The organism is Rhodanobacter aciditrophus (assembly GCF_050026795.1).
In the GTDB taxonomy this organism is placed as follows: domain Bacteria; phylum Pseudomonadota; class Gammaproteobacteria; order Xanthomonadales; family Rhodanobacteraceae; genus Rhodanobacter_A.
In genome coordinates this window covers 796,709-853,432 of sequence record NZ_JALBWP010000010.1, presented here as the reverse complement: position 1 = coordinate 853,432, position 56,724 = coordinate 796,709, and the positions used below count along the sequence as shown (strand labels likewise).

Below are 56,724 nucleotides of genomic sequence, written 5' to 3'. Positions count from 1 at the left end.
TGCAAGACCGGCGCACTGATCCGCGCTTCGGTGCAGCTGGGTGCACTGGCCGCCGGCGCGGACGACACCACGCTGGCCGCACTGGACCGCTACGCCGCCGCCGTGGGCCTGGCCTTCCAGGTACGCGACGACATCCTCGACGTGGAAGGCGAATCCGCCGTGATCGGCAAGACCGCCGGCAAGGACGCGGCCGCCGACAAGCCCACCTTCCCCTCGATCCTCGGCCTCGACGCCTCGCGCGCGCGGTTGGCCGAGCTCACCGCGGCCGCGCTCGACGCCATCGCGCCCCTGGGGCCGCGTGGCGAACTGCTGGCCGAACTGGCCCGCTACGCCGCGCAGCGCCATCGCTAGACAAGAAAAAGCCCGCGATGCGGGCTTTTTCCTTCCGGCGGGACCCTGGCTCAGTTCACCAGCCGCAACGCGAACGGATAGCGGTAGCTGCCGTCCGAACTGACCTTGACCGCGGCGATGATGCAGAGGATCAGGTTCGCCAGCCACAGCAGCCAGGTCAGCAGCACGCCGATCACGATGATGGTGAGGATCCAGCAGATCACGTAGCCGATCAGCACGGTGATCTGGAAGTTCAGCGCCTCCTTGGCTTCCTTCACGAGGTAGGCCTTGTCGGCGCGGTCCTTGTGGATCAGCCACACGATCAGCGGCACGATCACGCTGAGGATGAAACCCGACAGGTGGGTGAGCATCGCCACGTTGCGGTCGTCGCTGCTGGCCTCGGTGCTGGCAGGCGGCGGTGGCGGCATCTGGTCCGACGGTGTACTCATGAGCAATCCTCCCCGGTGAGTGGACCGCGCGTCACGGGCGGCAGGCCCCGCGCGGACAGGTCAAACGCCATAGAGCCTGTTCAATGCCTCCACATGGCCCGCGTTGCGGAGACATTGAACACGCTCTTACAGCATGACGCAGGAATCACTCGCCCGCCACTGTCATCCGGTGCACCAGGATCGAGCCGCAGAGGATGTGCGAGCGCGGGTCGACATCCGCGCCGGCGGCGAGTATCCCGGCGTACATGTCGCGCAGGTTCGCGGCGATGGTGATTTCCTCGACCGGATGGACGATGGCGCCGTTCTCCACCCAGAAACCGGCCGCGCCGCGCGAGTAGTCGCCGGTGATGGTGTTCACGCCCTGTCCCATCACCTCGGTGACCAGCAGGCCGGTGCCCAGCCGGCGCAGCATGCCGGCGAAATCGCTGGCCTCGCCGTCGGCCGCACCGGGCTGCACGACCAGGTTGTGGATGCCGCCGGCGTTGCCGGTGGATTCGAGCCCCAGCTTGCGTGCGGAGTAGCTGCCCAGCACGTAGCGCGCCAGCACGCCGCCTTCCACCAGCGCGCTGTCGCGCGTGGCCACCCCCTCGGCGTCGAAATTGCCCGAGCCATGGCCGCGCCGGAGGTGCGGCCGCTCGTCGATGTGCAGCCACGCCGGCATGATCGCCTTGCCCGCATGGTCGAGCAGGAAACTGGCGCGGCGGTAAAGCGCGCCGCCGCTCACCGCGCCGACCAGGTGGCCGACCAGGCCCCGCGCGATTTCCGGCGCGAACAGCACCGGGCATTCGCGGGTGGACAGGCCACGCGCGTCCAGCCGCGACAGGGTGCGCTCGGCGGCCTTGTCGCCCAGCGCCTCGGCGCTCATGAAATCGTCCGCGCTGCGCACGCTGTCGTACCAGTAATCCCGCTGCATGCGCTCGCTCTCACCCGCGATCAGCGACAGCGACAGCGAATGACGGGTGCCGCGCTCGCGTCCGACGAAGCCGTGCGAGTTCGCGTACACCGACAGGCTCTCGCCCATCTGCACGCCGGCACCGTCCGAGTTGCTGATGCCCGCGTGCGCGCGGCCGGCCTCCTCGATGCGCCGGCCCAGCGCGATCGCCGCCGCGGTGTCGATGGCCCAGGGATGCCACAGGTCGAGGTCGGGGAAATCCGTCGCCATGCGCGCGGCGTCGGCCAGGCCGGCGGCGGGGTCTTCCTCGGTGAACCGGGCGATGGCGCAGGCCTGGTCCAACGTGGCCTGGATCGAGTCGGGGTTGAGGTCGGCGGTGCTGGCCGAACCCTTGCGCTGGCCGAAGTACACGGTGAGGCCGAAACCGCGGTCGCGGGTGTGCTCCACCGTTTCCACCTCGCCGAGCCGCACGTTCACGTTGAGGCCGGTGTCGATGCTGGCGGCCACCTCGGCGGCGCTGGCACCGGCCGCGCGGGCGCGGCGGATCACGTCCCCGGCCAGTTCGGCGAGGCGGTCCAGGTCCGCAGGGCTGCGGTCGGTGGCGGGGGCGATGTCGCTCACGGGAGATTCCAGGCAGGTCAACGGGCAGGATGCAAACGGGTAGAATGCACGATCCGCGCCGTGCCGTCTCCACATGGGGATGCCGCGGCCCCACCGCAACGCCCGCAGAGCGCAGCGCATGTCGGTCGTCCCCGGCCTCTACCGCCACTACAAGGGCCAGCGCTACCGCGTGCTGGGCACCGCCCGCCACAGCGAGACGGAAGAGCTGCTGGTGGTGTATCGCGCGCTGTACGGTGAACGCGGCCTGTGGGTGCGACCCGCGGCGATGTTTGCCGGGAGCGTGCTGGTGGACGGCCAGCCGCAACCGCGCTTCGCGCTGGAGCAGGCCGACACCGGATCCCAGGAAAGCCCGTGAACCGCAACTACACCGACGACCCCGAGCACGACTACGGCCCCACCCGCACCCAGCAGCGACGCGATGCGCTGGCGGTGTTGGAGCTGGCCGGCCAGCTGGTCGAACTGCCGCCGGCGAAGCTGGCGAAGCTGGCGCTGCCCGACGACGTGCGCGACGAGATCGCCAACGTGCGCCGGATCAGCTCGCACATCGCGCGCAAGCGCCAGCTCGCCTTCCTCGCCAAGCTGATGCGCCGCCACGACAGCACGGCGTTCGACGGGGTGCGCGCGGCACTGGGCGAGAACCGCGACCGCCAGCGCCAGGAAACCGCGGCGATGCACCGGCTGGAAGCGCTGCGCGAACGCCTGCTTGGCGAGGACGGCGACACCGCGGTGTCCGACTTGATCGCGCAACACCCAGGCGTGGACCGCCAGCACCTGCGCGCGCTGATCCGCCAGGCGCGCGTGGAGAAGGCCGCGCCGAACAAGCCGCCGCGCGCCTACCGCGAGCTGTTCCAGCTGCTCAAGTCGCTGCAGGACGACGAAGCGTAGGAAGCGCGATCCGTGCGCGAACCGCCTTCGGCGGCATCCGGTCAGGCGGGACCGCTCATGGGAGGCGCTCCTACGGACTGCCGATGGTGGCCGCGGACAGGTGCGGATAGCCGGTGAAGTCCAGTCGCGCCCGGCCGCCTTCCACGCGCAAACGCGCCGGCGCGCCGAACGGCAGGGTGAACTTGTCCGGCGCGTGGCCGAACGGCAGGCCTTCGAGCACCGGGATGCCGGCCACGCGACGAATCTGCGCAAAGCCTTCGGCCAGCCCGTAACCGTTGTCGTAGGCGCTGGGCCGGCAATCCGTGAAGCTGCCGAGGATCAGCGCGCGCTGGCGCCCGAGCACGCCGGACAGGCGCAGCTGGTACAGCAGGCGTTCGATGCGGAACGGTGGCTCGCCCACGTCCTCCACGAACAGGATGCCGCCGTCGATGCGCGGGAAATACGGCGTGCCGAGCAGGCTGCACAGCATCGCGAGGTTGCCGCCCCACAGCGGGCCTTCGAGGTCCAGCGTGCGGTCGCCGCTGCCGGTCCATTCGGCGCTGCCCTGCTCCGCGCGCACGGTGCGCCAGAAGTGCGGCAGCGTGAGCGCGCTCGGGGTATCCGCACCGAAGTCGGGACCCAGCATGGGACCGCCGAAGGTGACGAGGCCACTCTTCGCGTGGAGCGCCATCTGGATCGCGGTGAAGTCGCTGTGGCCCACCAGCACGGTATTCGTGCCGGCCAGCCGCTCGCGCAGCAGGTCGTAGTGCAGGTGCTCCAGCAATCGCGTGGCGCCGTAGCCGCCGCGGATTGCCAGCACGACATCGGGCAGCTCGTGCAGCGCGGCAAGCGCGTTGAGATCGGCCGCGCGTTCGGCGTCGCTGCCGGCGTAGCGCAGCTCGGTGCGCTCCAGCACGTCCAGGCCGTCCACCTCGCAGCCGGCTTCGCGCAGGCGCGTCACGCCGCGGCTCATCGCGGCGCGGTCGTGCGGGTAGCCGGAAGGGGCGATCAGGCGGACGCGGGTGGCAGGCATGGACGTGATCAGGCAGCTCGGACGCCCGGATTATGCGTGCCCGCGCTGCCGGCCGCATGGCCTGTCCATGGCGCTCGTCGGGCGATTCCCGCAGGGGCGCGCCCTGCGCGCGAATGCTCCCGCACGGAGGCACCGGCAGCGCATGCATGCGCGGGGAGCAACCTACACGTGCTCGACGACCTCGAGGCCGAAACCGGCGAGGCCCACCAGCTTGCGCGGCGTGCCCAGCACGCGCAGCTTGCGCACGCCGAGATCGGCCAGCATCTGGGCGCCGAGGCCGAGCTGGCGCCATTCCTGCTGCTGCGCGTCCTCCGGCGCCACCTGCAGCGGCTGGCGCTGCAGGCGCGCCAGCAGCACCTCGGGCGTGTCCTCGCCGGACAGCACCAGCAGCACGCCGCGGCCCTCGTCGGCGATGCGGCGCAACGCGCTGGTGACGGTGAGGCCGAGGTCGTCGCGCTTGAGGTGCAGCACGTCGGACAGGGTGTTGCGCACGTGCACGCGGCTGAGCACCGGCGCGCCGTCGTCCACCGTGCCGCGCACCAGGGCGAAGTGCAGGCCGCGGCGGATCGCGTCGCGCCAGGCCACCAGCCGGAACGGGCCGAACTCGGTCTCGACGTTCTCCTCGTGCACGCGCTGCACGGTCTTCTCGGTTTCCAGGCGGTAGCGGATCAGGTCGGCGATGCTGCCGATCTTCAGGCCGTGCTTCTGCGCGAACACTTCCAGCTCCGGGCGGCGCGCCATCGAGCCGTCCTCATGCAGGATCTCGATCAGCACCGCGGCCGGCTCCAGCCCGGCCAGCGCGGCCAGGTCGCAGCCTGCCTCGGTGTGGCCGGCACGGGTCAGCACGCCACCCGGCTGCGCGGTGAGCGGAAAGATGTGGCCGGGCTGCGAGAGATCCTGGGGCCTGGCGTCGCTCTTCACCGCCACCTGGATGGTGCGCGCGCGGTCGTGCGCGGAGATGCCGGTGGTGACGCCCTCCGCCGCCTCGATCGAGACGGTGAAGTTGGTGTGGTACGGCGAGGTGTTGTCGCTGACCATCGGCCTGAGGCCGAGCTGGCGCGTGCGCTGTTCGGTGAGCGTGAGGCACAGCAGGCCGCGCGCCTCGCGCACCATGAAGTTGACGTCTTCCGGCCGCACCATCTGCGCGGCCATCACGATGTCGCCCTCGTTCTCGCGGTCCTCGTCGTCGAGGATCACGACCATGCGGCCGGCGCGGATGTCGTCGAGGATTTCGGGGATGGTGTTGAAGCTCATGGCGGTATCCGTGGTGGTTTCCTTCTCCCGCCGGGAGAAGGTGCCCCGAAGGGGCGGATGAGGGTTCGGGCGGAGCGAAGCGTCGCGCTTTCGCCCGGACCCTCACCCCAACCCCTCTCCCGGCAGGAGAGGGTCTGCAAGATCAGGCGAAGCCGTGCTGCTTGAGGAAATCGACGTCGATGCCGGACGCCTGCCCGCCGCCGATCAGCCGCTCGACATAGCGCGCGATCACGTCGACCTCGATGTTCACCGCGTCGCCCGCGCGCTTCGCATGGAACGTCGTGTGTTCCACCGTGTGCGGAATCAGGTTCACGCCGAAGCGGTGGCCCGCCACCTCGTTGACGGTGAGGCTGGTGCCGTCGATGCAGACCGAGCCCTTGGCAGCGATGTAGTGCGCAACGCCTGCCGGCACCTCGAAGATCCAGCGCTGCGAGCGGGCATCCGGCGTCATCGAAACCACCTTGCCCAGGCCGTCGACGTGGCCGGACACCAGGTGTCCGCCCAGCCGGTCGGCCAGGCGCAGCGCCTTCTCCAGGTTCACCGGGTCACCCGGCCTGAGCTGGCCCAGCGTGGTGAGCGACAGCGTCTCGTTGGAAACGTCGGCGGCGAAGCCCTGCGTTTCCAGCGCCACCGCCGTCAGGCAGACGCCGGACACGGCGATCGAATCGCCCAGTTGCACGTCGGAAAGGTCGAGCCCGTCGGTGTCGACGTGCAGGCGGAGGTCGCCGCCGCGCGGCTCGAGCCGCCGGATGCGGCCCACGGACTGGATGATGCCGGTGAACATCAGCGCACCTCCCGGGCGAAGGCGGCCGTCGTGCTTGCGATGGATGGGATCATGAAACGTTCTCCGCGTGATGGCATGCGAGAACGCCCCAAGGCATGAGGCCGACGCGCGGCGACCCCGCCACGCATCGAGCCGTCTTCTTTCATCCGGACTGTGGGCCGCCCGGCGAACCGGAATGGCCTGACCGTCGGCTCCGGCATTCGACCGGATCTGCTGACCCTTCGCCATGCGGCGAAGGCGCTCGCGGGCTCGTGTCCTGCGGACACCTACCGCCGGTGGGGAATTCCGCCCCGCCCTGAAGACGTCGTTGGTTGTCTGCCGGAAACCGGCGGCGGAAGTCTACCACCAAGCCCGGGGAGCCCGTTCGGTGGCGCTCAGTCCCGCGCCAGCGCCTCGGCGAGATAGTCGATCAGCCGCCGCAACGCCGGCGTGCGATCCGCGCCGGGCAGCCACAGCAGGTGCACCGGGAAGGGCGGCAGTTGCCAGTCGGGGAACAGGTCGACCAGCTTCCCGGCGGCGACCAGGCCGTCGGCCATGTAGTCGCCCTGCAGGCCGACGCCCACGCCGGCCAGCACCGCGTCGCGGATCGCCTGCGCGTCGTTGCACACCAGCACCGGGTCGATGCGCACCGCGCGCCGCTGGCGCTGCCGGCTGAACGACCACAGCGTGCCGCGGCGATAGCCGCTGAACGTGATGCAGCGGTGCGCCTTGAGGTCGGCCGGATCGCGCAGCGGCGGCGCCGAGGCCAGGTAGTCGGGCGAGGCGCACGGGAACACGCGCATCGTGCCCGCCCTGCGCGCCACCAGCTGCACGTCGGCCAGCCGCCCCAGGCGCACGGCCAGGTCGACCTTGCCGGCCACCATGTCCACGTAGGCGTCGTCGTACGTCGCCTCGATGCGCACCCCGGGATGCTCGCGCATGAAGCCGGCCAGCAGCGGCGCGATGCGGTAGCGACCGAAACTGGCCGGCAGGTGCACGCACAGCCGGCCGGCCAGTTCGCCGTCCGAGGGGCGCAGGCCGGCGGCCAGCTCCGTCATCACCGACTCCATGCGCTGCCATTGCGCCAGCAACTGCTCGCCGCGCGCGGTGAGCGCCATGCGCCGCGTCGTGCGCAGGAACAGCCGTGCGCCCACGGCTTCCTCCAGCGTGGCGATGCGCCGGCTCAGTACCGACGCGGTGCAGCCGACCTCCAGCGCCGCGCGCGAGAAGTTGAGTCGCCGGGCGGCGGCCGCGAAGGCGCGCAGTTCGCGCAGGCGGGCGGGCGTGAGTTCGAAGGATTGATTCATGGGACGAACAAAAGATCGCCCATTTGTGCGTCTTATCGCAAGCCCCCGATGGCGCGACCATGCCCGCATCCCCACCACGGAGTCGCACCATGCGCGCCATCCAGCTTTCCGCCTTCGGCCTCGAGCACCTGCAGCAGGTCGACCTCCCCGCCCCGCGCCCCGGCCCGAACGAGGTGCTGGTGCGGATGGAGGCCGCCTCGCTCAACTTCCGCGACTCCATGTTGGTCGACGGACAGCTGTATCGCGGCGTGTCCCTGCCGATCGTGCCGGTGTCGGACGGCGCCGGCACGGTGGTGGAAGTCGGCGCGGCGGTGACCCGCTTCCGGCCCGGCGACCGCGTCACCACGTTCTACAAGTCGCGCTGGATCGCCGGCGCGATGCGCCCGGAATGGGAGGGCGCCGAGATCGGCGGCCCCGAACCCGGCGTGATGCGCGAACTGGCCTGTTTCGACCAGTACTCGCTGGCGCGCGCGCCGGGCCACCTGACCAGCCTGCAGGCCGCCACGCTGCCTATCGCCGCGCTCACCGCGTGGCAGGCGCTGGAGCTGGCCGGCGTCACCACCGGCCAGACCGTGCTGCTGCTCGGTACCGGCGGCGTTTCGCTGTTCGCGTTGCAGTTCGCCAAATTGCGCGGCGCACGGGCGATCGTGCTGTCGTCCAGCGACGACAAGCTGGAGCGCGCGAAGGCACTGGGTGCCGACACCGGCATCAACTACGCCCGCCACCCGCAGTGGGGCGCGCTGGTGCGCGAGGCAAACGGCGGCACGGGCGTGGACGCGGTGATCGAGACCGTCGGCGCGGCCACGCTGGGGCAATCGCTGGAGGCGGTCCGCATGCACGGCTTCATCGGCATACTCGGCTGGCTCGGCGGGATGGAGGCGACCCTGCCGCTGTCCACGGTGGTGCTCAAGCGCATCCGGATCCAGGGCATCTCGGTCGCCCCGCTGGAAGCGCACGAGCGGATGGTGGCGGCCATCGAGGCCACACGCATGGAGCCGGTGATCGACCGCGTCTACGGCTTCGGCCAGCTGCGCGAAGCCTTCGAGCATCTCGCCGCCGGCCGCCACTTCGGCAAGCTCGCCATCGACTTCAACGCCTGAGGACCGCACCATGGACTTTCCTCCTCTGCGCCATGCCGCGCACGCCCTGCTGTCCTTGCTGCTGCTCGCCTTCGCCACCCTCGCCCACGGCGCCGGCACGGCGCCCGACATCCGCCTGTACGTGCTCGACTGCGGCCACCTGCAATTCCGCGACCTGCGCATGTTCGACGACAGCGGCGCGCTGGACGGCAAGCCCGGCGGGATGTCGGCGCCATGCTTCTTGATCCGACACGGCCGGTCCACCCTGCTGTGGGATACCGGCCTGGGCGACGCCATCGCCGGCCACCCCGGCGGCGTCGACATGGCGCCCGGCATTCGCGCCACGGTGCGGGTGAAACTGGTCGACCAGCTGAAGGCGCTGGGCCTGCGCCCCGCGGACATCGACTTCGTGGCGTTCTCGCACTGGCACGAGGACCACACCGGCAACGCCAACCTGTTCGGCCAGTCCACCTGGATTCTGCAGCGCAAGGAGCTGGCGGCGGCCACCAGCCATGCGCCGCCCCCGTTCGAGCCGCTGGCGCCGGTCTCCGCCTGGCGCACTGCGCGCAAGCGCATCGTCGACGGCGACGCGGACGTGTTCGGCGACGGCACGGTACGCCTGCTGCTGATGCCCGGCCACACACCGGGCCACCAGGTGCTGGAAATCCGCCTGCCGCACGCCGGCGCCGTGCTGCTGAGCGGCGACCTCTACCATTTGCGCGAGAACCGCCTGCACCGGCGCGTGCCGCGGGTCAACACCGATCGCGTCGCTACGCTCGCCTCGATGGACCGGTTCGAAGCCATTGCCGCACGCGATCATGCCCGCGTGGTGATCCAGCACGATCCGCGCGACATCGCTACGCTGCCGCGCTTTCCGGATTACCTCCACTGAAACACGCCGCGCGCCGGGTCCGCGGCCTCAGGCGCGCGGGCACCTGTTTCCCGCGTTCACACCAGCCGCTGGCCGCCATCCACGTATAGCGTGGTGCCGCTGATACCGCGATTGGTCATGGCGACCTCTATCATCTGCGCAACATCTTCCACCGTGGCGATCCTTCGGGCGGGAATCTTCTCGCGCATGGCGGCAAACAGGCTTTCGCGCCGCTCGTCGCTCGCCACCCGTTTCCAGAACGGCGTATCGACCCAGCCCGGCGACACCGCGTTCACCCGTATCGGCGCCAGTTCCAGCGCCAGTCCGCGCACCATCGCGTTGATCGCGCCGTTGACCATGCCGGTGACGCTGCCGCCCGCGATCGGCCGTTCGGCGGCGATGCCGGAGACGATCGTGATGCTGCCCTCCGCCGGCATCTTCGCAGAGGCGGCTGCAGCCAGCAGGTACGGGCCGACCACCTTGGAGCGCAGCGCGCGCAGCACTTCGGATTCGTCGAGCTCACGGGAGGATTTGTAGACCAGGTCCGCCGCCGTGAATACCAGATGGTCGATGCGCTCGACGGCGGCAAGGATGTGCGCACGCCCCGCTTCGCTCGCCACGTCGGCAGGACACGCATGCACGCGCTCGTTCCCGATGCCCGCCGCGGCATCGCGCAGCCGCACCGGGTCGCGCGCCACCATCCACACGCTGGCGCCGCGTAGCCAGGAGCGGCGCGCAGCCGCCAGGCCCATGCCCGAACTTGCGCCGACGACGACTACGGTTTCGTGATGCATGGAAGCTTCCTTCTGCGCTCCGCCTTCAGGTCCTCGAGCAACGCGGCATGCCGCGCGATCTTCTTCCCGATCGTCACCAGCGCCTGCTGCCGCAAGGCGATCTGCTGCCTGAGTTCGGCTTGCCAGTCGCCGAAGAATGCGATCCGCGCCTCCAGCGACGCGTCGCCCCGTTCGACCATGGCCGCCAGCTGGCGAATGCGCCGGATCGACATGCCGGTGCCGCGCAACAGCTTCAATACTTCCAGCCACTGCAGGTCCTGTTCGCGGTAGATCCGCCGGCCGGCGCCGGACCGGCCGACACGCTTCATCAGGCCGACGCTTTCGTAGTAACGCAGCGCGTGGCTGCTGATGCCCGTGCGCCGGCAGGCCTCGGCCATCGAGATCGGTTTGTCCATGCCGGCGAGTCTAGGACTTCGAGCGCGCTCGAAGTCAAGGCCGGCACACGCGCAAAGGCGCGTGCCGCGTCTTCAGGCTCCGCGCAGGCGCAGGCGCCAATCCGCGCCGACCTGGCGCTGGTCCACCAGGCGCAGATTCCAGCGGTCGGCCATCGTCGCCAACGGGGGCAGCTGCAACAGCGGCCGGGCCTGGTCGCCGAGCAGCACCGGCGCGACGTAGAGCAACAGTTCGTCGACAAGCCCCTGCGCGAACAGCGCGCCGCTGAGCGCAGGGCCCGCTTCGACGTGGACCTCGCTGACCTCGCGCCGGGCCAGCTCGGCGAGCACGGCGGCCAGGTCGAGCTGGCCGCCGTGGCCGGCGATGGCCACCCGCTCGGCCGTCGCCAGATGGGCGGCGACGGGCGCGTCGGCCGCATGCATGAGCAGCGTGGGCGCCGTCGTATCGAGCACGTGGCTGCCGGGCGGCGTGCGCAGGTGCGTATCCAGGATCACGCGCCATGGCAGGACCGGCGACCCAGCCCACCCTTCGACCTGACGCACGGTCAGCCGCGGATTGTCGGCCAGCACGGTGCCGCTGCCGGTGAGGATGGCGCTGCTGCGCGCGCGCCACCGCTGCACGTCGGTGCGCGCGGCTTCGCCGGTGATCCACTTCGACTCGCCGCCGGCGAGCGCGGTGCGGCCATCCAGGCTCGTCGCCAGCTTCACCCGCACGAACGGCCGGCCACGCTCGATGCGGCTGAAGAAGCCGATGTTGAGTTCGCGCGCCTCCTCGCGCAGCAGGCCGACCCCCACCGCGATGCCGGCGGCACGCAGCTTCTCGACGCCCCGGCCGTCCACCTGCGGGAACGGGTCCTCGGCGGCGATCACCACACGCGCCACGCCGGCGGCCACCAGTGCGTCCGCGCAGGGCGGCGTGCGGCCGTGGTGCGCGCAGGGCTCCAGCGTCACGTAGGCGGTGGCGCCGCGCGCCCGTTCGCCGGCCTCGCGCAGGGCAAACACCTCGGCATGCGGCTCGCCGGCGCGCTGGTGCCAGCCGCTGCCGACAACCTCATTGCCGTGCGCCATCACGCAACCCACGCGCGGATTGGGCTGGGTGGTGTACAGACCACGCGCCGCCAGGCGCAGGGCGTGCGCCATGTGCTGGTGGTCGATGGCGGTGAAGCTCATGCTGGTGTTCCTCTCCCCTCCGGAAAGGGGACCGGGGTGAGGGGGCGGCGCTGGCGATAGTGTCGCATCGGAGCGTGCCTCAGGCGGGCGGCGCGGCAGGGCTGTCCCCGCCCCGCTCCTTTTCCGGCGGGGGGGGGGGGAAGAAAACGGTCAGCCCTTGCGGGGGCGGCGCAGTTCCACGCCTTCGCCTCCCAGCAGCGAGAGTTGCAGGCGCTCCAGTTCGGGCAGGTCGCGTTCGAGCTTCTCGATCTCCTCGCGGAACGCCTGCACGTCCTCGAACTTGCGGTAGACCGAGGCGAAGCGCACGTAGGCCACCTGGTCGAGCTTCTTCAGCTCGCGCATCACCAGCTCGCCGACCTGGCGCGACGGCACTTCGCGCTCGCCGCTGCGGCGCAGGTCGTTGACGATCTCGCGCACCGCCGCGTCCACCGCGTCGCTGGCCACCGGCCGCTTCTGCAGCGCCCGCTCGAAGCTCACGCGCAGCTTGCGTTCGTCGAACGCCTCGCGCCGCTCGCCGCTCTTCACGATCGCCGGCAGTTTCAGCTCCGCCGTCTCGAAGGTGTTGAAGCGCTCGCCGCAGGACGGACACTCGCGACGACGACGTACCGTGGCGCCGTCGTCGGCAAGCCGCGAATCGATCACCCGGGTGTCTTCGTGCTGGCAGAAGGGACAGTGCATACCTAACGTTCGACCATGGCGCGCACGAATGCAAGCACCGCCGGCGGCGTCCTTCCCTGCAATGCGGCGCGCTCGTGCTGGAACAACGTGGCGATGAAAAAGGGATGGTCGTCCAGTTCGACGCCGCGCACATCGCCCGCCTCGTCATGCGCGTTGATGCGCAGCGGCCCTCCTTCCAGGGCGTGGCGGAAATCGGCACCGAGCCCGTACCTGCAGTGATAACCCTCGACGATGGACAGCGTGCCGTAGCACTGCGCCAGCCGCGATCCGGCCACGAGCCGCAGCGCATCGCTGACCTCGATCAGCGAACAGGAGAGCGGCACGATCACCTGGCGCGACGCCTCCGGCGCGGTTTCCGCATGCTCGGCATCCGTCCAACCCAGCACGTCGCGCGCGTATTCGAGGATGGCGTGCTGGAACCCGCCGCAGGTGCCGAGGAACGGCACATGCCGCTCGCGCGCCATGCGGATCGCGGTGAGCGCGCCGTCCATGTCGCGGTACGGGCTGGCCGGCACGCACCACAGGCCATCGTATTCGGCCAGCGCCTTGCCATCGCCAATCCGCTCGGTAGGCAGCCAGACCGGTTCGGCGCTCACGCCGCAGTCCTTGGCGGCCAGCGCCAGCGCCAGCGGGATCGCACGATGGGCGATCACTCCATCGTTGCGGTCGCCGATCAATCCGATGCGCAACGAGGACATGTGCGCTGCCTCAGCCGTAAACCGGGAACTTCCTGCACTGCGCCTCGACCTTGGCGCGCACCGCGGCGATCACCGCTTCGTCGCCCGGCGCGTCGAGCACGTCGCAGATCCAGTTGGCCAGGTCGATGCAGTCGCTTTCCTGGTAGCCGCGGGTGGTGACGGCGGGCGTGCCCACGCGCAGGCCGGAGGTGACGAAGGGCTTCTGCGGATCGTTCGGCACGGCGTTCTTGTTCACCGTGATGTGCGCCTTGCCCAGCGCGGCCTCCGCGTCCTTGCCGGTGACGCCCTTGCCGATCATGTCGATCAGCATCAGGTGGTTCTCGGTGCCACCGGAGACGATCTTGTAGCCGCGCGCGACGATGGTCCTGGCCATTGCCTTGGCGTTCTTCACCACCTGCGCCTGGTAGTCCTTGAAGGCCGGCTCCAGCGCCTCCTTGAAGGCCACCGCCTTGGCCGCGATCACGTGCATCAGCGGGCCGCCCTGGATGCCGGGGAAGACGATCGACTGCAGCTTCTTCTCGATCTCCTCGGCCGCGTCGCCCATGCCCTGCCTGCTCGCCACGATGATGCCGCCCCGCGGACCGCGCAGGGTCTTGTGGGTGGTGGAGGTGACCACGTGTGCATGCGGCAGCGGGCTGGGATACACGCCGGCGGCGACCAGACCGGCGACGTGCGCCATGTCCACGAACAGGTACGCACCGACCTTGTCGGCGATGGCGCGGAAGCGCGCCCAGTCCATCACCTGCGAATAGGCCGAGAAGCCCGCCACGATCATCTTCGGCTTGTGCTCCACGGCGAGGCGCTCGACCTCGTCCATGTCGACGATGCCATCGTCGTTCACGCCGTACTGCACGGCGTGGAGGATCTTGCCCGAGAGGTTGACCTTGGCGCCATGGGTGAGGTGGCCGCCATGCGCCAGGCTCATGCCGAGGATGGTGTCGCCCGGCTGCAGCAGGGCGAAGTACACCGCCTGGTTGGCCTGCGAACCGGAGTGCGGCTGCACGTTGGCATAGTCGGCGCCGAACAGCTGCTTCACGCGGTCGATGGCGAGCTTCTCGGCCACGTCGACGTATTCGCAGCCACCGTAGTAGCGCTTGCCCGGGTAGCCTTCCGCATACTTGTTGGTGAGCTTGGAACCCTGCGCTTCCATCACCCGCGGGCTGGCGTAGTTCTCCGAGGCGATCAGCTCGACGTGGTCTTCCTGGCGGCGGCCTTCGTCGGCGATGGCCTGGGCCAGCTCGGAGTCGTAACCGGCGATCGTGCAGTCCTTCGGGAACATTTCGTGGGGCCTCGGCGGGTTCGGGGGTGGGCAAGACGCGAAAGTGTAACGCCGGCGCCGGGTTGCAGCTACCGGGCGGCCCCGCGGCGGTGGACCGCCGAGACCATCACATAGCTGATCACCATCAGCAGCAGCCAGGACCCCAGCTTGGCCAGCGGCACCGGGTGCCAGCCGGCCCGCTGCGCCGGATACAGCCAGGCATGGGTGTAGGTGCCCACGTTCTCGGCGAACCAGATGAACCCGGCTACCAGCACGAAGCCCAGCAGCAGGGGCATCCGTCGGTGCCGGCGGCGGATGCGGAAATGCACCCAGGTCGGCCCGAACAGCCACGCCAGCGCCGCGAACAGCAGCCAGCGGGCATCCGGCAGGAAGTGATGGCTGAAGAAGTTCGCGTAGATCGCCACCGCCAGCGCCACCGTGGCACCGAACGACGGGTGCCGGGTGAAGCGGAAGTCGAACAGCCGCCAGGCCCGGGCGATGTAGCTCCCCACCGAGGCGTACATGAACCCGGTGAACAGCGGCACGCCCCCGAGGTGCAGCACCGAGGGTCCCGGGTAGCTCCACGAGTCCATTGCGGTCTTGAATAGCTCCATCGCCGTGCCGACGGCGTGGAACAGCACGATCACCCGCGCCTCTTCCCGGCTTTCCAGCCCGCTGGCGAGCAGGCCGAGCTGGATCGCGATGGCCGACAGGGTCAGGAAGTCGTAGCGCGACAGCGCCGCATCGGCGGGATACCAGCGCCAGCTCGCCACCAACAGGGCCACCATCAGCCCGCCGAACAGGCAGGCCGAGGCCTGTTTCAGCCCGAAGCACAGGAATTCGTAGGCGAACACGGCCACCCGGCCGGAGCGGGCCGCCCGCCGCGCCAGCTGTACGTCGAGCCACCGCCAGCCGCGCAACGGCCTTGCCCGGCGCGCAGGCGCCTCCATCTTGGGGAGCATCGTCGTCCACCCTGCGGAAAACCCGCAGCGTGGCGGGCCGCAGGGCGGCTCCGCGGGCCCTGCCATGGCAGTGCAAAGGCCGATCGGCGATAATCGGAGGCCTTTTCCCCTTTGTTCCTCACTTGCCGGGCCGCGCGCGAACGCGGCTTGCGGACCGCCTTTCGGGAGCCAGCATGCAGTACATCTACACCATGAACGGGGTGAGCAAGATCGTTCCCCCGAAGCGCCAGATCATCAAGGACATCTCGCTCAGCTTCTTCCCTGGCGCCAAGATCGGCCTGCTGGGCCTGAACGGCGCGGGCAAGTCCACGGTGCTGAAGATCATGGCCGGCGTGGACACCGACTTCCAGGGCGAGGCGCGCCCGCAACCGGGCATCAAGGTGGGCTACCTGGCGCAGGAGCCGGAACTCGACCCCGAGAAGACCGTGCGCGAGGCAGTGGAGGAAGGCGTTTCGGTGATCCTCGACGCGCAGAAGCGCCTGGAGGAGGTCTACGCCGCCTATGCCGAGGACGGCGCGGACTTCGACGCGTTGGCCAAGGAGCAGGAAAAGCTGGAAGGTATCCTGGCCGCCAACGACGCTCATGCGCTGGAGCGCCAGCTGGAAGTGGCCGCCGACGCGCTGCGCCTGCCGCCGTGGGACGCGAAGATCGGCCCGCTCTCCGGCGGCGAGAAGCGTCGCGTGGCGCTGTGTCGCCTGCTGCTGTCCAAGCCCGACATGCTGCTGCTGGACGAGCCCACCAACCATCTGGATGCCGAATCGGTGGACTGGCTGGAGCAGTTCCTGCACGACTACCCCGGCACGGTGGTGGCGGTCACCCATGACCGCTACTTCCTCGACAACGCCGCCGAGTGGATCCTCGAGCTCGACCGCGGCCGCGGCATCCCGTGGAAGGGCAACTACACCGAGTGGCTGGAGCAGAAGGACGCGCGCCTGAAGCAGGAGGCGCAGCAGGAGAAGTCGCGCCAGAAGGCGATCGAGAAGGAGCTGGAGTGGGTGCGCTCGGCCGCCAAGGGCCGGCAGTCCAAGGGCAAGGCGCGCCTGAAGCGTTTCGAGGAGCTGAACTCGGTCGACTACCAGCGCCGCAACGAGACGAACGAGATCTTCATCCCGCCGGGCGAGCGCCTGGGCCAGGAGGTGATCGAGTTCAAGAACGTCAGCAAGGCGTTCGGCGACCGCGTGCTGATCGACGACCTCAGCTTCAAGATCCCGCCGGGCGCGATCGTGGGCGTGATCGGCCCGAACGGCGCGGGCAAGTCCACGCTGATGAAGATGATCATGGGCAAGGAGCAGCCCGACTCCGGCGAGGTGAAGCTGGGCCACACGGTGCAGCTCGCCTACGTCGACCAGTCGCGCGGCGCGCTCGACGACAAGAACAACGTGTGGCAGGAAGTCTCCGGCGGGCTGGACATCCTCACCATCGGCAACTTCGAGATCCAGTCGCGCGCCTACATCGGCCGCTTCAACTTCAAGGGCACCGACCAGCAGAAGATCGTCGGCAACCTGTCCGGCGGCGAACGCGGCCGCCTGCACATGGCCAAGACGCTGCTGCAGGGCGGCAACGTGCTGCTGCTCGACGAGCCATCCAACGACCTCGATGTGGAAACGCTGCGCGCGCTTGAAGACGCGCTGCTGGAGTTCCCCGGCTGCGCGGTGGTGATCTCGCATGACCGTTGGTTCCTCGACCGCATCGCCACCCACATCATCGCCTTCGAAGGCGACTCGCACGTGGAGTTCTTCCCCGGCAACTACAACGAGTACGAAGCCGACAAGAAGCGCCGCCTGGGCGACGAGGCGGCCAGGCCGCACCGGGTGAAATACAAGAAGCTGGCCTGACCAGGCCCGGCATCCCCTCGCCTCCGGGGAGGGGGACGGAGAGAGGCACCGGGCGTGCGGTCAGGCCAGCGGCCGGAGCATCCGGCAAGGGGAGAAGGGCCGCCGTCATGGCTTCCGTGCCGACATCGACGGCGGCGCATCGGCTGGCGCGGCGCCCCAGGCCTTGTTCGGCCGGGGCCCCATCGTCAGCACCAGCGTGGCGCCGCCGGCGATGTCCGCCTGGCTGAACCAGGGACGGTTCCATGGCTTGCCGTTGAGCGTGGCGGACTGGATGTAGAGGTTCTTCGCCGAGTTGTTGCGCGCGACGATCTCGAACACTTTGCCGTTGCCCATGCGCAGGCGCACCCGGTCGAAGAGCGGGCTGCCCAGGATGTAGTCCGGCGTGGACGGATCGACGGGATAGAAGCCCATCGCGCTCAGCACGTACCACGACGAGGTCGAGCCCTGGTCGTCCATGCCCGGATAGCCGTAGCCGCTGGCGTCGCTGCCGTACAGCTCGGCAAGGATGCGCCGCGCCAGCGCCTGCGTCTTCCAGGGCTGGCCGCTCCAGGCGTAGAGGTAGGCCGCCTGCTGGTCCGGCTGGTTGCCCTGCACGTATTGCCCGATCAGGCCGGTGCAGTCGCGGCAGATGCCTTTCGCCGTGTAGGGCGTGGAGAAGAACGCATCGAGCTTGGCATTGAACGCGTCACGCCCGCCAAGCAGGTCGACCAGGCCCTGCACGTCCTGCGGCACCAGCCACAGCGTGGACCAGCCCGAAGCTTCCTTCATCATGAAGTTGTAGTACGGCTCGCCCGGATCGAACGGCGATATCCACTGGCCGTCCGCGGTCTTGCCGCGCATGAAGCCGGTCGACGGATCGAATACGTGGCGGTAGTTCGCCGCGCGGGCCAGGAACATCCGCGCATCGTCCGGCTTGCCCAACCGCTGCGCCATGTCGACCAGGGCGTGGTCGTCCCAGGCGTATTCCAGCGTGGTGGAGACGCCGGCCTTGCCGCCGGCATAGGGCGGGCTGGGATTGCCCGGCGGGACGACGTCGGCGATCCAGCCGTTCTTCTCGTATTCGGCCAGGTAGGGGCGCGGCCCCTTCGGATCGGTCGCGTTCTTGCGTAGCCAGGGATAGACGGCGGCGTAGTCGAACGGAATGCCTCGCCGCCAGGCACCGTCGTACATGAGCACCGCGTGGTCGCCATGGAACGAGGTATCCATGTAGCCCTGCTCTCGCGCACGGTCGAGCTCGGAGCGCATGACGTCCTGCACGAGCTTGGGCTCGAGCAGCATCAGCAGCACGATCTGGTTGCGGCCGGTATCCCAGAACGGCACCGGTCCGTAGCGGTCGTAGGTAGCGACGTGCACCCGGCCATCGGCACCGGTGAAGCGTTCGCCCTTGCGTGCCACCAGGCGCGGGCTGGCGAAAGAGTGGTAGAGCGTCGAGTAGAACAGCATGCGCTGCTTCGGCGTGCCGCCGGTGACTTCGATACGGTCGAGCAACTGCGCCCACGTCTCGTGCGCCCTGGCGCGCACGCGCTCGAAGTTCCAGCCCGGTTCTTCGTCGCCCAACCGCTGTTCGGCTTCCTCTGCGCTGTGGCCGTGGGCGATCTTCACCAGCACCTGTTCGCCAGCCTTGGTGCCGAAGGTGACATAGGCACCTGCGTAACTGCCGGACACCGTGCGCCGGTCCGGTTGCACGTCCGCGTCGCCGATGCCATAGCCCTCGTGGTCGTGGTCCGCGCGGAAGCTGCCGAAGCCGGCGAACGGCCGCGAGAACTCGGCGACGAACCAGGGGCCGGCTGCGTCGGCCGCCGCATCCCTGCCCGCGACGACGCCGCGGATGGTGCGGTCGCCTACCACTTCCACGTCGCCGCCGGCGCGGCGCAGGTTGATGATCACGTTCGATCGATGGCTTGCGGGGAACGTGAAGCGCATCAGGCTGGTGCGCTGCGTCGCCGTGAGCTCGACCCTGGTGTGGAAGGTGGCGAGATCCACCGTGTAGTAACCCGGCGACGCCTTCTCGCTTGCCTTGTCGTAAGCCGACTGCGCATAGTCCGGCGGCACGGTCCAGTCGCCCACCACCGGCATGATCATCGGCGACGCCTGGCCGCCGTAGGTCGAGCCGCCGCCGGTGAAACCGATCATCGTCGGATTGGGGTAGTAGTACGACATGCCGACGCCCGCGGGATAGCTGAGGTCAACGTTGAGGTTGACCGGTGTCGCCTCGGTCGAGCTGTGCGGCAGGCTCGCACCCGGTGAAGTCATGCCCGAATACAGCGGCTCGCCTGGCGGTGGCGCGTTGCCGATCAGCGGCTGCTGATCCAGCGGCGCGGTGCCGACCAGCGGATTGGCTTCGTCGACGGCCTGCGTCGCGTGCTGCGGCGCGGCGCTGTCGCGTGCGTGGCTCACGCCGACGCTCGCCAGCGCGAGTACCGCCAGCGTGGCCACCGAGGCGATGGGCCGTTTGCAGGCCAAGGCGGCGTGATGGCAAAGGCTTGCAGGAGATGGAGGCATGATCCTTTCCGGTATGGACACGAGCGGAGGCACGTCACCAGCCATGCGGGCGGCGACCGGCCTCCTTCTCCCCGCCGGGACGCGGGGAGAAGGAGCGGCTTCCGGCGGACGCGGGCAGTCCGCCGGTCATGCTCAATCGCCGGAACCGAACTTGTACGTGACGCCCATGTAGTACTGGCGCCCGGCATATTCGAACTGGTACAGCCGCGCCGTCGTATCACCGCCCAGGTACGAGCGTGGCTTGGCCTTCGTCAGGTTGATGATCGACGCGGTCAGCATCAGGTGCTTGTTGAACTGGTAGTCGCCGTTCAGATCGACCTGGTGGTAAGGCTCCGTGTAGATCGGCAGGCCGGCGGCAAGCCCCTGCATGGTGCGCCCTGTCCAGTTGCTGGTGGCGCGGAGCAGCAGCCCGTGCTTCTCGTAGAACAGCGACACGTTCGCCGCGTACTTGGCGCTGCCGATCAGCTCCGACTTGCCCACCTGCGTGTCGCCGAGAGAAACCGCGGTCTCGTTGGTCTTGTTGAGCGTGTAGTTGGCGATGTAGCCGAAGCCCGAGTGGAAGGTGTGCTGCGTGTACAGCTCCACGCCCTTGGACGTGCCCGAGCGGCCGTTGGCGTTGGTGCTGTACTGCAGGAAGTTCTCCTGGGTACCACCGACATTCACGTTGATGTTGTTGACGGTGACCGGCACGACGAAGTTCTTCACCTTCTTGTCGAACAGGTCCAGGCCGACCACCGACTCGGGCGCGTAGTACCACTCGCCCGCCACGTCGAACTGCGTGGCGGTGAACGGCTTGAGGTCGGCGTTGGCGCCGCTGCCGTACCAGCCCGGGGGCGGCGCACCGAACTGCTTGCGGTCGTTGTAGTACGCCTGCGTGTTGTTGGTGAGGCTGCCCAGTTCGGCCAGGTCGGTGTAGTTGGCGCGGGCCATCGCCTGCGAGCCGGCGGCGCGCAGCACGAAGTTGTCCGCGAGCGTCCACGCGACGTTGAAGCTGGGCAGCAGCTTGTTGTAGCGCTTGTTGGTGGTGGCGTTGGAATACGTCTGCACCACTGACTGCTCGCGCGGCAGGTACTGGAAATCGCCCGGCGCGCACGGGCCGCCACCGGCGTTCACGCCGCTGGCCGGGCAGATCAGGATGTTGCCGTTCGCGTCGTGGTAGTACACCGCGTTGTTGGTGGTGATCTGGTCGGCGACGGTGAGGTCCTGCTGCGTACTGACGAAGCGCAGGCCCACGTTGCCGCGCAGCGTGCCCGTGTCGAAATTCGCCTGCACGTAGGCCGCCGAGATCTTTTCCTTGATCGTGGACTTGTCTTCGGGGTGGTTGTAGACCACCCGGTCGTAGGTCGAGTTGAGATGGTTGTAGTAGGCCGGGAAATTGATCGCCGGGAAGATGCTGTCGTTGTAGGCCTCGGTGTTGCCATCGAGCATGGTCGGCTCGAGGAAGCCCGCCGGCAGCTGGCCCGCGTTCGGGTCGCAGGTCTGGAACTGCAGCGTGGTGCCCTTGCAGTACCAGCGCAGTTCGTTGTTCTGCTGCTCGGCATTGCTGTCGCGGTACTTCGCGCCGAACTGCAGCGATTGCAGCCAGCCGTTGTCGAAGGCCCAGGTGAAGTCCACCTGGGCGAAGTTCTGCGAATTGCTGGTGTTGACCATGTTGGAGCCCGTCGAGCCGAGGTCCACCTGGCCCTCGCCGGCCAGCATGTTCTGCAGCACGTCCGGCGCGGCCGTGATGGTCGGCCTGCCATTCAGCGTCCAGGCAGCGCCGTTGCTGCCGTCCACCCATTGGCCGTTGACGAAGTTGCGCGGCTTGGCCGCCATGCCCAGCTCGATCGACGGGCCGCCCGTGGCCCAGGTGCGGCCGACGTTGAACGTGCCGCTGAGGTCGCCACCATCGTCCCACTCGCCTTCGAGGTTGATGGTCTGCGATGTGGCCTTCTCGACGGAGTAGTTGCCATTGAGCCACGGGATCTCCGTGGAGCAGACATCCACCGGCTGCCTCTGTGCGCCGGTGCTGGGATTCGTCGTCGCGTTGCAGCCCTGGCCCGGGGGCGGCAGCACGTAGTTCGCACCGGTAACGACGGTGCCCGATGGGTCGAAGGTCAGACCGTTGGGCGCGAGCAGCCGCCCCTGCTGGTCGTTGAAATTGTTGTTGCTGGGCAGGCCCCACTCGGGAACCTCCAGGGTGTTGGTGATCTGGGTCTGCTGCCGCTGGAACCGGAAGTAGTTGCCCGTCAGGAGGAAATGGTCACTGGGCTTGAACTGCATGGTGGCCTGGACGCCCTTGGTCTTCAGGTCCAGCTGGTTCCGGCTGGTGGAGAACTGCTGCGGCATCCAGTAGCCCGAATACTGTCTGCCGGACTGGTCGACCTCGCCGTTGCCCCACAGGTCGATGTTGGAGGCCACGGCGGGGTCGTACTGGTTGCCATGCACATCTGTGGGCGGCTGGGCGCACGTTGCAACGTTGGAGCAGTTGTCGGCCCACCAGTGCCAGCTCGACGCATTGGCCGTGTAGTCGATGTCCCGGCGCTTCTGGTAGGTGCCCGCGAGCAGCACGCCAAAGGTCTGGTCCTTGTTCTTCCATGACCACAACGCCGAGACCTGCGGCGTGATCTTGCCGCTGTTGTCGGAACCCGCGCCGTTGACGGACACGAAGCCGTCGTTCGCCTTCATCTCCAGCGGGCGGCGCGTGCGCAGGTCCACGTTGCCGCCGATGCCACCCTCGTCCAGGCGTGCCTCCTGGCTCTTGTAGAGCTTGATGTCCGAAAACATGTTGGCCGGCATCATCGAGTAGTTGAACGAGCGCGTCAGGCCGGCCGAGGTGTCGGCCGAGGCCACGTAGTTGCCGTTCAATTCGGTCAGCGTCAGCTCGGGCGCGAGGCCGCGGATGCTGACCGTCTTGCCTTCGCCGGATTCGCGGGTGATGACCACGCCGGGCACGTGCGCCAGCGCGTCGGCGATGTTCTTGGCGGGGAACTGCGCGATGTTCTGCGCGTTGATGACCTCGACGATGGCATTGGAATCGCGCTTGTCCTCAAGGTTCTGGTCGATCGACTGGCGATAGCTCGTGACGACCACGCCCGGCAGCAGCACGGACTTTTCGTTCTTGCCGTTCCTTCTCTTGTCTGCCGCCCTTGCCGACACGCCGCCGGATGCCTGCGTATCCCCGGGCGTCCGCGTCGATGGTGGCGTACCGGTTGCGGCGGGCACCACCGCCTGCGCGGCGATGGCCGCTGCGGGCATTCCGAGGCTGCCAAGCGACAGGCACGCCACGGCGAGCGCGGCGGACAGCGGTTTACGGGAAAAAGCATGCGGCAGGTGAGTCATTTTCAGAATCTCCTCTGATATGCGTTTTTCTGGAATCGATGCGGAACGCTCCGTTCGATCGCACGAACCGGATGCGTGATTGCTGGAGGTGTTGCTCCCTACTCTTGAATTGAATCGATCTAAATTTCAATCGAACAGCAGGCGCACTGCTCGTCGTCGACTGACACTTCAGGACCCCGAATGGGTTATTGCGAATGCCCGGATCGAGCACCGTCGAAGCGGCACGTCGACAAGGACACTGTCGGGGCAGGAACACCGCCCACCGGCCCGCGCACACCTGGCGCATGCGGGCGTTTAGTCGCGAAAAAGCCGATGGTTTGCCGTGCTTGCATCGCTCAAGCCCCCATCAACCTGTCAGACAGCGAGCAGTGGCGTCGCGGGCAGCTCGCGCCCACTCACCACACGGCCAAAGCCGCCCCAATCGCCCGCGCCAGCAATGTGACTCGTATCACATTTTACTTGGATCGATCTTAAGACCCCTGCCGCAAACTACACTGCAGGCTCGATATGTCACGCTGCGGTGCAAAACGACGCTGCAGCCGATCGACGGATCTCGCGGCCCACGGCTTCATGCCCGGGTAACGATGGGAACCCGTGTTGATCCCTTAGCTGACAGGCTCCCGCACGCTTCGCACGGCCAGCGGCGCGAAGATGCCGCCTTGCACGGGACGGGCCTGGAAAGCGACGCAGCGGCCGGTGACGGTGCTGTAGAGATCGCAGAATGGCACGCGGTCGGGCGTGCCGTCGGCATAGGCGTAGACGCGGTCGATCAATTCTCGCGCCACCGGCTCATCGGCCAGCCACGCCGCCGTGAACAGCGCCCAGTCGGATTTGGCGTAGCTGTGCGGCACCTGCAGCGGAAGTCCGAAGGCATTGCAATGCTGCCGATACCAGGCCGCCTGCATCGCGCGGATTTCCGCCGGAATCAGGCCAGTCCCGAGCAACGTGTCCGCGAAGCCGTTGTAGAGCGTTCCCCACGTGCCCTCCCCGCCGGCGTCGTGGTAGGTCAGGTCCAGGTGCGGGGCCTGCGGGTCCCTCGCTCGCGCCGCCCAGTACGCGATGTCCTTGCGCGCCCGGTCGCGGTAGTGCGCGGCGTCGTCGTCACGGCCGGCAAGCCCGGCCACCTGCCCCATCGCGGCCAGTGCCACGATGCCCTTCAACGCCAGGTTGACGCTGTGCGCGATGGAGCCGGCGAAGTCGTCCGTCTGGTTCTGGAAGCCCGGGTCGGGCAGGCTCCGCTCCAGGTACTGCGCCCATTTTTCCAGCAGCGGGTAATGGCGCGCAGCGAAGGCACGTGCCTCGGCGCGCGGCGCGCGCTGCAGCCAGGCGGCGATCATGATCAGCATGTCGCCGCTCTCCTCCACCGGCATGTCTTCCTCCCTGCCGTCGTTGTGGCCGGTCGCCAGGGGATAGGCGGAACCGAGGTCGTGCTCGGTGTAGGGCTTGGGCCAGCCGCCCTGTCCGGCATAGTCGAGCAGGGGCAGCAGCAGCATGCGCAGGTAGTCGGGGTCGAGGTACATCCACACGGGCGACGCCGGGTAGAGCACGTCCACGGTGGACACGTTGCCGTCGCTGGAAATCTCCTTCAGGAACGCCCAAGGTGAACCATCCGGCCCCTGCACCAGCTCGGTGCCGCCGTAGGCCTGCCGCAGCGCAAGCACGCACAAACCCTCGTAGCGCTCCCCGCCGACGGCACGCGCATCGCGACTGACGCGCGCATCGAGCGCGTCGGCCCGCTGGCGTGCCGCTGCGGCGTCGCCATGGAAGAAATCCAGCATCGCCTTCCAGTCTGCGAAATGCTTCGTCCACAGCGCACGCAACGGCCGCCCCAGGTAGTTGATGCACTGCTCGCGCACCTGGCCGACCACGAAATCCGCATCTTTCGCCAACGCGCCGCAGGAGCCGAGGTCGACGGCCAAGGCCAGCGCCGGCAGCGACTTGATCGTGCTGCGTGCCGCGGTATTGCTGCCATCGAGCGCACCGTGCCCGGCGAACCGTGTGCGCAGCTTCAGGCGATCGCCCGCCTGCATGCTGGCGCCGTCGCGTGCGGGTGTCGACCAGAGCACATGGCCCCAGGCTGCGAACTCGTGCTGCTCCGCCAGCGGTTGCGGTTTGGCGAGTGCCAGCGTCCAGGTCCGGGCGGTCGACGCATCATCGTGCGCGACCACCACCTCCTGCGCGTCGTCGCCGCTGGCCCAGTCGCCGGTGATCTCCATGTAGACCTGTACCGTGTGGGGCGTGCCGTCCATGCTTCGCGCCGACACGCGGACGTAGCTCATCGGCATGGACTGGCGGCGGCTGTCGCCCGGCTCCACCGGCGAAAGAAACTCCACTGCCAGTTCGACACCGCCGCCCTGCAGGGTGAAGCAGGACCGCGTCGCCGTGATCCGCAGCGCGGTCTGCCGCATGGCGCGCGGAAAGTCTTCCACGGTGGCCTGCTTCCCGTGGTTGCCGTCGGGAACGGCCAGGAGGATCTTGCCGTCGCCCATGAACAACCAGGCCTCGCCATCGATGCGGGCCAGGCCCACCATCCCGGTGGTGCTGCCCTGCCAAAACTGCGGTGAGTTACCGGGCAGCAAGGTCGCCGGCAACCAGGTGCTCAGATAGGGCTGGCGCACCGCCAGGGGCACGGCCGGCGGACGGATCGGCGTCGCCACGGCGAGCTGCGCGGCCATGTCGTCTTCGCCCGCCACCGGTGCGGCGGATGTCGCCCCCATCGCGGCCTTCGCTTCGGCAGGCAGCAGCGCCGAACCGGCGAATGCCAGGCCGGCGATGCCCGAAAGCCGCAGGACGTTGCGGCGCACGGGGTCGACGTCCGCGGAGGCGTCGACGGGAGGCATGCTTTTTTTCGACATGATGAAAGCCTTGGTCGGGGGCGGCACGATCGGCGGAAGATGCAGGAAATGTCCCGATGGATCCGGTACGAGCCTTGGGACCTTAGGTCCGGCAAGGAGCAAATGGAAGGCCAAACATGTCCGACGGCACAATCCTGCCAACCCGTTCGCCTGCCGCGCGTCCGATGCGCTTCGCTTAAACTACCCGACCACTCCCTTGCCCGAGGCCTGCGCCATGCGCTTCCACCACGCCCTGCAACAGCGCTGGCACGAACACGACTCCCTGGTCTGTGTTGGCCTCGATCCGGAACCCGCGAAATTTCCCGCGCATCTTCAAGGCCGCACCGACGCGGTGTTCGAGTTCTGTGTCGCCATCGTCGATGCCACTGCCGACCTCGTCTGCGCGTTCAAGCCGCAGATCGCCCACTTCGCCGCGCTGCGCGCCGAGGAGGCGCTGGAGCGGCTGATCGCGCACATCCACGACCGGCACCCCGGCGTGCCGGTGATCCTCGACGCCAAGCGCGGTGACATCGGCAGCACCGCGCAGCACTACGCCGCCGAGGCCTTCGAGCGCTATCGCGCCGACGCGGTGACGCTCAACCCCTACCTCGGCCGCGATTCCATCGCGCCCTTCCTCGAGCACGCCGACAAGGGCGTGATCCTGCTCTGCCGCACGTCCAACCCCGGCGGCGCCGACTTCCAGGCGCTCGACTGCGGTGGCGCCCCGCTCTACCTGCGCGTGGCCGAAACCGTCGCCCGCGACTGGAACACCAACGGCAACTGCGCCCTGGTCACCGGCGCCACCTGGCCGGAGGAACTGGGTGAGGTGCGCACCCTGGTCGGCGACATGCCCCTGCTGGTGCCCGGCATCGGTGCGCAGGGCGGCGACGTGGCGGCGGTGCTCAGGCACGGCCTCGCCGCCACCGGCGACGGCCTGATGATCTCCTCCTCGCGCGCCATCCTCTACGCCGGCAACGGCGAGGACTTCGCACAGGCTGCGCGCACCGCGGCGCAGGAACTGCGCGACACGATCAACCTGCACCGCTCGCGCACGGGCTGACTGCTCTTCCGTAGGAGCTCGCCCTGTGCGCGATGCGGCTCTTCGCCAAAAGCGTCAATCGCGCACAGGGTGCGCTCCTGCAAAAGCGTGAGCCGCCCACAGACATGCCCAACACCCAGCTCGATCACCGCGCGCACCGGCCTGCATCCGCGCGGCATGCGCTCTGCCTGCTGGCGCACGACGTGCAGCGGCCCGCGAACGTGGGCAGCCTGTTCCGCATCGCCGACGCGTTGGGCCTGGAAAAGCTCTACCTCACCGGCCGCTGCTGCACGCCGGCGCATCCGAAGGCCCGCAAGGCCGCGCGCACCACCGAGCAGCGCATGCCCTACGTCCAGGCCGGCGATCCGCTGCCGGTCGTGGCGGCGCTGAAGCAGGCCGGCTACCGCATCGTCAGCCTCGAAATCAGCTCGACCAGCATCGACCTTGCCGAACTCCCGGTCGCGCCCGGCGACCGCATCTGTCTGGTCCTCGGCAACGAGAGCGCCGGCGTCTGCCAGCCGCTGCTGGACGCCTCGGACGCCACCGTGCACATCCCCATGTGCGGCGCGAACTCCTCGATGAACGTCGCCAGCGCCTGCGCCATCGCCACCTACGTCATCACGGGCAAGCTGCGATAACCCCGCTTTGGCGCCCCGCGCGCCGCCACGTACAATGGCCGTTTCGCCACCCGAACCGCGTGCCGCCTGCGGCGCGCCATCGCGAGTCCCCATGGAAAAGAGCTTCGAACCCGCCCAGATCGAGTCGACGTGGTACGCCCGCTGGGAAGCCAGCGGCGCGTTCAGGCCGTCGGGCCAGGGCGAGCCCTACTGCATCCTGCTGCCGCCGCCGAACGTCACCGGCACCCTGCACATGGGCCATGCCTTCCAGCAGACCGTGATGGACATGCTGGTGCGCTACCAGCGCATGCGCGGCAGGAACGTACTGTGGCAGGTGGGCACCGACCACGCGGGCATCGCCACCCAGAAGATCGTGGAGAACCAGCTTGCCGCCGAAGGCAGGACGCGCCACGACCTCGGCCGCGAGCCGTTCGTGGAGCGCGTGTGGCGCTGGAAGGAGGAATCCGGCTCCACCATCACGAACCAGATGCGCCGCATCGGCGCCGCCGCCGACTGGTCGCGCGAGCGCTTCACCATGGACGAAGGCCTCTCCGCCGCGGTGCGCAAGGTGTTCGTGGAGTGGTACCGCGCCGGCCTGATCTACCGCGGCAACCGCCTGGTGAACTGGGACCCGGTGCTGGGCACCGCTGTCTCCGACCTCGAGGTGAACAACGTGGAGCGCGACGGCCACCTGTGGTCGATCCGCTATCCGGTCGCCGGCAGCGACGAGTCGCTGGTGGTCGCCACCACGCGCCCGGAGACCATGCTGGGCGACGTGGCCGTGGCCGTGCATCCCGAGGACGAGCGCTATGCGCACCTCGTCGGCAAGACGCTGAAGCTGCCGCTGAGCGGCCGCGAGATCCCGGTGATCGCCGACGATTACGTCGACCGCGAATTCGGCACCGGCTGCGTGAAGATAACCCCGGCACACGATTTCAACGACTACGCCATCGGCCAGCGGCATTTGCTTGAGCCATTCAATATCTTCACCCTTGATGCGCGAGTCATTGGCGCTGTTGGCAATTCGTTCGACGCACAGAAAAAGAGCCACGACTATCGCGCGCCGACCGCAGAGGGAAGCACCGTCACCAAACGTGCCTCATCGAGATATTCGGAGGCAGACATTCCCGAAGCGTATCGCGGCCTTGATCGCTATGAAGCTCGTAAAGCAATCCTGGCCGACCTCGAAGCTGCCGGCCTGCTGGTCGAGACGAAGAACCACAAGCTGCAGGTACCGGTGAGCCAACGCTCGGACGCGGTGATCGAGCCGATGCTCACCGACCAGTGGTTCGTCGACCTTACTTCGGATGTCCAGGCGGACGGCCGTCCCGGCGGCCGCAAGGCGATCACGGAGCCGGCGCTGGACGCCGTGCGCTCCGGCGAGATCCGGTTCGTGCCGGAGAACTGGACCACCACCTACACGCAGTGGCTGGAGAACATCCAGGACTGGTGCATCAGCCGCCAGCTCTGGTGGGGCCACCGCATCCCGGCGTGGTACGACGAGGCAGGCAACCTCTTCGTGGGCGAGGACGAGGCCGACGCGCGGGCGCATGCCGCTGTCGCGCCGATCGGCACGCTCAAGCAGGACGAGGACGTGCTCGACACCTGGTTCTCCTCCGCGCTGTGGCCGTTCTCCACGCTGGGCTGGCCGGCCAGCGGTCCGGTGAAGAACGAGCGCGGCGAGATCGTCGCCAACTGGCAGGCCGACAGGATCTTCCTGCCCAGCGCCGTGCTGGTCACCGGCTTCGACATCATCTTCTTCTGGGTCGCGCGCATGGTGATGGCGACCAGGTACTTCACCGGCCAGGTGCCGTTCCGCGAGGTGTACATCAACGCCATCGTGCGCGACGCCGAAGGCCAGAAGATGTCCAAGTCCAAGGGCAACACGCTGGACCCGCTGGACCTGATCGACGGCATCGCGCTGGAGCCGCTGGTGGAGAAGTCCACCAGGTCGCTGCTGATCCCGCAGGTGCGCGAGAAGGTGGAGAAGCGCATCCGCAAGGAATACCCCGAGGGCATCAAGGCGATCGGCACCGACGCGCTGCGCTTCACCTTCGCCGCGCTGGCCAGCTACAGCCGCACCATCAACTTCGACCTGAAACGCGCCGAGGGCTACAAGGCGTTCTGCAACAAGCTGTGGAACGCCGCCCGCTTCGTGCTGATGAACGTGGCCGACGAGCCCCTCTCTCCCCGGGAGAGGGGCTGGGGTGAGGGTTCGTCCAGCGCGTCCGCTGCCGGAAGTGCCGAACCCTCATCCGTCGCTTCGCGTCACCTTCTCCCCGAGGGAGAAGGAAAAGCCCCCGCCACCGAGGCCGAGCGCTGGATCCTCACCCGTCTCGGGCGGACGCTGGCCGAGGTGGAACAGCACTTCGCCTCGTACCGCTTCGACCACCTGGCGCAGGCGCTGTACGAGTTCGTGTGGAACGAATACTGCGACTGGTTCCTTGAGCTGTCGAAGCCCGCGCTCAATGGCGACGACGCACAAGCCGCCGCGTCCACGCGCCACACGCTGCTGGTGGTGCTGGAAGCGGTGCTGCGCGCGCTGCATCCGGTGATCCCGTTCATCACCGAGGAGATCTACCAGAACGTGGCGGAGGTGCTTGTGCGCTCCTCCCTGAGCGCAAGGAACAGCCCGGCATCCCTGCCGGACTCTTCAACAAGGAGCATCCTCCAGTCCACGTACCCGCAGGCCGCCGACTTCGCGCCGGACGATGCCGCGACCGCCGAGATCGAGTGGTTCAAGGCGGTGCTCTCGGGCATCCGCAGGATCCGCTCGGAGATGAACATCGCGCCGGGCAAGACCATCCCGCTGCTGCTCGCCGGCGGCGACGCCATGGATCGCACGCGCACCGCGAAGTTCGCCGCGCAGATCGCGTTCCTCGCCCGCACCGAGGCGCCGCAATGGATCGAGCCGGGCGCGCCGGAGCCTGCCGCCGCGGCCGCCGTGGTGGGTTCGCTGCGCGTGCTGATCCCGCTGGCCGGACTGATCGACCTCGGCGCCGAGCGGACACGCCTCGCCAAGGAAATCGCCCGCGTCGAAGGCGAGATCAGGAAATGCGAGGGCAAGCTGGGCAACGCGAACTTCGTGGCCAACGCCCCGGCCGAGGTGGTGGCGCAGGAGCGCCAGCGCATCGTGGACTGGAACACCCAGCTCGCGGCGATGCGGGAGCAGGCGGCGAAGCTGGGAGGCTGAGCAGCTTTGCCCCTCTCCCCCTCGGGACGCGGGGAAGGGCCATGGATGGTCCTGCGTTGAGGAGCAAGGAAGAAGGGCTGGGGGAGGGGGCGCTTTTCGCACCGAGCAGCAGGAGCAGAAGCGCCCCTTGCCTGTTTCTCGATATCGCCTACGGCGATATCGAGGCGGCCATATCGAACGCCATCACGATCGCATCCTCGCGCCCGTCCTTCGCGGGGTAATAGCGCGGGCGGCGGCCGATCTCGCGGAAACCCGCCGATTCGTACAGCGCCTTGGCCAGCGGGTTCGAGGGCCGCACTTCCAGGAACACGCGCTGCGCGCCGCTCCAGCGCGACACGTCCAGCAGGCGGCCCAGCAGATGCCGGCCCAGCCCGCGGCCGCGATACGCGGAGGCGATGCAGATGTTGAGCACATGCGCCTCGCCCGCGCCGATCGACAGGATGCCGTAGCCGGCCACGACCTCGTCCACGCATAGCACCCAGCAGGGATGCCCCGCCTTGAGGCAATCGGCGAAGATGCCCCGCGTCCACGGGAAATCGTAGGAGGCCTGCTCCACCGCCGCGACCACATCCAGATCGTCCATGCGCATCAGGCGCATATGGCTGGCCGGCCGGGCAACCGCGACCATGGCGCTCAGTGCCCCTTGGCGGCCAGGCTGCGGCGCAGGGTGCGCAGCGCGATCCACAGCCGCCGCTTGGCGGCCGAGTCCCCCAGCAGGCGGGCCGGTTCGTCCACCAGCACGATCTGCGCCTGCGCGGTGACCTGCATCGGCAGGCTGCGCCCCAGCGCGTGCGCCTGCGCCTCGCCGCAGGCGAGGTAGGCCCGCGCCTGCGGTACCGCGACCTCCACTCCGGGCTGCACCCGTACACGCCCGGCGCGCGCCAGTGCGGTGCCGGCGCAGTTCAGCGCGCGGCCCAGGAGGTCCAGCTCGCGCGTACCGCAGGCCGCAGGCAGCAGCACCACGCAGTCGGCGCCGGCGACGGCCGGCAGCGGTTCGTCGGCCGCCGCCGGCATCGCGCCGTCCGTCGTCGCCTGCCGGCGTTGCCATGGCGTCAGGCCCAGCGCGCGCAGCACGCGGGCACGATGCACGGCGACGGGCGCGGCGGCCGGCATGTTCACGCCCCGCTCCCGCGCCGGGCGCGCCGGCGATGCGCGGCCAGCCCCCACAGGGTCAGTACCGGGCCGGAAAGCAGGTAGACCGTGAAGCCGGCCAGCAGCACGCGCGGCGGGTCGAGGTAGAGCAGCACGAGGATCAGCAGCGCCGCCACGATCCACACGAAGGGCACGCGCTGGCGGTCGCCCAGCGGCAGCGACTTGAAGCTGAAATAGCGGAAGCGGCTGACCATCAGGAGGCCGGCGATCGCCGCGATCCACGGCGTGACGAAACACAACTCGCTGCCCGCCACCTCCGACTTGTCCATGCTCCACACGAAGGACATGCACACCGCCGCCGCGGCCGGGCTGGCCAGGCCCTGGAAATAGCGCTTGTCGGCGACGCCCACCTGGGTGTTGAAGCGCGCCAGCCGCAACGCGGCACAGGCAGCGTAGATGAATGCGGCGGCCCAGCCCAGCTTGCCCCACAGCGGGCCGAAGTCGCGCAGCGTGGACAGCGACCAGGTGTACATCACCAGCGCCGGCGCCAGCCCGAAGCTCACCAGGTCCGACAACGAGTCGTACTGCACGCCGAACTCGCTCTGCGTGCCGGTGAGCCGCGCCACCCGGCCGTCCATGCCGTCCAGCAGCGCGGCGACGAACACCGCCACCGCCGCGTCGCCATAGCGGCCGCCGATGCTGGCGATGATGGCGTAGAAGCCGGCGAACATCGCCCCGGTGGTGAACAGGTTCGGCAGCAGGTAGATGCCGCGATGCCGGGGCGGGCGTACGGGCAGGGAGTCGCTCATGGATCAATCCGTGACAGGATGCGCGCAGTGTAAACCATGATCCGCTTGAGTCCGGGCGGCGCGGGCGCTTAACTAGTGCACCGTGTCGGGCAGTGCGCCCGGCCGCCTTCCGCGCCTGCCTGGAGAATCCCATGTCCCGCTCGCTGATCGTCCTGGCGCTGCTGCTGGTCGCCCCGCTCGCCGCCGCCCAGCAAATCTACAAGTGGACGGACGCCAAGGGCACGGTGCACTACTCGCAGTCCGCGCCGCCCGAAGGCACCCGCTTCCAGCAGGTGAAGCTGGCCGGCGGCGTGGAGTCCGCCGACGCACCGGCAGCACAGCCGAACACCGAATCCGCGTCGGCCCCGGCCGACGCCCCCGCCCCGGCCGCCCCGGTGGCCGACACCCCCGCCAATCGCGCCAGGCTGTGCGCCACGCTGAAGGCCAACCTCGCCACCCTGCAGGGCAGCGGCCCCGTGGTGATGCAGCAGGGCGGCAAACCCGCCGTGCTCAGCGACGCCCAGCGCCAGCAGCAGGTCGCCACCGCGAACGCGCAGTACCGGCAGTACTGCGGATCGAACTGAGGGCGAGCCGCCGCCGCGGACACGCCCCGGAAGCGGCCTGGGCCGCGCCGGATTTCCCGGAACGGCATCGGCCATGCCCGTGCGCGGAACCGCCAGGCGATTCCGCAGGCGCGGTTCCGCACACCGCTATAATCCGGCTCTTTCAACGCCGGAACCCGCCTGCATGCGCCTCAGCCAATTCCATCTGGCCACCGTCAAGGAAGTGCCCGCCGACGCCGAGATCGCCAGCCACCAGCTGATGCTGCGCGCCGGCATGATCCGCAAGCTCGCCTCCGGCCTCTACACCTGGTCGCCGCTGGGCCTGCGCGTGCTGCGCAAGGTGGAGAACGTGGTGCGCGAGGAAATGAACCGCGCCGGCGCCATCGAAATGCTGATGCCCACGATCCAGCCGCGCGAGCTGTGGGAAGAAACCGGCCGCTGGCAGAAATTCGGCCCGCAATTGCTGAAGATCAGGGACCGCAAGGAGCAGGAATTCTGCTACGCGCCCACCGCCGAGGAAGTCATCACCGATTACGCCCGCAACGAGCTCAACAGCTACAAGCAGCTGCCGGTCAACTTCTACCAGATCCAGACCAAGTTCCGCGACGAGATCCGCCCGCGTTTCGGTGTGATGCGTGCGCGCGAATTCCTGATGAAGGACGCCTATTCGTTCCACCTCACGCAGGATTCGCTGGCGGCCACCTATCAGGCGATGTACGACGCTTATGCGCGCATTTTCAGCCGGCTCGGCCTGGAGTTCCGCGCAGTGCAGGCCGACACCGGCGCGATCGGCGGCAATGCCAGCCACGAATTCCAGGTACTGGCCGATTCGGGCGAGGACGCGATCGTGTTTTCCGACGGCTCCGATTACGCGGCGAATGTCGAAAAGGCCGAAGCCCTTGCACCGGATATGCAACGCCCTGCCCCCGCCGCCGCATTGCAGCGCGTGGATACGCCCAATCAGAAAACCATCGGCGAAGTCAGTGCCTTCCTCAAGGTTGCACCGGCGCAATGCGTGAAAACCCTGCTGGCGAAGGGCCGCGAGGGACTGGTGGCGCTGTGCCTGCGCGGCGACCACGATCTCAACGAAATCAAGGCCGGCAAGCTGGCGGAATTGCCCGATGAATTCGTGCTCGCGAGCGAGGAGGAAATCCTCGCCGCCACCGGCGCCCGTCCCGGCTTCATCGGTCCGGCCGGTCTGCCCGACGCGATCCCGGTGATCGTGGACCGCAGTGCGGCGGTGCTGGCCGACTTCGTCTGCGGCGGCAACCGGGACGGCACCCACCACACCGGCGCGAACTGGGAGCGCGACGCCCGCATCACCCGTGTCGAGGACATTCGCCAGGTGGTCGAGGGCGATCCTTCGCCGGACGGCAAGGGCACGCTGCACCTGGCCCGCGGCATCGAGGTGGGGCACGTGTTCCAGCTGGGCGGCAGGTACGCCGAGGCGCTGGGCGCCACCGTGCTGGACGACCAGGGCAAGGCGCAGGTGATGCTGATGGGCTGCTACGGCATCGGCATCAGCCGCATCGTGGCGGCCGCCATCGAGCAGTGCCACGACGACGCCGGCATCGTCTGGCCGGAATCGATGGCGCCGTGGCGCGCGGCGGTATGCGTGATCAATCCCAAGGGCAATCCGGAAATCGCCGCCGCCGCCGAGTCGCTGTACGCGGAACTCTCCGCGCGCGGCGTGGAGACCGTGCTGGACGACCGCGGCCTGCGCCCCGGCGCGATGTTCGCCGACATGGAGCTGCTCGGCATCCCGCACCGGGTGGTGGTCAGTGAACGCGGGCTTGCCGCCGGCACGCTGGAATACCGCGCCCGCCGCGAGGCCGAAAGCCGCGCCGTGACCCGCGACGAGCTGCTGGCCCTGCTCGACTGATATTCCTTGCCATGGACACGACAAGCGGCCGCCATGCGCGGCCGTTTGTTTTCATGCGCAAATGCCGTATTCCACTGATTATCACGCGCAATGGACATTTCGAATGCCGGCTGCCGTGCAATGGCTTTTGTGAAATCCGGCGCTTTGCAAGTACAGGTTATTTGGGTGAGAATGACAGCCGCACCGAGATGCCACGCGCCGTGCAGCGTCCGGGCCACCACATAATTCTCATCGTTACGGGAGTCTCCGATGGCCATCGATATCAAGAATCTCAACCACAACCAGCTCAATGACCTGATCAGCAAGGCGCAGTCGCGCCAGAGCGAGCTGCGCAAGGAAAAGGTGGGCAAGCTGCGCGAAAAGATCCATGCGCTGATCAAGGCCGAGGGTTACAGCTTCGACGACATTTTCGGCGGCGCCCGCGGCAAGCGCCGCAGCGGCGGCACGGTGGCGCCGAAATACCGCAATCCGGCGAATGCCGAACAGACATGGTCGGGCCGCGGCAAGCGCCCGCGCTGGTTCAACGACGCGCTGAAGGCCGGCAAGAAGGAAAAGGATCTGCTGATCTGATTCGATGCTTTGCGCTCATCCTTGTTCGCGAAGTATCGAATGGATGGCCATTCTCGACCGCGCTTTTCGCGCGGCACTTCCAACAAAAGAACGCCGGCCCTCGGGTCGGCGTTTTTTGTTCCGGCTCATTCGGATCCGGCGAGACGACCGATTACAGGGACCGACGCGGCGATACCAGCAGCTCCCCGAACAGCAGGCCCGCCACCAGCGATACCAGCAGGGTGAGCAGCAGCAGAGCCGTGTCCATGCCCAGCGTGGTGTCGCGTTCGAGCAGGAAGGACACGCTGCGGAAGCCCACGCTGCCCGGCACCAGCAGCAGGATGCCCGGCTCGCGGATCACCGCGCCCGGCCGTTGCCGCAGCCTCGCGTACAGATTGGCCACGGCACTGACGAAGAAGCCGCCGACGAACACGCCGAACGGTGCGCTGGGCAGGTGCCCGGAGAACTCGCCGCCCCAGCGCGTGGCGAGGTAGCCGGCGATCACCGCCACGATCACCGCGGGCCAGTCGCGCCGCGCAGCGCGGAACAGCATGGCGAATGCCACCGCCGCCACCAGCAAGGCCGGCCAGTCGGTCCAGGCCGGCAGCGGCGGCAGCGCGAAATCGCGCGCATGGATGCCGAACGCGGCGCAGACCTCGGTGGCCGCCACCGTGCCGAAGACCAGCTTGAGCAGGGTCGCCGTGGCGCCGCCCAGGCGCGCCATGCCGGACACCAGGTGCCCGCTGGACACCTCGCGCACCGCGGTGGTGAGCGACATGCCCGGCACCAGGATGATCAGCGCTGCCAGCACCACCGACTTGATCGCCAGCGGCACCACGAACGCGCTGACCAGGATCACCACCGCGGTCGCCACGACCGCGCTGATCGCATCGCTGGCCACCGCCAGCCGCGGCCGCGTGGCGGAGAGGATGGTGATGCCGCCGATCAGCGCGCCGACCACCCCGGCCACCACCAGATCCACCCACGAGCTGTGCAGGAACAGCGCCGCGATGCCGGCGGCGGACAGGCCATAGCTGATGACGGCGTGGATCTTCTCCCTGCGCGTGTCCGGCGCGCCCAGCGCACGCAGCAGGCGGAAGCCCTCGCGCAGCTCCAGCTCACCCGCGATCACCCGGTCGGCGATCTCGTCGGCCTCGCACAGCCGCGCCAGGTTCACGTCGCCGGGCGCCAGGCGCATCACCTGGGTGGTCTGCGCCACGCCCTCGTCGCCCTGTGCGAGGTCGGAGAAGGAGATGATGATCGCGGTGGGGCTGGACCACACGTCGGCCTGCAGGCCCAGTCGCCGCGCACAGAGGTCGACCGCCATCTCCAGCCGCGGCGCCGAGGTGCCGTACTGGTGCAGCCGCCGCGCCAGCTCCAGCAGAAAGGCGATGCGCGTGTTCAGCGCCGCGGTGACGCCAGGCGGGGACCCCGCGACGGATGGTGCATTCATGCGGCGGCGCGCACCTTCAACGTGGTGCCGTCCACCGCCACCACCTCCACCGTGCTGCCCAGCGGCAGGTCCGGTCCGGTCACCAGCCACTGGCCGTCGCCCACGCGCACCTTGCCGCGGCCGTTGACGATCGGCTCGACCAGCTCGTAGCGCTGGCCGATCATCTGCTCGGCGCGTCGATTCAGCCGCTCGCCGCCCGGCACGCGGCGCTCGATCCGCGGCCGCAGCCAGCGTGCGTAGGCCAGGCAGGCGGCCAGCGCCAGCAGGGCGAACAGCACCGCCTGCGCCAGCAGGCCCATGCCGGGGAACAGCCACAGCAGCACGCCCATCGCCGCGGCGGCGACGCCGATCCACAGCAGGAAATAGCCGGGCATCATCACCTCGCCCGCGATCAGCAGCAGGGCGAGGATCCACCACAGGTAATGCGTTGCGATTTGTCCGAGCATCGGAGTGTCCAGGCTAGGCCCCCTCCCGCTTGCGGGAACGGAGGCGGGGCGCGTCAGCGCGGCAGCGACGGGGCGGTCTTCGCGGCAGCCTGCTGCTGGCCCAGCGATTCCTTCGCCAGCTCGGCGATACCGGCCATCGCGCCGATCACTCCGGTCGCTTCGATCGGCAGCAGCAGCATCTTCTGGTTGGGCGAGGCCGCCATCACCTTCAGTGCTTCCACGTAGTTGTTCGCCACGAAATAGTTCAGCGCGTTGACGTTGCCGCTGGCGATGGCGTCGGACACCATCGTGGTGGCCTTGGCCTCGGCTTCCGCGGTGCGCTCGCGCGCCTCGGCGGCGCGGAACGCGGCTTCCTTCTCGCCCTCGGCGGCGAGGATCACCGACTGCTTCTCGCCCTCGGCCTTGAGGATCGCCGCCTGGCGGAAGCCCTCGGCATCGAGGATGTTCGCGCGCTTCTCACGCTCGGCCTTCATCTGCCGCGCCATAGCGTCCACCAGGTCGCGCGGCGGGGCGATGTCCTTGATCTCGATGCGGTTGACCTTGACGCCCCACGGGTGGGTGGCCTCGTCCACCACGCGCAGCAGCTTGGCGTTGATCGCGTCGCGCTGGCTGAGGCTTTCGTCCAGGTCGAGCGAGCCGAGCACGGTGCGGATGTTGGTCATGATCAGCGCCAGCGTGGCCTGCTCCAGCTGGGCCACCTCGTAGGCGGCCTTGGCCGCGTCCAGCACCTGGTAGAACACCACGCCGTCCACGCGCACCACGGCGTTGTCCTTGGTGATGACGTCCTGCGAGGGCACGTCCAGCACCTGCTCCATCATGTTCATCTTGCGGCCCACGCCCTGATAGACCGGGATCAGCAGGTGCAGGCCCGGCGTCAGCGTGCGGGTGTACTTGCCGAAGGTCTCCACCGTCCATTCGTAGCCCTGCGGCACGATGCGCACCATCTTGAGCAGGGTGACCACCACCAGCACCACGATGACCAACGCAAGGATCGATCCCATGACTTGCTCCATTCCCCGATGAGAGCTGCAGTATAGGAGAGCGCAGTCCCGCCCGCCGCGAACGGATACGACCGGCAAGAGGGCCGGGACCTAGCGCGTTCCGAACTGCGGCAGGCGCAGGCTCACGCGCAGGCCGCCGCCTTCGCGGTTGGCCAGCAGCACGCGGCCGCCGTGCGCCTCGGCGATTTCGCGGGCAAGGGCAAGGCCGAGGCCGGTACCGGAGCGCTTGGTGGAATAGAACGGCAGCAGTGCCTGCGCCAGCACCGTCTCGCTCATGCCTGGACCGCGGTCGGCCACCTCGATGCGCAGCTCGCTGCCGGTATCGAGGATGGCGAGGCTCACCTCGTCCTCCGCGCTGCCGGACTCGTGCGCGTTCTTGATCAGGTTGATCAGCACCTGCTCGATCTGCACCGGGTCGAAGCGGCCCGGATGCTCGGGCGCCGGCGCGGCGAGCCGGTAACGGCAATGCAGCGCCAGCGAGGCCAGGAACGGCTCCCACTCCACCACCTGCGGCTGCGGCGCCGGCAGCTTGGCGAAGCTGGCGTAGCCCGCGATGAAGCCGTGCAGGTGCTTGGCGCGACCGCTGATGGTGGCGAACACGCCGGGCAGGCGCTCCAGGTCGCCGCGGCGCGCCAGCTCGGCGCCGGAGTGGGCCAGCGATGAGATCGGCGCCAGCGAGTTGTTGAGCTCGTGGCTGATCACGCGGATCACCCGCTTCCAAGTCGCCACCTCCTGCCGCGACAGCTCGCGCGTCATGCGCCGGAACAGGTGCAGCCGGTGCGGCCGCCCCTGCAGGCGGAACGCGCGCTGCGACAGGTGGAAGGTTTCCTCGCTGCCGTCCATCTCCACACTGAGCAGCGCGTCCTCGCCGCTTTCCACGGCGCGGGACAGCGCCTCGGGCGCCTCGGCCAGCAGCGCGGCGAAGTCCAGCCCGTTGAGACTCTTGCCCTCGTTGAACAGGTGGCGCGAGGCGATGTTGGAATACGCCACGCGGCCGCTGCCGTCGGTGAGCACCAGCGCCACCGGCGTGTTCTGCACCACCGTCTCCAGCAGCAACTCGCGCTGCACCAGGTGCTGGCGCTGTTCGCGCAGGGTCTGGCCCAGTGCGTTGTGCATGCGGATGAGTTCGCCCAGCTCGTCGCGCCGGTTGACCGCGATGGAGAAGCTGAAATCGCCGTCGCGGTAGCTCGCCACCGCTCCTTCCAGCGCGCGCAGCAGGCGGCTCACCGGCGCCATCACCAGGTGCGCCAGCCACCACGCCAACGGCAGCAGCACCAGCGCACTGGCCAGCAGACCACCGTAGATGCCCAGCTGCGCCGGCGTGCGCAGCGACACCGACAGGTCCTTGCGCAGCCAGCCGAGCAGCTGCGGCAGCGGCCATTGGGTCACGCCCACGTAGACCAGCGCACCGGCCACCGCGGCCACCGCGAGCAGCAGGGTCAGCCGGCCCTGCAGCGAGTTAAGGCGGCGCCACATCAACCGTACCTCGCCATGGGCGGCACCGTGCTCAACGACAGGCGGGATCGCGCGGCGTCTGCGCGCAGCTGACCGGCGGCCGGCCGTCCAGCCAGGCGCGACCGGTGCCCATCACCGCCGCCTTGTCGTTGGCACGCGGCGGCGGCGGCTCCTTTTCCCAGACCTTGCGCGGCTCCCTGAACTTGAACGGCGACAGCCTGGCCTGGTCGGCATGCGAGCCGTAGCCGTGCGGAGCGGCGACGCTGGCGGCAGGCGCGGGGGCCGTCCACTGGTCGGACGCCGCCTGTGCCGCGACCGCGCATGCGGGCAGGCAGAGCAGCAGAAGGACGGGGGTTCGGATGCGCATGGGATTCTCCGGGCGAAGCGGCACGAACGTGGCGGCAGCTTTTCACGCCGCCACCGCACCCGCAAGCGGCGTGGGTCACGCCGACGCCGTCAGTCCATAGCGCTCCATGCGCCGGTACAGCGCCTGGCGCGACAGGCCCAGCGCCTGCGCCGCGCGGCTCACCACGCCATCGGCCTGGTGCAGCGCACCCTCCACCGCCTCGCGGCTGGGTTCGTCGAGGTTGCGCGCGGCGGCCGGCGCGACCTGCGGCAGGTTGAGCAGCTCCGGCGTGATCGGCTTGCCGCCGGCCAGCAGCGCGGCGCGCTCGATCGCGTTCTTCAGCTCGCGCACATTGCCCGGCCACGGGTAGGCCAGCAGCGCCTCGCGCGCGGCATCGCCCAGCGTGGCGCGGCCTGCGAGGAAGTGCTCGGCCAGCGGCAGCACGTCGTCGATGCGTTCGGACAGCGGCGGCAGGTTCACCTCGATCACGTTGAGGCGGTAATACAGGTCCTCGCGGAAGGTGCCGGTGCGGATCATCGCCTTGAGGTCGGCATTCGTGGCGGACAGCACGCGCACCTTCGCCTGCCGCGTGCGGCCGGAGCCAAGCCGCTCGAACTGGCCGGTTTCCAGCACGCGCAGCAGCTTCATCTGGCCCGGCAGCGGCAGGTTGCCGATCTCGTCGAGGAACAGGGTGCCGCCGTCGGCCAGCTCGAAACGGCCCTCGCGCGCCTTGTTCGCGCCGGTGTAGGCGCCGGCATCGGCGCCGAACAGCTCCGCCTCGATCAGTTCGCCCGGCAACGCGCCGCAGTTCACCGCCACGAACGGCCCCTTCTTCACCAGCGAGTTCTTGTGCACGATGGAGGCAATGCGCTCCTTGCCCGCGCCGTTCGGCCCGGTGATCAGGATGGGTACCTCGGCGCGCGCCACCTGGCAGGCCAGCTCCAGCGTGCGCGCCATCGCCTCGGAGGCGAACACCAGGCCGTCGAGATCGTAGGTGTTCTGCAGCACCTCGCGGCGGCGGCGGCGCTCGCGCCGCGCGCGGCTCACCTCGCGGGTGGACTCGGACAGCTCCAGCAGGTTCTCCACCGTGGCCAGCAGCTTGTTGTCGTCCCACGGCTTGGCGAGATAGTCGGCGGCGCCGGCCTTTACCAGCTCCACCGCGGTCTCCAGATGGGTCCACGCGGTGAGCAGGATCACCGGCAAGTCGGGATGCCGCTCGCGGATCGCGCGGAACAGCTCCACGCCCTCCTCGCCCGAGGTGGTGTCGGCGGTGAAATTCATGTCCTGGATCACCACGTCCACCCGCTCGCGCTCCAGCGCGGCCAGCCCCTCGGCCTGGTTCAGCGCCACCAGCGGGCGGATGTCGTGCAGCGACAGCAGCAGCGACAGTGCCTCGCCCACGGACGGGTTGTCGTCGACGATCAGTACGGTACGCATCTTGTTCCTGCACATGTCCGCATGGATGCGGCTCCGGTGGAAAAGGTTGCCATGACCATCGGCCTACGTACACGAAAATTTCCGCGCATCACACGCTGCGCGTCGCCACCACGGGCGGCACGGCGGCCGCGCGGAGCGCGGGGCCGAGCACGGCGAGCTGGCCGAGCAGGCTGAGCACAACCGCGCCGGAGCCCAGCCAGGCCAGCGGCATGTGGGCCAGTTCGTAGTGCGTCATCAGCCACAGGTTCAGGCTCACGGCACCGAGCGACCCCAGCACGATGCCGACGCCGACGATCAGCAGGTTTTCCGCCTGGAAGTAGCGCACGATGTCGCGGCGCGTGGCGCCGATGGCGCGGCGGATGCCGATCTGCCGCGTGCGCTGCTGCACCCAGAAGCTGGACAGGCCCACCACGCCCAGCACAGTCAGCGCCAGCAGGCAGCCCGTGACCACCAGCAGCACCCAGATCATGGCGCGGTCACCGTGGTAGTAGTCCGACACCGTGTCGGCGTAGATGTGGTCGTCGGTGACGATGCGTGCGGGATCGATGCGGGTGAGCACGCCAGGCAGATCGCGCTTGACTGCATCGCGCGCATCCGGCCGCACGCGCAGCACGTACACGCCGCCCTGCACCCGGGTCACCGGCAGGATCACGCTCCGATCGGCGCCTTGGTACTTGTTGATGCGGGGGTTGAGCAGGTGACCCACTACGCCGACCACGCGCAGGGCATGCTTGCCGTCGCTGTCCAGCCAGAAGGTCTTTCCCAAGGGGTCCTCGCCCGGCCACAGCTGACCGGCCAGGGTGCGCGTGACCATGGCGACCATGGGCGGCGGCTGATTCTTGAACGGGTTGTAGTCGACGTACTCCTGCGGCAGGAAATCGCGCCCCGCCGAGAGCCTGATGCCCAGCGTGCGCAACATGCCGGACGAGCCAAGGTATTCGACCACGTTGTCGAGCCTGCTCTTCTCGTCGCCGGGTCGGCGATAGATGCCCATGCTCCAGTAGTTGTTGGAGAGCGGCAACGTGTTGGCCATCGCCACCGACTCGACACCGGGCAAGCCACGCAAGGCGGCCAGGTCGGCGGCGGCCACGTCGGCCGGGTCGCGGCTGGCTGCGGCTCCGCCCACGTCGAGGCCGCTGGTTCGCGCCCATACCAGTGCGTTGTCGGCGATGCCGGTAGGCACGCGCATGGCCGCCAGGCGGTCGCCGATCAGGAACAGCGCGTTGGTGACGATGGCGCAGGTCAGCGCGATCTCCAGCACCACCAGCACGACGGTGGTCTTGTGATGCCTCAGTGCGGAAACGATGGGATGCATGCGCGATGTCCTTATTGCGTCTTCAGCAAACGGGCCGGCACGATGCGGCAGGCACGCCACGCCGGGAACATGGCTGCCAGCAGGGTCGCGCACACGGCCAGCACGAAGGTGCTGCCGAGCATTGCGCCATCCATGTGCGCCAGTGTCGCGTACTCCACTGGCTGCTGGCGCACGATCCACAGGCCGAAGACGGCCAGCAACAGGCCCAGCGCGCCGCCAGCCAGACCCACTACCGCCGCCTCCACCAGCAGTTGCGCAAACACCGAGCGCTTCGATGCGCCCATGGCGCGGCGCACGGAGAGTTCGCCGCCACGGCGCAGGAACTTCACCAGCAACAGCGCCACCGTGTTGACCAGGCATACCAGCAGGAAGCCCAGCGCCAGCAGCGTCTGCAGCTGCACGCTGCCCGGCACCACGTGGTTGTAGTCCAGCCATGCCATCACGTCGCGCAGGCGCGTATTCGGCGGCCGCACGAAACGACCCAGGGCCTTCTGCTGTGCCGAGTAATTGGCGAGGAACTCGCGATAAGCCGCGACTTGCCGCGGCGTGTCCAACTGCACCCAGAAATCCATCCAGGCACAACTGCTCGCCTTGCGAAGATCGCCATCGATCGGAAATCTTCCCCAGCAGCTGATGGTGTCGGCCCCGGTCAGTTTCAGGTCCAGCGCCGTCTGCAGCGGCAGGAACACCTGCTCCGGATCGCTGGTGTAGTTGCCCATGCCGAGATCGTAGAAGTGCGGCGACGGGTTCCATCGGTCGCTCACGCCGACGATGCGGAAGTCATACCTGCCCAGCTGCAAGGTCCGGCCCACCGCATGCGCCGTACCGTAGAGCTTGTCGGCGAGGTCGCGCGCGATCACCGCAACCCGCGACCTCCGCTCGTCGTCATTTGCAGTCCATCCGCCGCCATCCGCGAACGGCACGTCGAACATCGTGAAGAAATCGGCCGTGGTGGACCGCGCCGGGGCGAAAAAGGCATGCGAAGCTCCCTGCGGCGGCACCACGGTCACCCGCCCACCCGTCATCGCCGCCTGATGCACGCCTTTGCGCGCATGCAGCAGGTTCATCGCGTCGATCCATGTCAGTTGGTCCGGCGGATCGGGTGTCGTGTTGTCGCTGTCCATGGGCCGAGGATCGATCTGAGGATAGAAAAGCCGTCCGCTGCGCTCCGGTATCGGGTCGGCTGTCATCACGTGCAGCACCGTGATCATCGTCATGCTCGCGCCGATGCCCAGAGCGATGGCAAGCACCATCAGCGTGGTGAGCACCTTGTTGCGCCTCAGGCTGCGCAGCGCCAGGTCGAGGTAATAGCCGAACATCCCGATTCTCTCCTGATGATCCCCTTCCCCGGCTTGCAGGCAGAGGCTGAAAGGGGCGGCTCTGCGCCAGGCCAGCCCCACCCCGGCGCCCCTGCACGCAAGCGAGCGGGGGGAGCGCTCAAACCGAACGCGTCGCTACCACCGGCGACACCAGCGAGGCGCGCAGCGCGGGCGACAGCACGGCCAGCTGGCCGAGCGCCCACAAGGCCAGCGCGCCGATCGGCAGGTACCGCAGCGGCAGGCGCGGCAGCTCGTAATGCGTCATCAGCAGCAGGTTCAGCAGCACCGCCAGGACCATGCCCAGCGCGATGCCGCCCGTGACGATCAGGAAGTTCTCGGCCTGGAAGTAGCGCAGGATGTCGCCGCGCGTTGCCCCTATCGCCCGGCGTATGCCGATGGTGCGCGTGCGCTGCTGCACCCAGAAGTTCGCCAGCCCGGCGATGCCCAGCGCGGTGACGAACAGCAGGCCCGCCGCTGCGGCCACGAGCAGGCCGATCATGGTGGTGTCGCGCTGGAAGTAGGCGCGGCGCAGCTGCGCATAGGTACGCGTTCCCTTCGGCGGGATCAGGCGGTCGGGATCGATCCGGTTCAAGGTCGCCGCCGCGGCCTTGAGCACGCGGCCGCGGTCCGCCGGCGCGCTGCGCAGCAGGTAGGTCACCGTGCTGTCGCCCGGCACCGACGGCACCATCATGCTGAACTGGTTGATGCCCGGCGTGCGCAGCCGCGGGCGCAGCAGGGTGTCCACCACGCCGACGATGCGCATCGGCGGGCGACCGCCCGTGTAGAGACTCTGGCCCAGCGCATTCCGTCCGGGATACAGGCGCGCCGCCAGGGCCCGGGTGACGATCACGCTGGGTACGTCGGCCATCATCCAGCCCGGCTTCGCCGGCAGGTACTCGCCCGGGCGGAAGTCCCTCCCGGCCACGAGCTTCAGCCCCAGCGCCGCCAGCTCGCCCGGCGAACCGCTGTAGACGCTGGTATTCACGCAGCCGCCGACGCCGGCCATCGAGTGCGCCGCCATGGCCTGGTTGAAACTCTGCAGGCTGTTGCAGGTGCCGTAGCTGTCTTCGTCGCGGCTCAGCGGCAGCGAGTCGACCGCCACCACGGCCCGCAGACCGGGAATCACGCGCAGCGCCGCCAGGTCGGCGGCATGCCGCGCCTGCGGGTTCTCGCCCTTGGTGATGCCCACGACCCGCACCATCGACAGCTCGTTCTCGGCCAGGCCGGTGGGCAGGCTCACCTCCCGCACCCGGTTGGCGACCATGAACGCCACGTTGCAGACGATGGCGCAGGTCAGCGCCACCTGCAGGGTCAGCAGCACCGCGGTGAGCTTGTGGTGGCGCAAGGTGGAAAGTATCGGTCGCAGCTGCATGGTGGCCTCCTCGCGGCTCACAGGGCTTTCAGTTGCAGTGCCGGTGCCACCCGGCAGGCGCGCCACGCCGGCAGCAGGCCGGCCAGCAGGCTGGCGGCGACGGCCAGCGCCAGCGTGCCCAGCAGCATCGGCACGTCCATCTGCGCCAGATGTGCGTAGTCGTCGGGGCGCTGGCGAATGCTCCACAGACCGAGCTGCGCAATCAGCAGGCCCAGCGCGCCGCCGGCCACGCCGATCGCAGCCGACTCGATGCCCAGCTGGGTGAAGATGTCCCGCCGCCGTGCACCCAGCGCGCGGCGCACGCTGATCTCGTCGCTGCGGCGCAGGAACTTCGCCAGCAGCAGCGCCACGATGTTCACCAGGCACACCAGGAGGAACCCCAGCGCCAGCCACAGCTGCAGACGCACGTCGCTCGGCACCAGGTTCTCGTGCGCCAGCCAGCCCATCAGGCCGTACAGCTTCGCGTTCGTCGGCGGGCGCTGGAAGCGACCCAGCGACTTCTGCTGCGCGGAGTAGTCGACGAGGAATTGCCGGTAGCCGGCCACCTGGGCCGGCGTGTCCAGTTGCACCCAGAACTGCAGCCAGGTCGTCGTCGGGCTGACCATGCGCGTGTCGGCGTGATCCTCGCCCCAGCCGCTGAAGTTGCCGTCGACGTCGAGCTTCAGGTCCACCGCGGTCGACAGCGGGATGAAGAACAGGTCGCCGTCGCTGTAGCGCCTGGCCGAGGCGTCGACGTAGAACATCGGCGACGGCTGCCAGTCGGAAGTCACGCCGATCACGCGGAAATCGTGGTCGCCAAGCCGCACCGTCCGGCCGACGACATCGATGCCGCCCAGCAGCTGGCGGCTGAAGCTGTCGCTGAGCACCACCACCTGTGCACGCGCCGCGTCGTCCGCCGCCGACCAGCCCTGGCCCCGCTCGAACGGCACCCCGAACATCGCGAAGAAGTCCGCCGTGGCGTAACGCCCGTCCGCGTAGAACGGCTGCGCACCCGTGCGCGGCGGCCGCACCAGCAGGTCGCCGCCGGCCATCGCCGCCTGCCGCGTCGCGCGATGGGCCTTGAGCAGCGCCATCGCATCCGGCCAGGTCAGGTTGCTGGCCGGATCACCCGCGATGTCCATGCCCTTGAAGCCGATCGGCAAGGGATCGAGATGCGGCGTGTACAGGTGCGCGCTGCGCCCCGGCAGCGGATCGTCCGTCATCACGTGCAGCACAGTCAGCATGGTCATCGACGCACCGATGCCCAGGCCGATCGCCAGCACCATCAGGCCGGTGAGGATCGGCGTGCGCCTGAGGCTGCGCCATGCGAGATCGAGGTAGTAGCCGAACATTCAAACTCTCCTTTGATCACCCCCCTGCCCGCAGGGAGGAGTCGAAACCTCACACGCTGCGCGTCGCCACCACCGGCGGCACCGCCGCCGCGCGCAGCGCGGGGCCGAGCACCGCGAGCTGGCCGAGCAACCACAGCGCGACCGCACTGACCGGCAGGTAGTACCAGGGCATGCGGGCAACCTCGTAACGCTGCATCAGGTACAGGTTGATGCCGAAGGCCAGCACCATGCCCAGTACCACGCCGGCCGTACCCAACAGGAAGTTCTCGGTCTGGAAGTACTGCAGGATGTGGCCGCGCGTGGCCCCCACCGCGCGGCGGATGCCGATTTGCCGGCGCCGCTGGCCCACCCAGAAGCTGGTGAGGCCCACGATGCCGAACGCGGTCACCGCCAGCATCACCACGCACACCAGCACCAACATCCAGACCATGCTGCTGGTGTCGGCGAAATAGTCGGTGCGCATCTGCGCATAGGTCTTGCCCTCCACCACCGCGCCCGGCTCCAGCCGGCCCAGCGCCTGCACCGCTTCACGCACCACGCGGTCGCGATCCTGTGGTGCGCTGCGCAGCAGGTAGTCGCCCATCATGCCGTCGGGACGTGATGGATAGAACACGCTGGAATACCGCCCCCCTGGGCCGCTGAACTTGGGATCCTGCGCCAGCACGTCGCTGACCACGCCGACCACCGTCCAGCTTTCGCCGTTGGCGTACAGCGTCTTGCCCAGCGCGCCCTGGCCGGGCCACAGGCGTTGCGCGTCGCTTTGCGTCACCAGCAGTACGTGACTGGTGGACTGGAAATTCTTCAGGCCGCTGTCCGCGTACTCGTCGGCGTTGAAGAAGCGCCCTTGCAGCAGATGCAGCCCCAGCGCCCGCTCGCCGCCGCTGCCGAGGAAATACACGGAGGTGTTCACCGTGGTTTTTCCGTCCGGCGTGGTGGTGAACCCGGTCAGCGCCGGACTCTGATCCAGCGGCATGCTGGTCACCGCCGCCGCCGCCGTGACGCCGGCAATGCCCCGCAGGGCGGCCAGATCACGCGGAATCCCGCTGGCGGCAAGCCCGGGATCGGTGCCGTTCACCGTGATGACCGAGATGCCGGCCTCGTCGATGCCATTCGACCAGTGGATGTTCGCCATGCGCTGGCCGATCATGAACACGGCGTTGCCCAGCACGGCGCACGCCAAGGCGATCTCCAGCACGATCAGCACGGCAGGGATGCGATGGCGGCGCAGGCTGGAGAGAATCGGACGGATTTCCACAGGCATGCTCCTCAGGCGTCTTTCAGTTGTGGCGCAGGTGCCACCACGCAGGCACGCCACGCGGGCAGCAGGCCGGCGACCAGGCTGGCGACCAGTGCCACCACGAAGGTGAACAGGAACATCGTCAGGTCAAGGTGGGCGAGGTCGGCATACTGCGCCGGCTGGTGACGTATGCCCCACAGCCCCAGCTCGGCGAACGCCAGGCCCAGCAGGCCGCCGGCCACGCCCACGATGCCGGCCTCGACCATGAACTGCGCGAAGATCGCGCCGCGCGTGGCGCCCAGCGCGCGGCGCACGCCGATCTCGCGCGAACGGCGCAGGCACTTGGCCAGCAGCAGGCCCACCGTGTTCACCACGCAGATCAGCAGGAAGCCGAACGCCAGACCCGCCTGCAGGCGCACATCCTCGGGCACCACGTGTTCGCTGCGCATCCAGGCCATCAGACCCGACAAGGCGACGCGGGATTTCTGGAACCTGCCCAGTGCCACCTGTTCCTTCGCGTAATTGCCGAGGAACAACTTGTAGGCGGCGACGCCGGCGGCATCCGGCAACTGCACCCACAAACCAAGCCAGATCGCCGGGGCCGTTTCCAGATGCTCGACATCGATCGACTTGCCGTAGCCCATCATCGTGCTCGGCATCAGGCCGTCGGCGCGCGCACCCTGAAGCGGCACGAACACCGCATCGCCCTTGCCGTAGCTGCGTCCCCCCAGGTGCACCGCGTAGAACCGCGGTTGTGGCGCCCACGCGCGCAGCACGCCGATGATGCGGAAGTCGTGATCCTCGATGCGAACCATCCGCCCCACGCTGTTCGCGCCGCCGAACAACCTGTCGTTGAGGTCGCCCGCGATCACCGCCACCTGCGCGCGGCTGTCGTCGTCCGCCGCGGACCAGCCCGAGCCATACTGGAACGGCACGTCGAACATCGGGAAGAAGTCGGCCGTGGCCAGCACGCCCTGCGCATAGAACGGCTTGCCGGTACCCGACGGCGGCGTCAGCTTGACCTGCGACATGGCCATCGCCGCCTGCCGTTCCGCCTTGTGCGCATGGATCAGGTTCATGGCGTCGACGTAGCTCATCAGAAACGGCATCCGTTTCCCGCTGCGCGAGAACGGCTGGTTCGCGGGATAGGGGTCCAGCTGCGGGTAGAACAGCTGCGCGCTCTTGCTTGGCAGCGGATCGCCGGACAGCAGCCTGAGCACGGTCAACGTGGTGATCGTGGCGCCGATGCCCAGCGCCAGCGCCAATACCATCAGCGCGGTGAGCACCTTGTTGCGCTTCAGGCTGCGCAGGGCCAGGTCGAGGTAGTAGCCGAACATTCGTCACTCCTTGCGTTTTCCCCGTAGGAGCGCACCCTGTGCGCGATCGCTGCGGCATTGATCGAAGCAAAAGCATTCGCGCACAGGGTGCGCTCCTACACCGAACGCGTCGCCACCACCGGCGGCACCGCCGCCGCGCGCAGCGCGGGGCCAAGCACCGCCAGCTGGCCGATGGCCCACAGCACCAGCGCGCCGACCGGGAAGTAGATGCCCGGCAGGCGCGGCAACTCGTAATGCAGCATCAGGAACAGGTTGATGCCGTAGGCCAGCGCCATGCCGAGCACGATGCCGAAGCTGGCGAGCAGGAAGTTCTCGGTATGGAAGTAGCGCAGGATGTCGCCGCGGGTGGCGCCCAGCGCACGCCGCACGCCGATGGTGCGGCGGCGCTGCCCCACCCAGAAGCTGGCCAGGCCCACGATGCCCAGCGCGGTCACCGTGAGCAGCGCCACGATCACGCCCACCAGGACGCCGGCCATCGCGCGGTCGTTGGCGAAGAACTTCTCGCGCACCTCGTCGTAGGTGCGCTGCCGGGTCACCACCCGCTCCGGGTCGGCCTTCTTCAGCGCGGCCACCGCGGCCCTGAGCACGGCTTCGCGGTCCTGCGGGCGGGTGCGGATGATGTAGCTCTGGTCCTTGCCCGCACCCATGAACAGCGGCAGGACGACCGAGTAATGCGCGGTGACGTCGTTGTAGGCGTTGGCGCGCACCAGGTCGGCCAGCACGCCGACCACCCGCACGCCCACCTGGTCGGTGAGGTAGATCGTCTTGCCGAGCGGATCCTGCCCCGGCCACAGGCGGTCGGCCAGCGCCTTCGTGATCACCGCGACCGCGGGTATGCCCTTCACGCTGCCGGTGGCCAGTGCCTTGACCACCACATCGGCGTTGGTGGTCTCGTCCGGCCGCAGATTGCGCCCCGCCACCAGCCGCGCGCCCATGGTCTGCGGAATGTCCTCGCCGAAGTAGGTGCCGGCGCTGAGCGTGGGCTCGCGCTGCGCCGGATCCAGCTTGATGCTGGCGTTCGACGAGGAGCCTCCCAGCGGCAGCTGGTTGGTCAACGCCACCGCCTGCACGCCCGGCACCTGCCGCAGCACCGCGAGGTCTTCGCGGGCCCGCGCGAAGATGTCGGGCGTGGGCGCGATCTCGGCCAGCTGGATCTGCACCAGCGCGTGCTCGTCAATGCCCGTGGTCATGTGCAGGCGCTGCAGGCGGTTGCCGATCATGAACACCGCGTTGCACACGATGGCGCAGGTCAGCGCGATCTCCAGGATCAGCAGCCACGAGGTGGTCTTGTGCCGCCGCAGCGTGGAAAGTATCGGTCGCAGTTCCATCGTGCTGTCCTCAATTGCTTTTCAGCTGGAGCGCGGGCGCCACCTGGCAGGCACGCCAGGCCGGCAGCAGGCCGGCCAGCAGGCTCGCGCCCAGCGCCAGCAGGAAGGTGGTCAGCAACATCGCGGGATCGAGGTGCGCCAACGCGGCATAGTCGGAAGGCCGGTGCCGTACCACCCACAGGCCGAGCAGGGCCAGCAGCAGGCCGCCCACGCCGCCCACCAGGCCCACCACGCCCGACTCGACCAGCAGCTGCGCGAACAGCGCGCGCCGCGAGGCGCCCAGCGCGCGCCGCACGCTGAGCTCGCCGGCGCGGCGCAGGAACTTCGCCAGCATCAGGCCTACCGTGTTGACCAGGCACACCAGCAGGAAGCCGAATGCCAGCCCGGCCTGCAGGCGCACGTCGTCGGGCACTACCTGCCAGTAGGCCAGCCACTGCATCACGTTGCGCAGGCGCACGTTCGGCGCCTGCGCGAAACGCCCCAGCGCCTTCTGCTGTTCCGAGTAGTGGACCAGGAATTGCTTGTACTCGGCGGCCTTGGCCGGCGTGTCCAGCTGCACCCAGAACTGCATCCACACGCAGCTCGCCGACGGGTAGATGCGGCCCACGCCGCCGGTGCCGTTGCCCCAGCAGTCGCTGGAGCCGTTGTGATCCAGATGCAGGTCCAGTGCCGTCTGCAGCGGAATGAACACCTGTTCCGCGTAGCCGTAGGAACCGGTGTTGAGGTCGTAGAAGTGCGGGCTGGGCGCCCAGTCGCCAAGCACGCCCACGATGCGGAACAGGCTGTCGGCGATGCGCACGGTGCGTCCCACGCTGTTGGCGCCGCCGAACAGGCGCTCGTCCAGCTCGCTACTGATCACCACGTCGCGCGCCTTCGCCTCGTCGTCGGCCGCGTCCCAGCCGCGGCCGTAACGGAACGGCGCCTCGAACATCGCGAAGAAGTCCGCCGTGGTGTAGCGCGCCTCCACATAGAACGGATCGATCGCGGCGGAATCCGGCTGGATCGGCACCGAGCCGCCCGTCATCAACGCCTGGCGGTCCGCCCGCTTCGCGCGCAGCAGGTTGAAGCCGTCGATCTCGGTGAGCTGCAGGGGCGGCTCCTTGCCCGGCATGATGCCGCTGTTGTCGCGCGGGTCGACCTGCGGGTAATACAGCATGCCGCTGCGCCCCGGCAGCGGATCGCCCGACAGCACGTGCAGCACGGTGAGCGTGGTCATCGAGGCACCGATGCCCAGCGCGATCGCGAGCACCATCAGGGCGGTTAGCGCCACGTTGCGCCTGAGGCTGCGCAAAGCCAGATCGAAGTAGTAGCCGAACATATCCCCTCCTTTGCCAGTTTTCTCTCCCTGGTAGCAGAGGGAGGGTCTGAAACCTCACACGCTCCTGGTCGCCACCACCGGCGGCACCGCCGCCGCGCGCAGCGCCGGGCCGAGCACCGCGAGCTGGCCGAGCGCCCACAGTGCGACCGCCCCCACCGGCAGGTAGCAGCCGGGAAGCCGTCCGAGTTCGTAATGCCGCATCAGCAGCAGGTTGAGGCCATAGGCCAGCAGCATGCCCAGCGCGATGCCGAAGGTCGCGAGCAGGAAGTTCTCGGCCTGGAAGTAGCGCAGGATGTCGCCCCGCGTCGCCCCGATGGCCCGACGGATGCCGATCTGCCGGCGACGCTGCGCCACCCAGAAACTGCTGAGACCGACGATGCCCACTGCGGTGACCACCAGCAGCAGCAGGCACACGCCCACCAGCATCCAGGCCATGGCGCGATCGTTGCGATAGTACTTCGCGCGCGCCGCTTCCAGCGTGGTGGCGTTCTTCGGCGAAACCAGCCGGAGCGGGCCGTCGGTCTTCAGTATGCGCAATGCGCCCTGGATCACGGCCTGCCGCTGCGATGCGTCCTTCACCCGTATCAGGTATCTGCCCTGCGCGTAGGGCATCTCCACCGGGAACAACATGGCATAGCCGTAGTACGCGGCGGGGCCGTAGTCGCGCGGCTGCACCAGCGTGTCGATCACGCCCACCACCCGGTTGGCGCCAAAGGCGTAGATGGTCTTGCCCAAGGCCGACTGGCCCGGGAAGAAATGGCTCGCCAACGCTCTGGTGATGATGACGGGCACGCCGGAACCGTCGCTTTCCAGCTGCGCGTAGCTGATGAACTCGTCCGGCTTGAACCAGCGGCCGCCCGCCAGTTTCAGGCCAAGCGTGTCGGCCAGTTGCGCATTGCCCATGTATTGCGTGACCGGAATGCTCGGCGCCTTCGGGTCGTCGCTCAGGCTGACGCCGCTGAAGCTGACGCCGTCGCCGAACAGCGTCTGGTTGACGACGGACACATCGGCCACATCGGGGATGGCTTGCAGCGCCGCGAGGTCGGTGCGCGTCTGCGCCATGATCGCGTCCGCCGAACCGGGCGCGACGCTGCGCACGCCGATTTGGATCAGGTGCGCCTCGTCCGCGCCGGTGGGCCGGTGCATGCGCTCCAGCCGGCTGCCGATCAGGAACAGCGCATTGCACACCACCGCACAGGAGAAGGCGATCTCCAGCACCAGCAGGCACACGGCGATGCGATGACGACCAAGGGCGCTGAGTATGTGGCGAAAATGCATCGGCGTTCCCTAGTTCGACTTGATCGCGGCGGCGGGCGCCACGTTCATCGCGCGCCACGCCGGCAGCAGGCCGGCCAGCAGGCTGCTGGCGAGCGCCAGCACGAAGGTGCCCAGCAGCATGCGCAGGTCCATGTGGATGAAGGCGGCGTAGTCGGTGGGCTGGCGGCGCACCAGCACCAGTCCCAGCGCGGCAAGCGCCAGCCCGAACACGCCGCCGCCCAGCCCCACCACGCCGGCCTCGACCAGGCACTGCAGGAAGATCGCGCGGCGGGACGCGCCCAGCGCGCGGCGCACGCCCAATTCACTGCTGCGGCGCAGGAACTTCGCCAGCAGCAGGCCCACGGTATTGAGCAGGCAGATGCCGAGGAAGCCCAGCGCCAGCCACGTCTGCAGCCGCACGTCGGAAGGCACCACACCCTTGGCATCCAGCCACTCCATCACGTCCTGCAGCGCGAGCTGGCCTGGATGGCGGAAGCGGCCGGCCTTCTGCTGCAAGGCGACGTAGTTCTGCAGGTATTGCCGATACGCCGCGAGCCTGGCTGGCGTATCCAGTTGCGCCCAGTACTGCAGCCAGATGCAGGGGGCGTTGGCACCATGTGCGTCCTTGCTGTTGCCCCAGCACCAGGTCTGCCCGCTGGTGGGCAGTTTCATGTCCAGTGCGGTGGACAGTGGCAGGAACACGTCCTCGCTGTCGCCGAACTGGCCGTCGCTGAGGTCGTAGAAGCGCGGGTTCATGTCCCAGTCGCCCAGCACGCCGACGATGCGCAGCCACTGGTCGCCGACCCGCAGCATCTTGCCGACGCTGTCCACACCGCCGAAGAGCTGCTCGTTGAGCGCGCCCGAGATCACCGCCACGTGCGCATGCCGCGTGTCATCGTCGCGACTCCACGCGTGGCCGTAGCGCAGCGGCGCATCGAACATGGGGAAGAAGTCCGCGCTGGTGTAGCGCGACTCCACGCTCAATGGATCGCCCCGGGGAGACACGATCACCATCGAACCCGCCGACATCGTCGCCTGACGATCGGCGCGCGCATCGTGCAGCAGCGCTTCGGCGTCGCGACGGGTCAGGTTGTCCGGCACCTTGTCCCCGGGCTTGAACGCGTCGTCGGGAAACACGTTCATGCGCACGCGGAACAGTTGCGCGCTCTTCTGCGGAATCGGATCACCCGACAGCACGTGCAGCACCGTCAGCGTGGTCATGCTGGTGCCGATACCCAGCCCGATCGCCAGCACCATCAGCGCGGTGAGCATCCTGTTCCGCCTGAGGCTGCGCAGTGCCAGATCGAGGTAATAGCCGAACATTCCCGGTCTCCCTTGGTTGCCCTCCCCCTGCCGGCAGGGAGGGATCGGGAGGAGGCGCCGCCTCCGCGGCGCCGCAAGCCCCCCACTCCGGCCCTCCCCTGCAGACAGGAAGGGTTTGAAACCTCACACGCTCCTGGTCGCCACCACCGGCGGCACCGCCGCCGCGCGCAGCGCGGGGCCGAGCACCGCGAGCTGGCCGAGCGCCCACAACGCCAGCGCACCGATCGGCAGGTAGTACAGCGGCAGGTGCGGCAGCTCGTAGAACTTCATCAGCACCGCGTTCAGCACGAACGCCAGCAGCATGCCCAGCGCGATGCCGAACGTGACGATCAGGAAGTTCTCGGTCTGGAAGTAGCGCAGGATGTCGCCGCGCGTGGCGCCGATCGCGCGGCGTATGCCGATCTGCTTGCGCCGCTGCGCCACCCAGAAGCTGGCCAGTCCCACGATGCCGAGGGCGGTAACCCCCAGCAGCGCGGCGATCACGCCGACGAGCATGCCGGCCATCGCGCGGTCGCTGCGGAAGTAGCGTCCGCGCAAGTCGGAGATGGTGCGGCTGGCGTCGTGATCGAGCACCACGTCGGGAGCGATCTTCGCCACCGCGGCCTTGGCGTCGCGCAGCACGCGCGGCAGGTCCTTCGGCTCTGCACGCAGCAGATAGGTGCCGGCCAGGTTGTGCCCCGGCAGCGTGGGCACGAACACCGACCACTCGATCGTGCCCGTGCCACCTTCGCCCGCGCCGGGCCGCGCCATGTGCGCCGCCACGCCCATCACGCGGAAATGGAGGCCGCCGCTCCAGAACTCCTTGCCCAGCGGGTTCTGCCCGGGCCACAGGTGGTCGGCCAGGGTGCGGCTCACCACCACCTGCGAGTCGTTCGGCGCGAACGTGGCCATCGGCTGGAAATCCGCGGCCTGCGGCGCGCGGCCCGCCACCAGCTTCAGGCCCAGCGCCTCGAAGCTGCCGGGACCGTCGGTGTACAGGCCGACCACGCCCCCGAATCGCTTGCCGGCGCTGTCCAGCATGACGCCGGTATTGCCCGTCGGCACCCCGAACGGCACCGTGTTGACCACGCTCACCGACTGCATGCCGGGAATCGCGCGCAGGCCGGCGACCATGCGCGCGTTGAGGTCGCCCGGCTGTGCCGGGTCGAAACCGCCCACCTGAAGTACCGCCAGCGCGGCCTCGTCCACGCCGCTGTCCACCTTGGTCAGCTGCACGCGATTGACGATCATGAAGCAGGCGTTGCACAGCACGGCGCAGGCCAGCGCGATCTCCATCGCGATCAGCAAGGTGGCGAGGCGGTGTTTGCGCAGCGCGGCGAGGATCAGTTTGGTTTGCATGAGACAGGCCCGGGATCCGTCACAAGGTCTTCAGCTGCAGCGCTGGCGCGATGCGGCTGGCCCGCAGCGCCGGCAAGGCGCCCGCGAGCAGGCTCACCGCCACGGCCAACACGAAGGTGGCGAGGAACATCGTGGCGTCCAGGTGCGCGAGGCTCGCGTATTCCACCGGTTGCCGGCGTATCAGCCACAGCCCCAGCAGCGAGAGCAGCCAGCCGCCGACACCGCCCAGCAGGCCGATCAGCCCTGCCTCCACCAGGCACTGCGCGAATACCGCGCGGCGCGTGGCGCCCAGCGCGCGGCGCACGCCGATCTCGCCGGCACGGCGCAGGAACTTCGCCAGCAGCAGCCCCACCGTGTTGAACAGGCAGATCGCGAGGAAGGCAAACGCCAGCCAGGTCTGCAGGCGTACGTCGCTGGGCACCACGTGGTTGAAATCCAGCCACTGCATCAGGCTCATCATGCGAGTGTTGTCGCTGTTGCC

At 68.7% G+C, this 56,724-nt stretch carries 49 protein-coding genes and 1 riboswitch (2 of these 50 only partly in view); of the genes, 12 read left to right on the top strand and 37 right to left on the bottom strand.

What is annotated here, in order from left to right:
* Positions 1-351, top strand: the final stretch of a protein-coding gene (locus tag ACQGNW_RS08670; protein WP_426662748.1) for a polyprenyl synthetase family protein. 504 nt of this gene lie to the left of the window's left edge; the window shows 351 of its 855 coding nt (coding positions 505-855); its start codon lies beyond the left edge, outside the window; its stop codon occupies positions 349-351.
* Between the two features lie 50 nt (positions 352-401).
* Here the strand turns inward: ACQGNW_RS08670 and ACQGNW_RS08665 are convergent, their stop codons facing one another.
* Both ACQGNW_RS08665 and pmbA read right to left on the bottom strand, forming a co-directional pair.
* Complete coding sequence (locus tag ACQGNW_RS08665) at positions 402-779, bottom strand: DUF4870 domain-containing protein (protein WP_426662716.1); 378 nt, start codon at positions 777-779, stop codon at positions 402-404.
* A 145-nt stretch (positions 780-924) separates the two neighbouring features.
* Positions 925-2,292, bottom strand: coding sequence for a metalloprotease PmbA (pmbA, locus tag ACQGNW_RS08660; protein WP_426662715.1), 1,368 nt, complete (start codon positions 2,290-2,292; stop codon positions 925-927).
* 118 nt (positions 2,293-2,410) lie between these two features.
* Here pmbA and ACQGNW_RS08655 point away from each other — a divergent pair, with 118 nt between their 5' ends.
* Positions 2,411-2,647 (top strand): DUF1653 domain-containing protein, encoded by a 237-nt coding sequence (locus ACQGNW_RS08655; RefSeq protein WP_426662714.1) that lies wholly within the window; start codon positions 2,411-2,413, stop codon positions 2,645-2,647.
* Complete coding sequence (gene yjgA, locus ACQGNW_RS08650; protein WP_426662713.1) at positions 2,644-3,177, top strand: ribosome biogenesis factor YjgA; 534 nt, start codon at positions 2,644-2,646, stop codon at positions 3,175-3,177. Before ACQGNW_RS08655 ends, yjgA begins: the two co-directional genes overlap by 4 nt.
* 70 nt (positions 3,178-3,247) lie before the next feature.
* On the opposite strand, the gene ldcA is transcribed toward yjgA, so the two are convergent.
* The 4 genes from ldcA to ACQGNW_RS08630 all read right to left on the bottom strand — a co-directional run bounded on the left by ldcA (position 3,248) and on the right by ACQGNW_RS08630 (position 7,513).
* Positions 3,248-4,189, bottom strand: a complete 942-nt coding sequence (gene ldcA / locus ACQGNW_RS08645; protein ID WP_426662712.1) for a muramoyltetrapeptide carboxypeptidase — start codon at positions 4,187-4,189, stop codon at positions 3,248-3,250.
* Between the two features lie 162 nt (positions 4,190-4,351).
* Positions 4,352-5,443 (bottom strand): 3,4-dihydroxy-2-butanone-4-phosphate synthase, encoded by a 1,092-nt coding sequence (gene ribB, locus ACQGNW_RS08640; RefSeq protein ID WP_426662711.1) that lies wholly within the window; start codon positions 5,441-5,443, stop codon positions 4,352-4,354.
* A 142-nt stretch (positions 5,444-5,585) separates the two neighbouring features.
* Positions 5,586-6,227 carry a riboflavin synthase gene (locus ACQGNW_RS08635; RefSeq protein WP_426662710.1) on the bottom strand — a complete coding sequence of 214 codons (642 nt, stop codon included), beginning with the start codon at positions 6,225-6,227 and terminating at the stop codon, positions 5,586-5,588.
* Positions 6,228-6,357: 130 nt separating this feature from the next.
* Positions 6,358-6,534, bottom strand: a riboswitch (FMN riboswitch).
* A gap of 67 nt (positions 6,535-6,601) precedes the next feature.
* Positions 6,602-7,513 carry a LysR family transcriptional regulator gene (locus ACQGNW_RS08630; RefSeq protein ID WP_426662709.1) on the bottom strand — a complete coding sequence of 304 codons (912 nt, stop codon included), beginning with the start codon at positions 7,511-7,513 and terminating at the stop codon, positions 6,602-6,604.
* Positions 7,514-7,602: 89 nt separating this feature from the next.
* On the opposite strand from ACQGNW_RS08630, the gene ACQGNW_RS08625 reads away from it, so the two are divergent.
* Both ACQGNW_RS08625 and ACQGNW_RS08620 read left to right on the top strand, forming a co-directional pair.
* Entirely contained in the window at positions 7,603-8,613 is a 1,011-nt protein-coding gene (locus ACQGNW_RS08625) for a zinc-dependent alcohol dehydrogenase family protein (protein WP_426662708.1), read from the top strand.
* Positions 8,614-8,623: 10 nt separating this feature from the next.
* A complete protein-coding gene (locus ACQGNW_RS08620) occupies positions 8,624-9,484 on the top strand; it encodes an N-acyl homoserine lactonase family protein (RefSeq protein WP_426662707.1) in 861 nt (286 codons plus the stop codon).
* Between the two features lie 56 nt (positions 9,485-9,540).
* On the opposite strand, the gene ACQGNW_RS08615 is transcribed toward ACQGNW_RS08620, so the two are convergent.
* The 7 genes from ACQGNW_RS08615 to ACQGNW_RS08585 form a co-directional block, all read right to left on the bottom strand.
* Positions 9,541-10,257 carry an SDR family oxidoreductase gene (locus ACQGNW_RS08615; RefSeq protein WP_426662706.1) on the bottom strand — a complete coding sequence of 239 codons (717 nt, stop codon included), beginning with the start codon at positions 10,255-10,257 and terminating at the stop codon, positions 9,541-9,543.
* Positions 10,239-10,652 (bottom strand): MerR family transcriptional regulator, encoded by a 414-nt coding sequence (locus tag ACQGNW_RS08610; RefSeq protein ID WP_426662705.1) that lies wholly within the window; start codon positions 10,650-10,652, stop codon positions 10,239-10,241. The genes ACQGNW_RS08615 and ACQGNW_RS08610 overlap by 19 nt, the downstream gene beginning before the upstream one ends.
* A gap of 72 nt (positions 10,653-10,724) precedes the next feature.
* Complete coding sequence (ribD, locus tag ACQGNW_RS08605; protein ID WP_426662704.1) at positions 10,725-11,819, bottom strand: bifunctional diaminohydroxyphosphoribosylaminopyrimidine deaminase/5-amino-6-(5-phosphoribosylamino)uracil reductase RibD; 1,095 nt, start codon at positions 11,817-11,819, stop codon at positions 10,725-10,727.
* 150 nt (positions 11,820-11,969) lie between these two features.
* Positions 11,970-12,497 carry a transcriptional regulator NrdR gene (gene nrdR / locus ACQGNW_RS08600; protein WP_426662703.1) on the bottom strand — a complete coding sequence of 176 codons (528 nt, stop codon included), beginning with the start codon at positions 12,495-12,497 and terminating at the stop codon, positions 11,970-11,972.
* 2 nt (positions 12,498-12,499) lie between these two features.
* The gene (locus tag ACQGNW_RS08595; RefSeq protein WP_426662702.1) at positions 12,500-13,195 is read right to left on the bottom strand and encodes a CTP synthase C-terminal region-related (seleno)protein; all 696 of its coding nucleotides are present in this window, start codon (positions 13,193-13,195) and stop codon (positions 12,500-12,502) included.
* A 10-nt stretch (positions 13,196-13,205) separates the two neighbouring features.
* Entirely contained in the window at positions 13,206-14,474 is a 1,269-nt protein-coding gene (gene glyA, locus ACQGNW_RS08590; RefSeq protein ID WP_426662701.1) for a serine hydroxymethyltransferase, read from the bottom strand.
* Between the two features lie 68 nt (positions 14,475-14,542).
* Complete coding sequence (locus ACQGNW_RS08585) at positions 14,543-15,415, bottom strand: DUF817 domain-containing protein (protein ID WP_426662700.1); 873 nt, start codon at positions 15,413-15,415, stop codon at positions 14,543-14,545.
* Positions 15,416-15,588: 173 nt separating this feature from the next.
* Here ACQGNW_RS08585 and ettA point away from each other — a divergent pair, with 173 nt between their 5' ends.
* Positions 15,589-17,250, top strand: a complete 1,662-nt coding sequence (gene ettA / locus ACQGNW_RS08580) for an energy-dependent translational throttle protein EttA (protein WP_426662699.1) — start codon at positions 15,589-15,591, stop codon at positions 17,248-17,250.
* A 105-nt stretch (positions 17,251-17,355) separates the two neighbouring features.
* Here ettA and ACQGNW_RS08575 read toward each other — a convergent pair whose 3' ends face one another.
* From ACQGNW_RS08575 to ACQGNW_RS08565, 3 genes are all read right to left on the bottom strand, one after another.
* A complete protein-coding gene (locus ACQGNW_RS08575; protein WP_426662698.1) occupies positions 17,356-19,752 on the bottom strand; it encodes a GH92 family glycosyl hydrolase in 2,397 nt (798 codons plus the stop codon).
* A 132-nt stretch (positions 19,753-19,884) separates the two neighbouring features.
* A complete protein-coding gene (locus tag ACQGNW_RS08570; protein WP_426662697.1) occupies positions 19,885-23,073 on the bottom strand; it encodes a TonB-dependent receptor in 3,189 nt (1,062 codons plus the stop codon).
* 605 nt (positions 23,074-23,678) lie between these two features.
* Positions 23,679-25,913: a glutaminase family protein gene (locus ACQGNW_RS08565; RefSeq protein WP_426662696.1), complete on the bottom strand. Its 2,235-nt coding sequence runs from the start codon at positions 25,911-25,913 to the stop codon at positions 23,679-23,681.
* A 229-nt stretch (positions 25,914-26,142) separates the two neighbouring features.
* Here ACQGNW_RS08565 and pyrF point away from each other — a divergent pair, with 229 nt between their 5' ends.
* The 3 genes from pyrF (at position 26,143) to ACQGNW_RS08550 (ending at position 30,756) form a co-directional block, all read left to right on the top strand.
* Entirely contained in the window at positions 26,143-26,967 is an 825-nt protein-coding gene (gene pyrF / locus ACQGNW_RS08560; RefSeq protein ID WP_426662695.1) for an orotidine-5'-phosphate decarboxylase, read from the top strand.
* A 104-nt stretch (positions 26,968-27,071) separates the two neighbouring features.
* Positions 27,072-27,584: a TrmH family RNA methyltransferase gene (locus tag ACQGNW_RS08555; protein ID WP_426662694.1), complete on the top strand. Its 513-nt coding sequence runs from the start codon at positions 27,072-27,074 to the stop codon at positions 27,582-27,584.
* Between the two features lie 91 nt (positions 27,585-27,675).
* Positions 27,676-30,756 (top strand): valine--tRNA ligase, encoded by a 3,081-nt coding sequence (locus ACQGNW_RS08550; protein WP_426662693.1) that lies wholly within the window; start codon positions 27,676-27,678, stop codon positions 30,754-30,756.
* 148 nt (positions 30,757-30,904) lie between these two features.
* Here ACQGNW_RS08550 and rimI read toward each other — a convergent pair whose 3' ends face one another.
* The 3 genes from rimI to ACQGNW_RS08535 are packed head-to-tail and all read right to left on the bottom strand — an operon-like array spanning position 30,905 to position 32,657.
* A complete protein-coding gene (rimI, locus tag ACQGNW_RS08545; RefSeq protein WP_426662692.1) occupies positions 30,905-31,384 on the bottom strand; it encodes a ribosomal protein S18-alanine N-acetyltransferase in 480 nt (159 codons plus the stop codon).
* Positions 31,385-31,389: 5 nt separating this feature from the next.
* Entirely contained in the window at positions 31,390-31,869 is a 480-nt protein-coding gene (locus ACQGNW_RS08540) for a hypothetical protein (protein ID WP_426662747.1), read from the bottom strand.
* A gap of 2 nt (positions 31,870-31,871) precedes the next feature.
* The gene (locus ACQGNW_RS08535; RefSeq protein WP_426662691.1) at positions 31,872-32,657 is read right to left on the bottom strand and encodes a CDP-alcohol phosphatidyltransferase family protein; all 786 of its coding nucleotides are present in this window, start codon (positions 32,655-32,657) and stop codon (positions 31,872-31,874) included.
* A 131-nt stretch (positions 32,658-32,788) separates the two neighbouring features.
* On the opposite strand from ACQGNW_RS08535, the gene ACQGNW_RS08530 reads away from it, so the two are divergent.
* From ACQGNW_RS08530 to ACQGNW_RS08520, 3 genes are all read left to right on the top strand, one after another.
* Complete coding sequence (locus tag ACQGNW_RS08530; RefSeq protein ID WP_426662690.1) at positions 32,789-33,220, top strand: DUF4124 domain-containing protein; 432 nt, start codon at positions 32,789-32,791, stop codon at positions 33,218-33,220.
* A 163-nt stretch (positions 33,221-33,383) separates the two neighbouring features.
* Complete coding sequence (locus ACQGNW_RS08525; RefSeq protein WP_426662689.1) at positions 33,384-35,081, top strand: proline--tRNA ligase; 1,698 nt, start codon at positions 33,384-33,386, stop codon at positions 35,079-35,081.
* Between the two features lie 249 nt (positions 35,082-35,330).
* Positions 35,331-35,651 (top strand): H-NS histone family protein, encoded by a 321-nt coding sequence (locus ACQGNW_RS08520; RefSeq protein ID WP_426662688.1) that lies wholly within the window; start codon positions 35,331-35,333, stop codon positions 35,649-35,651.
* Between the two features lie 151 nt (positions 35,652-35,802).
* On the opposite strand, the gene ACQGNW_RS08515 is transcribed toward ACQGNW_RS08520, so the two are convergent.
* From ACQGNW_RS08515 to ACQGNW_RS08430, 18 genes are all read right to left on the bottom strand, one after another.
* The gene (locus ACQGNW_RS08515) at positions 35,803-37,083 is read right to left on the bottom strand and encodes a threonine/serine exporter family protein (RefSeq protein ID WP_426662687.1); all 1,281 of its coding nucleotides are present in this window, start codon (positions 37,081-37,083) and stop codon (positions 35,803-35,805) included.
* Positions 37,080-37,529 carry an NfeD family protein gene (locus tag ACQGNW_RS08510; protein ID WP_426662686.1) on the bottom strand — a complete coding sequence of 150 codons (450 nt, stop codon included), beginning with the start codon at positions 37,527-37,529 and terminating at the stop codon, positions 37,080-37,082. The genes ACQGNW_RS08515 and ACQGNW_RS08510 overlap by 4 nt, the downstream gene beginning before the upstream one ends.
* Before the next feature lie 53 nt (positions 37,530-37,582).
* The gene (locus tag ACQGNW_RS08505) at positions 37,583-38,530 is read right to left on the bottom strand and encodes an SPFH domain-containing protein (RefSeq protein ID WP_426662685.1); all 948 of its coding nucleotides are present in this window, start codon (positions 38,528-38,530) and stop codon (positions 37,583-37,585) included.
* Between the two features lie 90 nt (positions 38,531-38,620).
* The gene (locus tag ACQGNW_RS08500; protein ID WP_426662684.1) at positions 38,621-40,006 is read right to left on the bottom strand and encodes a sensor histidine kinase; all 1,386 of its coding nucleotides are present in this window, start codon (positions 40,004-40,006) and stop codon (positions 38,621-38,623) included.
* Between the two features lie 31 nt (positions 40,007-40,037).
* Positions 40,038-40,352, bottom strand: a complete 315-nt coding sequence (locus ACQGNW_RS08495; protein ID WP_426662683.1) for a hypothetical protein — start codon at positions 40,350-40,352, stop codon at positions 40,038-40,040.
* Between the two features lie 75 nt (positions 40,353-40,427).
* Positions 40,428-41,768: a sigma-54-dependent transcriptional regulator gene (locus ACQGNW_RS08490; protein ID WP_426662682.1), complete on the bottom strand. Its 1,341-nt coding sequence runs from the start codon at positions 41,766-41,768 to the stop codon at positions 40,428-40,430.
* 88 nt (positions 41,769-41,856) lie between these two features.
* Positions 41,857-43,083 (bottom strand): FtsX-like permease family protein, encoded by a 1,227-nt coding sequence (locus ACQGNW_RS08485; protein WP_426662681.1) that lies wholly within the window; start codon positions 43,081-43,083, stop codon positions 41,857-41,859.
* An 11-nt stretch (positions 43,084-43,094) separates the two neighbouring features.
* The gene (locus tag ACQGNW_RS08480; protein ID WP_426662746.1) at positions 43,095-44,402 is read right to left on the bottom strand and encodes an ABC transporter permease; all 1,308 of its coding nucleotides are present in this window, start codon (positions 44,400-44,402) and stop codon (positions 43,095-43,097) included.
* A gap of 118 nt (positions 44,403-44,520) precedes the next feature.
* Positions 44,521-45,774, bottom strand: coding sequence for an ABC transporter permease (locus tag ACQGNW_RS08475; protein WP_426662680.1), 1,254 nt, complete (start codon positions 45,772-45,774; stop codon positions 44,521-44,523).
* Positions 45,775-45,791: 17 nt separating this feature from the next.
* Complete coding sequence (locus ACQGNW_RS08470) at positions 45,792-47,105, bottom strand: ABC transporter permease (protein WP_426662679.1); 1,314 nt, start codon at positions 47,103-47,105, stop codon at positions 45,792-45,794.
* A gap of 49 nt (positions 47,106-47,154) precedes the next feature.
* Positions 47,155-48,366 (bottom strand): ABC transporter permease, encoded by a 1,212-nt coding sequence (locus tag ACQGNW_RS08465; RefSeq protein ID WP_426662678.1) that lies wholly within the window; start codon positions 48,364-48,366, stop codon positions 47,155-47,157.
* A gap of 5 nt (positions 48,367-48,371) precedes the next feature.
* Positions 48,372-49,679, bottom strand: a complete 1,308-nt coding sequence (locus ACQGNW_RS08460) for an ABC transporter permease (protein WP_426662677.1) — start codon at positions 49,677-49,679, stop codon at positions 48,372-48,374.
* A 95-nt stretch (positions 49,680-49,774) separates the two neighbouring features.
* Entirely contained in the window at positions 49,775-51,007 is a 1,233-nt protein-coding gene (locus tag ACQGNW_RS08455) for an ABC transporter permease (protein WP_426662676.1), read from the bottom strand.
* A 10-nt stretch (positions 51,008-51,017) separates the two neighbouring features.
* Positions 51,018-52,325: an ABC transporter permease gene (locus ACQGNW_RS08450; RefSeq protein ID WP_426662675.1), complete on the bottom strand. Its 1,308-nt coding sequence runs from the start codon at positions 52,323-52,325 to the stop codon at positions 51,018-51,020.
* Positions 52,326-52,379: 54 nt separating this feature from the next.
* The gene (locus ACQGNW_RS08445; RefSeq protein WP_426662674.1) at positions 52,380-53,603 is read right to left on the bottom strand and encodes an ABC transporter permease; all 1,224 of its coding nucleotides are present in this window, start codon (positions 53,601-53,603) and stop codon (positions 52,380-52,382) included.
* Between the two features lie 9 nt (positions 53,604-53,612).
* Positions 53,613-54,905 (bottom strand): ABC transporter permease, encoded by a 1,293-nt coding sequence (locus tag ACQGNW_RS08440; RefSeq protein ID WP_426662673.1) that lies wholly within the window; start codon positions 54,903-54,905, stop codon positions 53,613-53,615.
* 123 nt (positions 54,906-55,028) lie between these two features.
* Complete coding sequence (locus ACQGNW_RS08435; protein ID WP_426662672.1) at positions 55,029-56,243, bottom strand: ABC transporter permease; 1,215 nt, start codon at positions 56,241-56,243, stop codon at positions 55,029-55,031.
* Positions 56,244-56,262: 19 nt separating this feature from the next.
* Positions 56,263-56,724: the end of an ABC transporter permease gene (locus tag ACQGNW_RS08430; RefSeq protein ID WP_426662671.1), read on the bottom strand. Its footprint extends 864 nt past the window's final position; the window shows 462 of its 1,326 coding nt (coding positions 865-1,326); its start codon lies beyond the right edge, outside the window — the gene reads right to left on this strand; its stop codon occupies positions 56,263-56,265.

Coding starts and splice junctions, on each gene's coding strand:
- ACQGNW_RS08665 (WP_426662716.1), bottom strand. CDS start 779: ATGAGTACACCGTCGGACCAGATGCCGCCACCGCCGCCTGCCAGCACC.
- ACQGNW_RS08655 (WP_426662714.1), top strand. CDS start 2,411: ATGTCGGTCGTCCCCGGCCTCTACCGCCACTACAAGGGCCAGCGCTAC.
- ldcA (WP_426662712.1), bottom strand. CDS start 4,189: ATGCCTGCCACCCGCGTCCGCCTGATCGCCCCTTCCGGCTACCCGCAC.
- ribB (WP_426662711.1), bottom strand. CDS start 5,443: ATGAGCTTCAACACCATCCCCGAAATCCTCGACGACATCCGCGCCGGC.
- ACQGNW_RS08635 (WP_426662710.1), bottom strand. CDS start 6,227: ATGTTCACCGGCATCATCCAGTCCGTGGGCCGCATCCGGCGGCTCGAG.
- ACQGNW_RS08630 (WP_426662709.1), bottom strand. CDS start 7,513: ATGAATCAATCCTTCGAACTCACGCCCGCCCGCCTGCGCGAACTGCGC.
- ACQGNW_RS08625 (WP_426662708.1), top strand. CDS start 7,603: ATGCGCGCCATCCAGCTTTCCGCCTTCGGCCTCGAGCACCTGCAGCAG.
- ACQGNW_RS08620 (WP_426662707.1), top strand. CDS start 8,624: ATGGACTTTCCTCCTCTGCGCCATGCCGCGCACGCCCTGCTGTCCTTG.
- ACQGNW_RS08615 (WP_426662706.1), bottom strand. CDS start 10,257: ATGCATCACGAAACCGTAGTCGTCGTCGGCGCAAGTTCGGGCATGGGC.
- ACQGNW_RS08610 (WP_426662705.1), bottom strand. CDS start 10,652: ATGGACAAACCGATCTCGATGGCCGAGGCCTGCCGGCGCACGGGCATC.
- ribD (WP_426662704.1), bottom strand. CDS start 11,819: ATGAGCTTCACCGCCATCGACCACCAGCACATGGCGCACGCCCTGCGC.
- nrdR (WP_426662703.1), bottom strand. CDS start 12,497: ATGCACTGTCCCTTCTGCCAGCACGAAGACACCCGGGTGATCGATTCG.
- ACQGNW_RS08595 (WP_426662702.1), bottom strand. CDS start 13,195: ATGTCCTCGTTGCGCATCGGATTGATCGGCGACCGCAACGATGGAGTG.
- glyA (WP_426662701.1), bottom strand. CDS start 14,474: ATGTTCCCGAAGGACTGCACGATCGCCGGTTACGACTCCGAGCTGGCC.
- ACQGNW_RS08585 (WP_426662700.1), bottom strand. CDS start 15,415: ATGCTCCCCAAGATGGAGGCGCCTGCGCGCCGGGCAAGGCCGTTGCGC.
- ettA (WP_426662699.1), top strand. CDS start 15,589: ATGCAGTACATCTACACCATGAACGGGGTGAGCAAGATCGTTCCCCCG.
- ACQGNW_RS08575 (WP_426662698.1), bottom strand. CDS start 19,752: ATGCCTCCATCTCCTGCAAGCCTTTGCCATCACGCCGCCTTGGCCTGC.
- ACQGNW_RS08570 (WP_426662697.1), bottom strand. CDS start 23,073: ATGACTCACCTGCCGCATGCTTTTTCCCGTAAACCGCTGTCCGCCGCG.
- ACQGNW_RS08565 (WP_426662696.1), bottom strand. CDS start 25,913: ATGCCTCCCGTCGACGCCTCCGCGGACGTCGACCCCGTGCGCCGCAAC.
- pyrF (WP_426662695.1), top strand. CDS start 26,143: ATGCGCTTCCACCACGCCCTGCAACAGCGCTGGCACGAACACGACTCC.
- ACQGNW_RS08555 (WP_426662694.1), top strand. CDS start 27,072: ATGCCCAACACCCAGCTCGATCACCGCGCGCACCGGCCTGCATCCGCG.
- ACQGNW_RS08550 (WP_426662693.1), top strand. CDS start 27,676: ATGGAAAAGAGCTTCGAACCCGCCCAGATCGAGTCGACGTGGTACGCC.
- rimI (WP_426662692.1), bottom strand. CDS start 31,384: ATGGTCGCGGTTGCCCGGCCGGCCAGCCATATGCGCCTGATGCGCATG.
- ACQGNW_RS08540 (WP_426662747.1), bottom strand. CDS start 31,869: ATGCCGGCCGCCGCGCCCGTCGCCGTGCATCGTGCCCGCGTGCTGCGC.
- ACQGNW_RS08535 (WP_426662691.1), bottom strand. CDS start 32,657: ATGAGCGACTCCCTGCCCGTACGCCCGCCCCGGCATCGCGGCATCTAC.
- ACQGNW_RS08530 (WP_426662690.1), top strand. CDS start 32,789: ATGTCCCGCTCGCTGATCGTCCTGGCGCTGCTGCTGGTCGCCCCGCTC.
- ACQGNW_RS08525 (WP_426662689.1), top strand. CDS start 33,384: ATGCGCCTCAGCCAATTCCATCTGGCCACCGTCAAGGAAGTGCCCGCC.
- ACQGNW_RS08520 (WP_426662688.1), top strand. CDS start 35,331: ATGGCCATCGATATCAAGAATCTCAACCACAACCAGCTCAATGACCTG.
- ACQGNW_RS08515 (WP_426662687.1), bottom strand. CDS start 37,083: ATGAATGCACCATCCGTCGCGGGGTCCCCGCCTGGCGTCACCGCGGCG.
- ACQGNW_RS08510 (WP_426662686.1), bottom strand. CDS start 37,529: ATGCTCGGACAAATCGCAACGCATTACCTGTGGTGGATCCTCGCCCTG.
- ACQGNW_RS08505 (WP_426662685.1), bottom strand. CDS start 38,530: ATGGGATCGATCCTTGCGTTGGTCATCGTGGTGCTGGTGGTGGTCACC.
- ACQGNW_RS08500 (WP_426662684.1), bottom strand. CDS start 40,006: ATGTGGCGCCGCCTTAACTCGCTGCAGGGCCGGCTGACCCTGCTGCTC.
- ACQGNW_RS08495 (WP_426662683.1), bottom strand. CDS start 40,352: ATGCGCATCCGAACCCCCGTCCTTCTGCTGCTCTGCCTGCCCGCATGC.
- ACQGNW_RS08490 (WP_426662682.1), bottom strand. CDS start 41,768: ATGCGTACCGTACTGATCGTCGACGACAACCCGTCCGTGGGCGAGGCA.
- ACQGNW_RS08485 (WP_426662681.1), bottom strand. CDS start 43,083: ATGCATCCCATCGTTTCCGCACTGAGGCATCACAAGACCACCGTCGTG.
- ACQGNW_RS08480 (WP_426662746.1), bottom strand. CDS start 44,402: ATGTTCGGCTATTACCTCGACCTGGCGCTGCGCAGCCTGAGGCGCAAC.
- ACQGNW_RS08475 (WP_426662680.1), bottom strand. CDS start 45,774: ATGCAGCTGCGACCGATACTTTCCACCTTGCGCCACCACAAGCTCACC.
- ACQGNW_RS08470 (WP_426662679.1), bottom strand. CDS start 47,105: ATGTTCGGCTACTACCTCGATCTCGCATGGCGCAGCCTCAGGCGCACG.
- ACQGNW_RS08465 (WP_426662678.1), bottom strand. CDS start 48,366: ATGCCTGTGGAAATCCGTCCGATTCTCTCCAGCCTGCGCCGCCATCGC.
- ACQGNW_RS08460 (WP_426662677.1), bottom strand. CDS start 49,679: ATGTTCGGCTACTACCTCGACCTGGCCCTGCGCAGCCTGAAGCGCAAC.
- ACQGNW_RS08455 (WP_426662676.1), bottom strand. CDS start 51,007: ATGGAACTGCGACCGATACTTTCCACGCTGCGGCGGCACAAGACCACC.
- ACQGNW_RS08450 (WP_426662675.1), bottom strand. CDS start 52,325: ATGTTCGGCTACTACTTCGATCTGGCTTTGCGCAGCCTCAGGCGCAAC.
- ACQGNW_RS08445 (WP_426662674.1), bottom strand. CDS start 53,603: ATGCATTTTCGCCACATACTCAGCGCCCTTGGTCGTCATCGCATCGCC.
- ACQGNW_RS08440 (WP_426662673.1), bottom strand. CDS start 54,905: ATGTTCGGCTATTACCTCGATCTGGCACTGCGCAGCCTCAGGCGGAAC.
- ACQGNW_RS08435 (WP_426662672.1), bottom strand. CDS start 56,243: ATGCAAACCAAACTGATCCTCGCCGCGCTGCGCAAACACCGCCTCGCC.